This is a genomic window from Azospira oryzae (assembly GCF_004217225.1).
Lineage (GTDB): Bacteria > Pseudomonadota > Gammaproteobacteria > Burkholderiales > Rhodocyclaceae > Azospira > Azospira oryzae.
On sequence record NZ_SHKM01000001.1, the window covers coordinates 1,248,279 to 1,304,725 of the forward strand.

The window sequence follows — 56,447 nt, forward strand, 5'->3', positions numbered from 1 at the left end:
AGTATGAGGCCCGCGATCATGGCGGTGAGGCCGATGAAGCGGATCTGGCCGTCGCTCATGGCGATGAGGCGGCGAAACGTCTCGCGCCAGGCCTGGGGCGCGAGAAAGGGAACGACGCCTTCGAGCACCAGCATGAGCGCGAAGGCGAGGAGGAGATTATCGCCCATAGGCAGAACGACGGCCGACTTTACTTGCCGCTGCGGCCGACGTTCTTCATGTACTTGAAGAAATCGGAATTGGGTTCCAGCACCATGACATCGCTCTTGCTCTTGAAGGTGGAGCGATAGGCTTCCATGCTGCGGTAGAAGGCGAAGAACTCGGGATTCTGGCCGAAGGCCTGGCCGTAGATGGCGGCAGCCTTGGCATCGCCCTCACCCTTGATCTTCTGGGCATCCCGGTAGGCTTCGGCCACCAGCACTTCGCGCTGGCGGTCGGCGTCGGCGCGGATCTTTTCGGCCTCGGCAGCACCCTGGGAACGCAGTTCGTTGGCCACCCGCTTGCGCTCGGCCTCCATGCGGCGATAGACGGACTCGCTCACTTCCTGGGGCAACTCGACGCGCTTCAGGCGCACGTCCACGATCTGCACACCGATCTTGCGGGCATCCTGGTCGGCCTTTTCCCGCATGTCGTCCATGATCTTGTCCCGCTCGCCGGAGACCACGTCATGCACCGTGCGCTTGCCGAACTCTTCCCGCAGGCCCGCATTGACGGTCTGGGAGAGACGGGTACGGGCCCGGGATTCGTCGCCGCCGACGGAGATGTAGTACAGCTTGGGATCGACGATGCGCCACTTGACGTAGGAATCCACCAGCACGTTCTTCTTTTCCGAGGTGATGAAACGCTCGGGTTCCGGGGAATCCATGGTCAGGATGCGGCGATCGAAGAAGCGGACGTTCTGGATCAGGGGCCACTTGAAGTTGAGGCCTGGTTCGGTGATGACCGACTTGACCTCGCCCAGCTGCTGCACCACGGCGTACTGGCGCTGATCCACGGTGAACAGGCTGAGGGCCAGCACCACCACGATGGCGGCCACCAGGCCGCCGATAAGACCGAAGCTCTGTTTCATCTCTGGGGCTCCTTAGCGGCCGTCCCGATCCCGGGAACGCAGGGAAGCGTCACGGGAACGTACATCGTTCTTTTCCAGCTGGGGCGGAACGTCGTTGGAAATCGACACACCCCGGTTCACGGTGCTTTCAACGGCCTGGGCGGCCGGGACGCCGGCATGACCGGGCGCCGCCACGGTTTCCATCAGCTTGTCCAGGGGCAGGTAGAGCAGGTTGTTGCCGCCCTTGGCATCCACCATAATCTTGGAGGTGTTGGCGTAGATCTGCTGCATGGTTTCCAGATAGAGGCGCTGGCGCGTCACCTCGGGTGCCTTGGCGTATTCCACGAGGATCTGCTTGAAGCGGCTGGCGTCGCCCTCGGCGGTGGCGATCATGCGCTGCTTGTAGCCGTCGGCTTCCTGCAACAGGCGGGCGGAGGTGCCCTTGGCCCGGGGGATGACGTCGTTGGCGTAGGCCTGGCCTTCGTTCTTCTGCCGCTCCCGGTCCTGGCCCGCCTTCACCGCATCGTCGAAGGCTGCCTGGACCTGCTCCGGCGGCTGGGCATTCTGCATGGTGACCTTGGAAATGAGGATGCCGGTGTTGTAGCGATCCAGGATGTCCTGCATCAGCTTGGCCGCCTGGGCCGCCACCTGCTCCCGGCCTTCGTAGAGGACGAAGTCCATCTTGCTCTTGCCGACGATTTCCCGGATGGCCGTTTCCGAAGCCTGCATCACGGCTTCGTCGGCGTGACGGTTGTTGAACAGGTATTCGACCGGGTCCTTCAGGTAGTACTGCACGGCGAACTGGATGTTGATGATGTTTTCATCATCGGTCAGCATCAGCGCCTCTTTCAGCACCTTGTTCTTCTCGCTGCCCCGGTAGCCCACCTCGATGGTGCGCACGCCGGTGAGATTCACCAGTTCGTGGGATTCGATGGGGAACGGCAGGCGCCAGCGCAGGCCCGGCTCCGTGGTTTCCTTGAACTTGCCGAACTGCAGCACCACGCCGCGCTGGGAGGCGTCGACGATGTAGAAGCCGGAGGCCAGCCAGACCACGGCCACCAGGGCCGCCAGGAGGCCGATGCCGCCGCCGAAAAGCTTGGGATTGAAATCGGAGGGGCCGCCGGAATCGCCGCCGCCAAATTTGCCGTCGCCCTTCTTGCCGAACATGCCGGACAGGCGGCGGTTGAAATCGCGCCACAGGTCTTCCAGATCGGGAGGTCCCTGGTTGGGACGGCGGCCGTCGCCATTGCCACGATTGCCCCACTGGGGGTCGTTGAGCGACATCAGAAGTCCAATGCTAGAGATCATGTCGGGGAACTCTTATTGAGGGCGGTATGAGGGGCCGGTGATCCGGTCTAAACGTCTTGCACTGCGTCATTCGCACTGGCTGCCGCGGCATCGTCCGCAGAGGCCGCTGTCGTCATGCTGAGTGAATTATCCCTGGCAAACTCCGTCAGTGCCTGGCGCAACAAATCCAGGCCTTCGCCGGTCCTGGCACTCAATCGGACGCGGTGAAGTTTACCATACTCGTCCCGCTCCACAGCGGCGGGCAAGCCCGTAAGGTCGGCCTTGTTCCACACCAGAATCTGGGGCACCTGGTCGGCACCGATCTCGTGCAGCACCTTGTTGACTTCGGCAATCTGCTCCTCCCGGGCATGGGAGGCGGAATCCACCACATGCAGCAGCAGATCGGCCTGGGCCGTGGCTTCCAGGGTGGCCTTGAAGGCCTCCACCAGGGCGTGGGGCAGGTCACGGATGAAACCCACCGTGTCCGACATTACCACGGAGCCCACTTCCGGCAGCCACAGCTTGCGGGAGGTGGTGTCCAGGGTGGCGAAAAGCTGGTCCGCCGCATAGACGCCGGCCTTGGTCATGGCGTTGAACAGGGTGGATTTGCCGGCGTTGGTATAGCCGACCAGGGACACGTTGAGCACATCGCGTCGGGAACGGGCCCGCCGCTGCACATTGCGCTGGCGCGACAGCTTGGCCAGGCGCTCCTTGAGGCTCTTGACCCGGACGCCCAGCAGACGGCGGTCCGTTTCCAGCTGCTTTTCGCCGGGACCGCGCATACCGATGCCGCCCCGCTGCCGCTCCAGGTGGGTCCAGCCCCGCACCAGGCGGGTGGCCAAATGCTCCAGCTGGGCCAGTTCCACCTGCAGCTTGCCTTCGGAACTGCTAGCGCGCAGGGCGAAGATGTCCAGGATCAGGCTGGTGCGGTCGATCACCCGGCATTGCAGGGCCCGCTCCAGGTTGCGTTCCTGGGCCGGCGACAGCTCGTGGTTGAAAATCACCAGGGTGGCATCATGGGCGGCGGCGACGGCACCGATTTCCTGCACCTTGCCCTTGCCCACATAGGTGGCCGCATCGGGCGCACCCCGCTTGGCCACCAGCACATCCACCACTTCGGCACCAGCCGAGCTGGCCAGCAGGCGCAGTTCTTCCTGGGAATCCTCGATGTCGGGCTGGCCGAAATCCACCTGGATCAGGAGGGCGCGCTCGGAACCGGGGACCCTGGGGTCACCGGCGGAGGGACGATCAAACATGGATTAGGAGCAGACTGGCCGCAACCGGCCGAAAACGACGCGGCCCGCCGGTGACGCCAGCGGGCCGGAAATGCGTATGCGGGGAATGATCACGACTCGGCGCCGTTATCCTGCTGGATATTGACGGGGCGGGCCGGCACCACTGTGGAAATGGCATGCTTGTAGACCATCTGGGTCACCGTGTTCTTGAGCAGCACGACGTACTGGTCGAAGGACTCGATCTGGCCCTGGAGCTTGATGCCGTTCACCAGGTAAATGGAAACCGGCACATGTTCGCGGCGGAGCGTGTTGAGAAACGGGTCTTGTAAAAGTTGCCCTTTATTGCTCATGGCTGAAACTCCATGGTTCGTTGTTATGGAAAAAGCACTTTAATGGATTTTCCGGGGGAAAGCCACCGGGCAAACCCGTAAATTCAGGACTTTTTCTCGCGGTTTTTGTAAAAGGTGTCCCGCGGATTGCCGATCTTGCGCACTTCCTTGGTGGCGAAAGGATTGTGGCTGGTGTTGAACTGGACCCGCAGGGGCGTGCCCTGCAGTTTGAACACTTCGCGGAAGGTATGTTCCAGGTAGCGGCGATAGCTTTCCGGCAGGGAATCCAAGGCGTTGCCGTGGATGACGATCAGGGGCGGGTTGGAGCCGCCCTGGTGGGCATAGCGCAGCTTGGGGCGGAAGATGCCGCCGTGACGGGGCGGCGCCTGGCGGGCCACGGCGTCCAGCAGCACCCGGGTCAGCTTGGGCGTGGGCAGCTTGGCCATGGCGGCGGCGTAGGCCCGGTCCACGGAGGTGAACAGCTTTTCCAGGCCCAGGCCCTTGAGGGCGGAAATGTAGTGGAAGGTGGCGAAGCTGAGGAATTTCAGCTTGTGTTCCAGATCCACCTTGATGCGCTCGCGCCGGTAGGCGTCCAGACTGTCCCACTTGTTCACCGCCACCACCAGGGAGCGGCCGGATTCGACAACGAAACCGGCGATGTGGGCATCCTGGTCCGAGATGTCCTGGTCCGCATCCAGCACCAGCACCACCACGTTGGCGTCCTCGATGGACTGCAGGGTCTTCACCACGGAGAACTTCTCCACGGCTTCGAAGACCTTGCCGCGGCGGCGCAGGCCGGCGGTGTCGATCAGGGTGTACTTGCGGCCGTTGCGCTCGAAGTCCACGAAAATGGCATCCCGGGTGGTGCCGGGCATGTCGAAGGCAATGACCCGCTCTTCGCCCATGAGGGCGTTGATGAGGGTGCTCTTGCCCACGTTGGGACGGCCGACGATGGCCACCCGGGGCGTTTCGTCCTTGGCGTCATCCTCGTCCGGCTCGGGAAAATCGGCCAGGGCCATTTCCACCAGATCCCGCACGCCGTCGCCGTGGGTGGCGGAAACGGGGAACGGCTCGCCCAGGCCCAGTTCGTAGAAGTCGGCGGCCACCACCGTGTGCTTCATGCCCTCGGCCTTGTTCACCGCCACCAGCACCGGGCGCTCCAGCTTGCGCAGCTTGTTGGCGATTTCCTTGTCCTGGGCGGTAATGCCGACGCGGCCGTCCACCACGAACACCACGGCGTCCGCTTCGGCGATGGCCTGCTCGGTCTGGCGCGCCATCTCGTGGAAAATGCCGTCCTTGGCCAGGGGCTCGAAGCCGCCGGTGTCCACCACCAGATAGGGCTTGCTACCCACCTTGCCGTGGCCGTAGTGGCGGTCCCGGGTCAGCCCGGGCAGGTCGGCGACGATGGCGTCACGGGTCTTGGTCAGGCGATTGAACAGGGTGGACTTGCCTACATTGGGCCGGCCGACCAGTACCAGGGTGGGTTTCACGAGTAATGCTTTCTGCTTGGATTATTGAACGTCGAGGGCGAACACGCCGCCGCCCTGGGTCTGGAACAGCCAGCCGCTGCCGTAGCTCTGGGGCGCCGCCACCACGGCAGTGCCGTCGGTGGTGAAGCGGGCGCTGAAGGAGCCGTCGTCCCGGTTGAGGAAGTGGATCACGCCCTTGACGTCACCCACCGCCACCAGGCCGTGGGCCACCCGGGGCATGGAGAGCTGGCGCAGGAAGAGCTTGTCCTGCTTCCACAGGGAGGTGCCGCGGAAACGGTCCAGGGCATGCACGGCGCCCTTGTCGTCGGCGACGTAGATATTGCGGCTGTCCATGGCCAGACCGGAGGCGGAGGACATGTCCCGGGCCCAGATCAGGTTGCCGTTGGTCAGATCGAAGCAGGCGACGCGGCCCTGGTAGGCCACGGCGCACACCTGGGGACCGTCGAACACGGGGGGGCTGGTGATGTCGGCCACCCGGTCCAGCTCGGTGGTGCCCTTGGGCAGGGCCACGGTGCCTTCCCAGACAGCGGCGCCGTTCTGCAGGGACACCGCCACCAGCTTGCCGCCGGGGAACCCGGCGAAGACGTAGCGTTCGGAAATCACCGGCGGCGCCGCATTGCGCAGGGAGAGGGCCGGGTTGTTGCGCTGATAGACCCACTTGCGCTTGCCGTCGGCCGGATCGAAGCCGTAGAGGCGGTTGTCGCCGGTGCGCACGACGACGATGTCGGCGCTCACGGCTGCCGCCGCCAGGATGTCGGAACTGGCCCGGGCCTTCCACAGCTGCTTGCCGTCCTTGGCGTCGAAGGCAATGATTTCGCCCTTGGGCGTGCCCACCACCACCAGACGGCCGTCGCTACCGACACCACCGGAGAGGGGCTGGCCGGCAGAAACCTGCCAGGCCTGCTTGCCGTCGTCGAAACGGGTGACGCTGCCGTTGTTGGCGGCCACATAGACGCTGGAATCCACCACCGCCGGCGTGAAGACGTAGTCCTCAGCCTTGCCGGCCCGGCCCTGCCACAGGCTCACCACATTGACGCTGGGCTTGATGGTGTCCAGCTCGGCCATCTTGACCTTGGAGGAACTGGCGAAGGGATTGATCTTGTCCAGGGAAGAACAGCCGCCCAGGGCGGCTGCCAGCAGCAGGCTCAGGAGGGCGGGACGGAATTTCACTTGGCCTCTCCCAGGGCGTCGGCCTTCTGTTGCAGCACCTGACGGTAGGCGGCGGCCGCCTGGGCATCCTGAGCGCCGCTGCCAGCCTTGGCGGCGGCATCGATGGCGGCCAGGGCGTCGGCGAAGGCCTTGCGGGCTTCGTCCTTCATGTCCTGGGCCAGGAAAATATCGCCACGCACTTCGGCATAGCGGGCCGCGAAGGCGGGTGCCGGCTTGGCTTCCACCTGCTTCAGGGCCTCGTCGTAGGACTTCTCGTCGAGCAGCACGGCGGCCAGGCGCAGACGCCCCAGGTCGCGCAGCTCGTCCTTGCCGTTCTCGGCCACCCAGGCCAGCTGCACCTTGGCGGTCTTCAGGTCGCCGCCGTCGAAGGCCACCTTGGCCGCGGTCAGGGCGCCGAGGGAGGCGTAGGTGGAGCCCTTGTAGTTTTCCAGCAGCTCGCCGGCAGCCGCCTTGAGGCGCTGGGCATCCCCCTCCAGGGCGGCCTTCTGCAGCACACCGAAAACCACGGCGGCCTGGGCCGACTGGCGGCCCTGGTACCAGTTCCAGCCCTGCCAGCCGGCAACACCGATGGCGGCGGCGAGCAGGATGCTGGTCACCAGGTTGCCGTGCTGCTTCCACCAGGTCTTGATTTCGTCGAGCTGTTCCTGCTCCTGCAAGTCGTAGACGGCCATTATTCCTCTTCCCAATCAATGATTGAATCCATCAGGGTGGCAGGCAGATCATCCACCTTCACCCGCTGTTGTTCGCCCTTCTCGCCGTCGGCGCTGCGCAGGGACTTGAGGCTCACCTCCCCTGCCGCCGCCTCGTCGTCGCCGATGATCACGGCGAAGGCAGCACCGCTGCCGTCGGCCTTTTTCATCTGGCTCTTGAAGCTGCCGCCGCCGCAATTGAGGAGCACGGCCAGGCCGTTGTCCCGCAGCCCTTCGGCGACGCGGAAGGCGAGCCGGCTGGCGGCCTCGCCCTGGTGCACCACGTACACATCCACCGGCTCCGGATTGCCCGCCAGATCCTGGTCCTGGATCAGGGCGATGAGGCGTTCCACCCCCATGGCAAAGCCGCAGGCGGGCGTGGGCTTGCCGCCCAGCTGCTCCACCAGGCCGTCGTAGCGGCCGCCGGCACAAACCGTACCCTGGGCGCCAAGGCGGTCGGTGACCCATTCGAACACGGTCAGGTTGTAGTAGTCCAGCCCCCGCACCAGGCGCGGATTCACCGTATAGGGCTGGCCGGCATCCCGCAGCACCTGCTGCACGCCTTCAAAGTGGGCCAGGGATTCGGCGCCGAGGAAGTCGATCAGCTTGGGGGCGTTGGCGCACAGCTCCTGCATGTCCGGATTCTTGGTATCCAGGATGCGCAGGGGATTGGTGTGCAGGCGGCGCTGGGAATCCTCGTCCAGCCGGTCGGCATTGGCCTGGAAATAGGCGATCAGCTCGGCCCGGTGCCGGGCCCGCTCTTCGGGCTGGCCCAGGCTGTTAATCTGCAGGGTGATGCCTTCCAGACCCAGGTCGTCCCACAGGCGGGCGCCCATGAGAATCTGCTCCGCGTCCACATCGGGACCGGCGAAGCCGAAGGACTCCACGCCCACCTGGTGGAACTGGCGGTAGCGGCCGCGCTGGGGCCGCTCGTGGCGGAACATCTGGCCCATGTAGTAGAGGCGGCGCGGATGCTGGGCCGCCAGGCTGTGCTGGATCACGGCACGGACGCAACCGGCGGTGCCTTCGGGGCGCAGGGTGAGGTTTTCACCGTTGAGGGCATCCTCGAAGGAATACATTTCCTTCTCGACGATGTCCGTGACCTCGCCGATGGCCCGCTTGAAGAGGCCGGTGGGCTCCACGACGGGCATGCGGATGGGGCGGTAGCCGTAGCTGTGCAGCCAGGAACGGACGACCTCCTCGAAGCGCTCCCACAGCTCGGCTTCGTCGGGGAGGATGTCGTTCATGCCGCGGACGGCTTGTAGTGTTTTCTGACTCATAAACCTGGTTTCATTATCGGGAAGGGCCGGACACCGCCCACAGGCGGCGCCGGCCCCGGTCCCTGGCAATCACGGATGCAGTTTGCGTTGGTAGGTACGGGCCACGTAGCGATCCACGATGGCCTTGAATTCTTCGGCGATATTGTCGCCCCGCAGGGTAACCGTCTTTTCCCCGTCCTCAAACACCGGTGCCGCCGGCACTTCGCCGGTGCCGGGCAGGGAAATGCCGATGTTGGCGTGCTTGCTCTCGCCCGGGCCGTTGACCACGCAGCCCATGACCGCCAAGGTCATGTTCTCCACGCCGTCGTACTCGGTGCGCCACTGGGGCATCTGGGCCCGCACATACTCCTGGATGGTGGAAGCCAGTTCCTGGAAGAAAGTGCTGGTGGTGCGGCCGCAGCCGGGACAGGCCGCCACCATGGGGGTGAAGGCGCGCAGGCCCATGGTCTGCAGCATTTCCTGGGCGACGATGACTTCGCCGGTACGCTTGCCGCCGGGCTCGGGGGTCAGGGAGACGCGGATGGTGTCGCCGATACCTTCCTGCAGCAGCACGCCCATGGCGGCAGTGGAAGCGACGATACCCTTGCTGCCCATGCCGGCTTCGGTCAGGCCCAGGTGCAGGGCAAAACGGGAACGGGCCGACAGCTCCCGATAGATGGCGATCAGGTCCTGCACCCCGGAAACCTTGCAGGAGAGGACGATGTGGTCGGCCGGCAGGCCAATCTCCACGGCCTTCTCCGCCGACTCCAGGGCCGAGGTGACCATGGCCTCGCGCATGATCTGCACCGCGTCCTTGGGTTCGGGCCGCTTGGCGTTCTCGTCCATGATGCGGGCCAGCAGGTCCTGGTCCAGGCTGCCCCAGTTCACGCCGATGCGCACCGGCTTGTCGTACTTGCAGGCCAGCTCGATCATCTGGGCGAACTGCTCGTCCCGCTTCTTGCCATGGCCCACATTGCCCGGGTTGATGCGGTACTTGGCCAGGGCCTGGGCACACTCCGGATGGTCGGTGAGCAGGCGGTGGCCGTTGTAGTGGAAGTCGCCGATGAGGGGCACGGAGAGGCCGAGGCGATCCAGGTGCTCGCGGATCTTCGGCACGGCCGCAGCCGCTTCCGGCGTGTTCACGGTGATGCGCACCAGCTCGGAACCGGCCCGGGCCAGTTCGGCCGTCTGCAGGGCGGTGGCGAGGTAGTCCTCGGTGTCCGTGTTGGTCATGGACTGGACCACCACCGGGGCATCGCCGCCGATGGTGACGCCGCCCACCTTCACGCCCAGGGTCGGGCGACGGGGAATGGAATAGGGATCAGACATGGATCAATCGAGGCTGACGCGGGCCACGTCGTCCTTGCTGCGGGGTTCCAGAGGCACATCCCGGCCCTTGTAGGTCAGCTTGACGTGGGATGCATTGCCCACCACCAGGGAGAAGGGAGGCACACCTTCCACTTCCCGTTCGCTGCCGGCGGGGTTGAGTTGGGAAAAGACGATCTGGCCGCTCTTGTCCTTCACTTCGACCCAGGAGGGCTGCTCGAAGCGGAACTTGAAGCGGGCCTGGCCGGCGGCCACGGCGCCACTGGGGGCCGGGGGAGAAACCGTGACCGGAGCGGGGGCGGCCACGGCAGCGGGAGCTGCTGCTGCCACAGGAGCCGGTGCTGCGGCTGCGACTGCGGCCGCAGCAGGCGGCACAACGGTAGCTGGCGCCTGCTCCGGAACCCCGGTGGCGGCAGCTTCGCTGCTGTTGCCTTCGGCCGGAGCAGCAGGCGGGAAGGCCTGCTCGGGCTCCGCTTCGGCGGCGGTTTCAGCGACGGGCTCGGGCTCCGGCGCGGACTGCCAGAAATCGGCCGGCACCAGGAAATAGGCGGCCACGGCCACCCCCACCATGAGGGCGGCGCCGGCCACGGCGGCCAGATCGCGGCGCTTGCCCTGGCCCGGCTGGGGCAGGGAGGCGGCGGAGGCTTCGGGCAGCACGATGTTGGGATTGTCCGGGGTCTGGGCCGCCTTGATCTGCTGCAGCAGGGGCGTGGCGTCCAGATGCAGCAGCCGAGCGTAATTGCGGATGAAGCCGAGGACGAAGGTCTGGCCCGGCAAGGCGTCCCAGTTGTCGCTCTCCAGGGCATCGACCTGGCGATAGCTGATTTTCAGCAACTGGGCCACATCGGCAACGGACATCTGACGGGATTCCCGCGCCTGGCGCAGGACGAGGCCAACACTGACCTCGGGCCGGGACTCCGCGGCGGGAGATTCCTCGGCCAGGGTTTCTTGAACGAGTTCGCTCATTCGAAATTGCCTTTCAAGAGGGCCTGGGTTTCCCGGGAGCCCGGGAAACGGCGGCGCAACTGGGCGTTGTAACTGGCCTCTTCGGCCCGGTCCCCGAGCTTGCGGGCCAGGCGCAGGCCCAGCCACAGGGATTCGGGAGTGGGATCGCTGGCCTTGTGGAATTCGCGCACCAGCCGGTAGGACTCGTCCAGGTCATCCTGGCGGTACTTGAGGCCGGCCATGGCCAAGGTGGCCTGGAAATCGTTGCGGGCGAGGCGCAGCGCCCGGAAATAGTAGTTTTCCGCGCCTTTCAGGTCGCCGATTTTCTCCGAGCACCGGCCCGCATTCAGATAGGCACGCTCCGGCGTCGGGTAGAGCGGGTTCTTGATGGCGTTGTTGAAGTAGGCGATGGATTCCTTCTCCCGCCCGACCTGGCAGAGGAACCAGCCGAAGTTGTTGTTGATTTCGGGGTCGTTGCCGGCAAGGGACAGGGCGCGACGGAAGCTCTGCTCCGCCGCCTCGTTTTCCCGCAGGTCCATGTGCACCAGGCCCAGCACGTTGTGGGCCGGGGCATAGCTGGAATCGGCGGCGATGGCAATGCGCAGCTCCTCCAGGGCCGTGGCCAGCTGGCCGTCCTGGAAGTACAGGGCCCCCAGCTCGGTATGGATCTTGGCCGAATTGCGGGCATTGCCGGTGACCGTCATCTGGGACTGGGGACCTTCGGCCAGGGGCTGGCTGGAGGGGACACTGGGATTGCTGTTGCAGGCCGTCACCAGGGCCGCCAGGCAGCACATCAGAAGCGGGAGCGTGGGCAGCCGGAAGGGGGTCTTGCTCATGGTCGCATCTCCTGAATCGGGATGGTCCGCCGTTCGTTGCGCCGGGTCTTGTCCTGCACCTGACCGGCCAGCTGGCCGCAGGCCGCATCGATGTCGTCGCCCCGGGTCTTGCGGGTGGTGGTGACGACGCCGGCCTGGATGAGGATGTCGGCAAAACGACGGATGCGCTCCGCCTTGGAGCGGCGGAAGGGCGATCCCGGGAAGGGATTGAAGGGAATCAGGTTGAACTTGCAGGGCACGTCGCGGGTGATGGCCAGCAGTTCCCGGGCATGGGCATCGCTGTCGTTCACCCCGTCGAGCATCACGTATTCGAAGGTCACGAAATCCCGCGGCGCCTTTTCCAGGTAACGCTGGCAGGCAGCCATCAGTTCCGCGATGGGGTATTTCTGGTTGATCGGCACCAGCTCGTCCCGCAGCTTGTCGTTGGGGGCGTGCAGGGAGACGGCCAGGGCCACCGGGCATTCATCCCGCAGGCGGTCCATGGCCGGCACCAGGCCGGAAGTGGAGACGGTGACGCGGCGACGGGAAAGACCGTAGGCGTTGTCGTCCAGCATCAGTTTGAGGGCGGCGACGGCGGCCTCGAAATTGGCCAGGGGCTCGCCCATGCCCATCAGCACCACATTGCTGATGATGCGTTCGGCCTTGTCCGGGTGGCGGGGATCGACCCCCAGGGCCCGGTTGGCCTGCCACAGCTGACCGATGATCTCGGACACGGCCAGGTTGCGGTTGAATCCTTGTTTGCCGGTGGAGCAGAAGGCGCAGTCCAGGGCGCAGCCGGCCTGGGTGGAAATGCACAGGGTGCCCCGGTCGTCTTCCGGGATGAACACCGTTTCCACCGCATTGCCGTTGCCCACGTCGAAGAGGAACTTGCGCGTGCCGTCGTCGGACAGCTTGTCGCTGACGATGGCTGGGGGCAGCACGACCGCATTGGCCTTGAGCATTTCACGCAGGCTCTTGGCGATGTCGGTCATGGCATCGAAATCGGCCTGGCCGAAGTGATGCATCCAGCGCAGCACCTGGCGCGCCCGGAAGGGCTTCTCGCCACGGGCGGCGAACCAGGCCGTCAGGCCTTCGGCATCGAAATCGAGCAGGTTTTGCATCTGGGACTCTGATTGGGTGAGGGGGAACAACGAAAAAGCGGGACCGTCAGACCCCGCTCACCCGACTCCGATTAGCGACCGGAGTAAACGTTCATCGCCGGGAAGAAGAAGGCGATTTCGTTGGCAGCGGTTTCGGCGGCGTCGGAGCCGTGCACGGCGTTGGCGTCGATGGATTCAGCGAAGTCGGCGCGGATGGTGCCCGGCTCGGCCTTCTTGGGGTCGGTGGCGCCCATCAGGTCGCGGTTCTTGGCGATGGCGTTTTCGCCTTCCAGCACCTGGATCATGACGGGGCCGGAGATCATGAAGGACACCAGATCCTTGAAGAAGGGGCGTTCCTTGTGCACGGCGTAGAACTTGCCGGCTTCTTCGGCAGACAGCCAGGCCATCTTGGAAGCAACGATCTTCAGACCGTTGGTTTCGAAACGGGAGTAGATCTTGCCGATGACGTTCTTGGCGACGGCGTCGGGTTTGATGATGGAAAGGGTGCGTTCGATAGCCATGGTCACTCCGTGAATAGCTGGGTTTGGAAATAACTTTATATTTTACCAGACCTTAGGGGAGAACCCCAGCCCGGACGCCATTTCCGCACCTTGGCAGCACCACGGCAGCCGCCATCCCCGCCCCGGGGCCGGGACGGGAAACCGGCCGCCCTCCCCTGACGGGAAGGCGGCCGCCGGAACTCAACCGAACTTGAAGAGGATGCCGAAGCCGGCCCGGGGATAGTTCCAGTCCACGTTGCCGTGGGTGTCGCAGACCACCCGGCAGGTACCGCATTCCAGGCAGCCGTCGGTGATCAGGCCGATCTTGCCCTCCTCGAAGGACCAGCAGCCGGCCGGACAGCAAACGACGCAGGCCCGGCTGACGCAGCCGTCGTTGCAGACGGATTCGTTCTTGATGCGGATATGGGGCCGATCCGCATCGACCCGGTAGCGGTTCTGGAACAGCTTTTCTTCGACTTTCATCATGATCTATGTCCTTTTGAAGCGCTGCGCCCAAGGGAAACAGCGTGAAGCGCAGCGATCCTGGCCAGGCGTGCCGCCGCAGGCAGTACAGCTAGTACGGCAAGGCGACACGGCCAGGACCATTTTGTTGGCCCTTCCTCAGCGGGTGGCGCGCCACAGGCGGTAGGCATCGCCCAGCAGCCCCAGCAGGCTACGGCGTTCGCGGAAGGCGTTGAAGATGGCCTTTTCCTTGGTCGCCTTGTCCTGTCCATCCACGGTGAAGAACTCGTGGGCGGCGCCGTTGAGCAGGGCCGGGTAATCGGAGAGGAACTGGCGCTGGCTGTGCAGGGTATCCGGGATGTTGCGGTACTTCTTCAGGTCCTTCAGCACGATGCTGTCCTCCAGCCTGGCCTTGTAGCGGGCCAGGTTGGCGGCGGTGGAAGGCAGGCCCTTCTCCCCCAGTTCCAGCAGGGTCTCGGCGGCGAGGCGGCCGCTGGTCATGGCCAGGTTGGAGCCTTCCCGGTGCACGGCGTTCACGAAACCGGCGGAATCCCCCACCAGCAGCCAGCCTTCGCCGTACAGCTCGGGCAGGGCGTGGTAGCCGCCTTCGGGAATGAGGTGGGCGGCGTATTCCCGGGTCTCGCCGCCGGCGATCAGGGGTGCCACGGAAGGGTGCTGCTTCAGCTTTTCCAGCAGTTCCGCCGGGGTGGTGTTCTGCGCCTTCATGTCGGAAAGCATGCAGCCGATGCCAAGGGAAATGGAGTCCTTGTTGGTGTAGAGGAAGGCAGTACCGGCCATGCCCTGGCTGATGCTGCCCAGCATCTCGATCACCACACCCTCGCTGCCCTTCAGGTTGAAGCGGGCCTCCACGGTTTCCTTGGGCAGGAAGATGGTTTCCTTCACCGCCAGGGCCACGGCGGCGGGCTTGATGTCCTCCCGCAGGCCGGCCCGGCTGGCCACCAGGGAATTGACCCCGTCCGCCAGGATCACGGTGTCGGCGTAGATTTTGCCGTCCTCCCGGTCCACTTCGACGCCGATGACCTTGCCGGCGGCATCCCGCAGCAGGGCGATCACCGTCATTTCGCAGATCACCAGGGCGCCGGCCTTCTGCACCTGCTCGGAGAACCACTTGTCGAAACGGGCCCGGATGATGGTGTAGCGGTTGCCAGGCATCTGGTTGAAGCGGTCGGAGCGGAAGGTGGTGCCGACGTAGGACTCGTCCTCCATCACCCACATGCGCTGCTCGATGACGGTACGCTCCAGGGGGGCGGAGTCGCGGAAGTCGGGGATGATCTTTTCCAGGGCGTCGGCGTAGAGGATGGCGCCCTGCACGTTCTTGGAGCCGGGATACTCGCCCCGCTCCAGCTGCAGCACCTTCTTACCGGCCTTGGCCAGGGTGTAGGCGGCGGCATTGCCGGCAGGACCGGCGCCGACGACGATGACGTCGAATTTTTCGATGTTCTGGGTCATGGAGATTCCTTAGCTGCCTTGGTGCGCCAGGTAGCCGGCGAAGGTGCGGCCCAGGGCCGGCAGCACCTGGTTGCAGTCGCCGACGATGGCGTAGTGGGCGAAGTCGAAAATGGGGGCGTTGGGGTCGTTGTTGATGGCGATGATGCAGTCCGCCCCTTCCATACCCACCCGGTGCTGGATGGCGCCGGAAATGCCGGCGGCGATGTAGAGGGCCGGGCGCACAGTCTTGCCGGTCTGGCCCACCTGGCGGTCGGCGGAGATCCAGCCGGCGTGGATGGCGGCCCGGGAGGCCCCCACTTCGCCGCCCAGGACCTTGGCCAGATCCCACACGTGCTTGAAGTTCTCCGCCTTGCCCAGGCCCTTGCCGCCGGAGACGACGATTTCGGCGTAGGGCAGCTGGGGCTTGTCGCGCTGGTCATCGGGGATGAATTCCAGCACCTTGGTGACGATGTCGGTCTCGATCAGGCCGGCCTCGAAGTCCACGATCAGGCCGGTCCGTTCCGGTTGCGGGTCGGGCATGGGCATCACCCGGTGGCGCACCGTGGCCATCTGGGGCCGGTAGTTGAGGGTGACGATGGTGCACAGCAGGCTGCCGCCGAAGGTGGGACGGGTGGAGAGCAGGCAGCGGTCTTCCGGATCGATGGCCAGTTCGGTGCAGTCGGCGGTGAGGCCGGTCTTCAGGGTGGTGGCGACGGAACCGGCCAGGTCCCGGCCCAGGGTGGTGGCGCCCAGCAGGAGGATCTCCGGCTTGTGGGCATTGACCAGGTCGGTCAGGGCCCGGGTGAAGGGCACGTTGCGGTACTCGGCCAGCACCGGGCTGGCGATGCGGTAGCAGCGGTCGGCGCCGTAGGCGAAGGCGGCCCGGCACTGGGCTTCCAGGTCCGGCCCCGGGGCGCCCATGACCACGCCGCACAGCTCCACCCCCAGCTGGTCCGCCAGACGGCGGCCCTGGCCCATCAGCTCCCAGGAGACGGGATGCACATGGCCCCGCTCGCTCTCGACGAAGACCCAGACCCCCTTGTAGGCCAGCAGTTCTTCATCCAGCTTGATCTTGCGCTTCTTGATGGGCTTGTCGGTCTTGGCTTCACTCATGGCGCTCTCCTGCACTACGGCTAGCCCGCTTGTTGTCGCGGGTTTGATCCAATTGCTTTTTGACCTTGGGGATTTCCACCAGCACCTTGTCCAGCAGGGTCTGGGTGGCGGCTTCCGGGTTGGCGGCGTCGAACTCGATCTGCTGGGCCTTCTGGGCCCGGGGGCTGGGCACGAAGACCCGGCTGACGATGGTGGGGCTGCCTTTCAAACCCACCTTCTTGATGTCCTCGATGCCGGCGGCGTTGCGGTCCCAGACGCAGACTTCGGCCCGGGCGGCGCGGAACATGTCGGGGGCGCTGCCGAAGCGGATTTCGTTGCTGCCTTCGAGCATGGTGATGAGGGCCGGCAGGCGGGTTTCCAGCACCTGCACCCCGCCCTCGGCGCGGCGCTCGACGCGGATGCTGTTGGCAGCCTGATCCACGCTGACGATGCGGGAAACGTAGGTCAGCAGCTCGAGCTCCAGGCGCTTGGCGACGCCCGGGCCCACCTGGGCCGTGTCGCCGTCGATGGTCTGCTTGCCGGTGAACACCAAGTCCACCGGGGTCTCCTGGTGCAAGGTTTTGATGGCCGAGGCCAGCACGTAGGAGGTGGCCAGGGTGTCGGCCCCGGCGAAGAGCTTGTCGGTCACCAGCACGGCCTCGTCGCAGCCGTAGGAGAGGGCCTTGCGCAGGGCCGGCTCGGCCTGGGGCGGGCCCATGGTCAGCACCGTCACCTTGCCCCCCAGCTGGTCCTTGAGAGCCAGGGCCGCCTCGATGGCGAACAGGTCGTAGGGGTTGATGATGGCCGGCACCCCCTGGCGCATGATGGTGTTGGTCACCGGATGGACCCGAATCTGGGCACTGTCCGGCACCTGCTTGATACAAACGACGATGTGCATGATGACGATCCGTCTAAAGTTGAAATCAGGGTAGGAAACGGTAGCCGACGCCGATTTCCGTCAGGATATGGCGCGGTTTGGCCGGGTCGGCCTCGATCTTCTGCCGCAGGTGGCCCACATAGACCCGCAGGTACTGATTGTTCTCCGCCGCCTTGCCGCCCCACACCTGGGTCAGCAGCTGGCGGTGGGTCAGCACCCGGCCCGGGTTGCCGGCCAGGGCCAGCAGCAGACGGTACTCGATCTGGGACAGGTGCAACAGTTCGCCGCCCTTCTCCACCCGGCGCCCGGCGCAGTCGATGCGCACCTCGCCGAATTCGATGAGGGGACTGCCCTCCCCCGTGGCCGCCGGCCCCCGGCGCAGCAGGGCGCGCACCCGGGCCAGCAGCTCGGGCACGCCGAAGGGCTTGGTCAGGTAGTCGTCGGCACCCGCGTCCAGGGCCGCCACCTTCTGGCTCTCCTGGGTGCGGGCGGACAGCACCAGCACCGGCGCCGCCGACCAGGCACGGAAGTCCCGCAGGAAATCCAGGCCGTCCAGGTCCGGCAGGCCCAGGTCCAGGATGAGCAGGGAGGGCTTCAGGGCGCCGGCCTGGACCATGCCGTGGCGGGCCGAACCGGCCTCGCTGACGGCGTAGCCTTCGCTCTCCAGCACGGAGACGACGAATTCCCGGATGGACCCATCGTCCTCCACCACCAGGATGGTTTCGCTGGCGTTCATAGCGTTTCGCTTTCCAGGTCTGCCAGATCCGCCAGGTCGGGCGGGGTTTCCAGGGGCAGGCGCAGGCAGAAGCAGGCGCCGCCGCCGCTGCGGTTGGCGGCGCTGACGCTGCCGCCGTGGGCCTCGGCAATGGTGCGGGCAATGGCCAGCCCGAGCCCGGCCCCGGGCACGTTGGACTCGCTGCGGCCGCGGCGGAAGAGGCCGAACAGGTCCTCCTCCTGGCCCGGCGCCAGGCCTTCGCCCCGGTCGCAGACGGACAGTTCCAGCCAGCCTTCGGACTGGGCCACGCGCAGCTCGATGCTCTGTTCCGCCGGAGAATACTTGAGGGCGTTCTCCAGGAGATTCCACAGCACCCGCTCGATCAGCACCCCGTCAATATGCACCGGCGGCAGGTCCGGGGCGATGTTGATGACGATCTCCCGCCCCCCGGCGTGGGGCTCCAGCAGTCCCATGGTGGCGCCGATGACCTCCTCGATGGGTTGCCATTCCTTCTGCAGCTCCACATTGCCGGAGCGCAGCCGGGCCATTTCCAGCAGGTTGCCGAGCAACTGGTTGATGGCCAGGGCCTGGTCCCGCAGGCGCAGCAGCATGGATTTCTGCTTGTCGGCACCGGCCACCTTGCCCAGGGCCAGGCCGTCGGCCATGCCCACCAGGGCCGTGAGGGGCGTGCGTAGATCGTGAGAGAGGCTGGCAAGGATGGTGCCGCGCAGGGTTTCGGCCGCCACCCGCAATTCGCTCTCGCGCACGGCGGCGGCGTACTGGGTCCGCTCCAGGGCCACGGCCACCACGGAGGCCATGGTGTCCAGGGCCTCCCGATATTCGCCGTCGTCCAGGGTGCCGCTGTCCACCTCGAAGCCGAGCAGGCCCTGCAGGTCCCGGGTGCCGGCCAGGGGCAGGAGGGCCCGGGAAATGCCCGGCGCCGGGCTGGGAATGGCCACCAGCTGGCGCCGCTCCAGACAGGCCCGTACCAGGGCCTTGGTGATGAAAGGCGGCGGCTGGTCCCAGGTGGCCGGCTCCAGCAGGCGGATGCGGCGGGCACCGAGGGCGTCGGCGAGGAAGCGGCGGCAGGTCTGGGTCACCTCCTCGGCGGTCTGGCTGCCGGCCAGGTGCTTGGCCAGTTCGTAGAGGGCCCGGGCCCGCCGGGCCCGGTCGCGGGCCAGTTCCACCTGGGTGCGCAGGGCGGCGGTGAGATGGCCCACCACCAGGGCCACCACCACCATGATCACCGCTGCCATGACGTACTGGATTTCCGTGATGGCGAGGGAGAAATGGGGCGGCACGAAGACGTAGGCGAAGGCCAGGCTGCCGGCCAGGGCGCAGGCCACGGCAGGGCCGCGGCCGAAGTGGCCGCCCACGGCCACCACCGCCAGGACGTAGAGCAGGGCCAGGTTGGAGAGGTCGATCTCGGCCCGGAACGGGGCCGCCAGCGCCGTCCCCAGGAGGACGAAGAGCATGCCCATGAGGTAGCCGGAGAAGCGCTGCAGGAGGTGCCCCATGGCCGAATCAGCAGGAAGAAGCCGGAATCATGGGCACCATGCTAGCCCGAGCCGTATAAAAGCACTGTAAAAAATGGGCGAAAAAAAGCGCGCGGCGGTTTCCCGCACGCGCGCCAACTCAACGCAAGGGTGATTCTTCGCTACAGCATGCCCAGGGTGCGGGGCAGCCACAGGGACAGGGTGGGCCAGTAGGTGACCAGGCCCAGGAAGCAGAGCATGGAGAGCAGCCACGGCCAGACGGCGATGGTCAGCTCCGTAATCCCCATCTTGGTGATGCCCGAAGCCACATAGAGGTTGAGGCCCACCGGCGGGTGGCACATGCCCACTTCCATGTTCACCACGATCAGGATGCCGAAGTGCACCGGGTCGATGCCCAGCTTGACGGCCACCGGGAACAGGATCGGCGCCATGATCAGGACGATGGAGGAAGGCTCCATGAAGTTGCCGGCCACCAGCAGCAGCACGTTCACCGCCAGGAGGAAGGCGATGGGGCCCAGGCCCTTGTCCAGCAGCCATTCAGCCAGCAGCTGGGGGATGTTCTCGTTGGTCATGAGGAAGGAGAACAGCACCGCGTTGGTGATGATGTACAGCAGCATGGCGGACATGTTGGCCGAATCCAGCAGCACCTTGGGGATCTGCTTGAGGCCCATGTCCTTGTACACGAACACCGCCACGATGAAGGCGTACACCGCGGACATGGCCGCCGCCTCGGTGGGGGTGAACATGCCGGTGTAGATACCGCCCATGACGATGACGATCAGCATCAGGCCCCACACGGACTTGCGGAAGGCGACCCAGCGCTCGCCCCAGGAAGCCTTGGGCATGCGCGGATAGTCGAACTTCTTGGCCCGGTACCAGGTGACCATGCCCAGGGTGAAAGCCAGCAGCAGACCGGGGATGACACCGGCCATGAACAGGGCGCCCACGGAGGTGTTGGTGGCCACGGAGTACATCACCATGACGATGGAGGGCGGGATCAGGATGCCCAGGGCGCCGGAGGTGGTGATGACGCCCGCACCGAAACGGTTGGGGAAGCCTGCCCTGACCATGGCCGGCAGCAGGATGGAGCCGATGGCCACCACGGTCGCCGGGGAGGAACCGGAGACGGCGGCGAACAGGGCGCAGGCCAGCACGCCGGCAAGGCCGAGGCCGCCGTAGAAGTGGCCCACCATGGCGCTGGCGAAGTTGATCATGCGCCGCGCCACCCCGCCGTGGGTGAGGAAGTTGCCGGCCAGGATGAAGAACGGGATCGCCATGATCTCGAACTTCTCGATGCCGGTGAACAGCTTCAGGGCCACCGATTCAATGGGCACCTGGGTCATGGTGAAGAGGAAGGTCAGTACGGTCAGACCCAGGGAAATGGAAATGGGCATCCCCGTCAGCATCAGCGCCAGGAGGAGGCCGAAAATGATTGCGGCGTTCATGTTATTGGCCTCCGTTCTTGTCGCTGCGCTTCACGCCGTGGGGCGTGTCCGGCTCCATGGGCACTTCCTTGCGGCCAGCGTCCACGTGTTCCAGTTCCTCGGCGGCCTGGATGGCCTCGCCGATGGAGTAGGTTTTCTCTTCCTGGGCCAGTTCCTCTTCCAGGCCTTCCACGTGACCGTGGTCGTGATGGGGCAGTTCGCCGGTCTTGAGGAAGGAGACGGCCACCTGCAGGAAGCGGAAGCACATCAGGTAGGAGCCCAGGGGCACGGCGGAATAGACGATCCAGGTCGGCCATTCCAGGTCCGGCGTGATGGGGCCTTCGAAGAGGTCCGGCGCTTCGATGCCGAACCAGTGGAAGAACTGGTAGTGGGCGCCGTTTTCCCAGACGAAGGTGGCACCCAGGGTGCCGACGATGCCGGTGAAGGTGGCGCCGGCGAGCAGGCCGAACAGCACGAACTTGGCGCGGTTGGCAGTCTTCAGGCGGTTGATGACCACATCGACGCCGACGTGGATGCCGGTGCGCACGCCATAGGCGGCGCCGAACTTGGCCATCCACACGAACATGATGATGCACAGTTCCTGGGCCCAGCTGAAGTTGAGGCTGAGCAGCCAGTCCTGCAGGCCAGGAATGTCGTAACCGGAAAGATAGCGATGCACCACGGACAGGAAAATGATGACCGTGGCCGCACCCATCAGGAAGGTGATGATGGCTTCTTCCAGGTGATTGAGCAGCTTATTCATGACAGAACTCCCCCTGCCCTCACAAAAACGCCCGCCCCAGTCTGAGGCGGGCGTCCTCGCGGGCAGAATGTTTTACTGGGCGGTGAAACCGGTTTCCTTGTAGATGGACTGGATCAGATCCTTGCCGATCCGGTCAGCCATCTTGGCGTGCACCGGGGTCAGTGCCTTCTTGAAGGCTTCGCGCTCTTCCTTGGTGGGCACGTAGACCTGGGTCTTGCCGCTCTTCTTCACGGATTCCAGATCCTTGTCGTTCTGTTCCTTGGCGATCTTGTTGGCGTAGGTGGTGGCGTCCTTCATCGCGGTTTCGAGCTGGCCACGCACATCGGCGGGCAGACCGTCCCAGAACTTCTTGTTCACGATGACGGCGTAACCCAGGTAGCCGTGGTCGGTCAGGGTCAGATGCTTCTGCACTTCATGCATCTTCTGGGTGTAGAGGTTGGAGATGGGGTTCTCGGTACCGTCCACCACGCCGGTCTGCAGGGCCTGGTACACCTCGGAGAAGGCCATCACCTGGGGCAGGGCGCCCAGGGAGCGCATTTCCTCTTCCAGCACCTTGGAGGACTGGATGCGCATCTTCTTGCCCTTCAGGTCAGCCGGGGTCTTGATCGGGGTGTTGGCGGAGAAGGACTTGAAGCCGTTGTCCCAGTAAGCCAGACCCTTGATGCCCTTGGGTTCCAGCTTGGCCAGCAGGGCGGCGCCGACGGGGCCGGTGGTGACCTTGTGCAGCTCTTCGTAGTTGTCGAAGATGTAGGGCAGGTCGAAGGCTTCGAATTCACGCACGCCCAGGGGGCCGAACTTGGCCAGGGAAGGTGCCAGCATCTGCACGGCGCCCAGCTGCAGGGCTTCCATTTCTTCCTTGTCCTTGTACAGCTGGCTGTTGGGGTAGACCTCGACCTTCACTTTGCCCTTGGTCAGTTCGGCAGCCTTCTTGGCGAAGAAGTCGGCGGCCATGCCCTTGGGCGTATCCACGGCCACCACGTGGCTGAACTTGATGACGATGGGCTGCTGGGCCATGGCCCCGCAGGACAGGACTCCGGCCAACAGGCCGAACATGAGATGGGACATCTTCATATTTTCTCCTCCGACAAACAGTTGATTTGGTTTATGTAGACTAGCCCTCAGGCCAGCTTGGCGCAGTATCACAAACGTTATACACCGCCCACTACTGTGGATATCCACAATCCACGCGGGTTTCCGTCATTCTGCATGCTTCGCCTCCTTACGTTGCAGCCCGCTGACCGCCCCCCCATGCCCCACGATCTGCTCTCCCCGCCCCTGCTGCTGGCCTGCATCGCCCTCATCGTCGGCATCGCCGCCTTCGCCCACGGGGTCATCGGCGTCGGTTTCCCCCTCATCACCACGCCCTGCATCGCCCTCCTCACCGACCTGAAGACGGCGGTGCTGATCACGGTGCTGCCCAACATCCTGCTCAACATCCTCTCCATCCTGCGCGGCGGCAACTGGCGGGACAGCCTGCTCAAGCACTGGCGCCTGGCCGCCTACGTGCTGCTGGGCAGCCTGGTGGGCACCCAGCTGCTGATCGGCCTGCCGGCCGAGCCCCTGAAGCTGGCCCTGGCCCTGATGATGCTGGTCTCCATCAACCTCAACCGCCTGAAGAAGCTGGACTGGTCCTTCCTGCGCCGCCACCGCCGCACCTCGGAAGCGGCCTTCGGCCTCATCGGCGGCATTCTCTCGGGCACCGTCAATGTCTCGGTGCCGCCCCTGGCCATCTATTTCATCGGCCTGGACCTTTCCCCCGTGGCCACGGTGCAGCTGTTCAACCTCTGCTTCATCGTCGGCAAGCTGACCCAGGCCGGGACCCTGGCCGCCCACGGCGAATTCACCGTCGCCATCCTGTGGCAGAGCGCCGGCCTCACCGTGCTGGCCGTGGCCTGCCTCATTCCCGGCATGCGCATCCAGTCCCGCATGGACGCCTCCACCTACCGGCGCTGGCTCAACCACACCCTGCTGCTGATGGCCGTCCTCATGCTGGTCCAGGTCGGCCTGGCCTGGGCCCGCTAGGCATCGCCAGGACCCGGGCAGCACGCCGGCCGGGGCTCCGCTAGAATGGCGTGCAGCCAGGGGCGCCCATTTCCAGAGGCACCCCTCGCCCAAGCGCATCCAGGGCCGACCACCGGCAATGCCGGCTCCCCATGCCCGCCCCATGCGCCGTTCGGACCCGTGCCCTCCCCTCACCTGGTGCCCCGGTATGCAACTGCGATTCGCCTCCGTCCTGCTGCTGTTCCTCGCCGGCTGTACCGCCCTGGTGCGCCACGACCTGGATCAACGCTTCGGCCCCGCCGATGGGGGCCGCTACGACGCGCCCCGGCCCGGCGCCATCTCCTTCCAGCAGCAGGTACGACCCATCCTGGACAGCCGCTGCGTCGTCTGCCACTCCTGCTACGACGCCCCCTGCCAGATCAAGCTGGGTTCCTGGGAAGGCGTGGCCCGGGGCGGCAGCAAGATCGAGGTCTATAACGGCACCCGCCTGCGGGAGGAGACGCCGACCCGCCTCTTCATCGATGCCGAGAAAGCCTCCCAGTGGCGCGACAAGGGCTTCCACCCGATCCTCAACGAGCGGGGCGACACTCCTGCCGCCGCCCTCCAGGCCAGTCTCCTGGCCCGGGCCCTGGACCTCAAGGCGGCCCATCCCCTGGTGCCCGACCAGCCGGTGGCCGGGGACATCGACTTTTCCCTGGCGCGCCAGCAGTCCTGCCCGGCCATCGAGGAGTACGACGCCCTGGAACGGCGCAATCCGGGCTGGGGCATGCCCTTCGGCCTGCCGGCCCTGGCGCCGGCGGAAGTGGCCCTGCTGAAAAAATGGCTGCAGCAGGGCGCCCCCGCCGAAGGCCCCCAGCCCCTGACGCCCGCCCTCCAGGCCCAGGTAGATGCCTGGGAGCGCTTCCTCAACGGCGCCGACCTCAAGACCCGCCTCATGGCCCGCTATCTCTACGAGCACCTGTTCCTGGCCAACCTCTACTTCGAGGGCGCCGCCGAAGGTAGCGACGGCCCCCGTTACTTCCGCCTGGTGCGCTCCCGCAGCGGCCCGGGGGAGGCGGTGCAGGAAATCGCCACCCGGCGCCCCTTCGACGACCCGGAGGTGGAACACTTCCACTACCGCCTGCGCCCGGTGGAAGAGACCATCGTCGCCAAAAACCACATGCCCTACGCCCTCGGCCCGGGGCGCATGGCCCGCTGGCGCGAACTGTTCCTGCAACCCGCCTACCGGGTGGAGCGCCTGCCGGGCTACGCGCCGGAAGTGGCGGCCAATCCCTTCCTCGCCTTCCGCGACATCCCGGTCCGCGCCCGCTACCAGTTCCTCCTGGACGAGGCCCAGTTCACCGTGATGGGCTTCATCAAGGGCCCGGTGTGCCGGGGCCAGACGGCCCTCAACGTCATCGACGACCATTTCTGGGTCTTCTTCCAGAACCCGGACAGCGTCTCCGAATCCGACGAAGCCTTTCTCCTGCGGGAAAGCCGCAACCTCAGCCTGCCGGCGGAAAAGGGCAGCGAGACGCCGATCCTCACCCCCTGGATGCGCTACAGCGCCCAGGAGACCCGCTATCTCCAGGCCAAGTCCCGCTACTACGAGCAGCGCTTCGACAGCCCGGCCAAGGTCAATCTCAACCTGATCTGGGACGGCGGCGGCCGCAACGACAACGCCGCCCTCACCATCTACCGCCACTTCGACAGCGCCACGGTGCTGAAGGGCCTGGTAGGCGAAAAGCCCAAGACCGCCTGGGTCCTCAGCTACCCCCTGCTGGAACGCATCCACTACCTGCTGGTGGCGGGCTACGACGTCTTCGGCAATATCGGCCACCAGCTGACGACGCGGCTGTACATGGATTTCCTGCGCATGGAGGGGGAATCCCAGTTCCTCATGCTGCTGCCCCGGGAGGCCCGCATCCGGGTGCGGGACCACTGGTACCGGGACGTCAATGGCGACACCCGGGAACGGGTCTACGGCAGCATCGCCCGCTTCGACCAGGAAAGCGGCATCGCCTACCAGGAGCGGGAGCAGCCCGAGCGCGAACTGCTGCAACGTCTGCAACAGCGCTTGCAGCCGGTGCTGCCGCGGCAGCACCTTCTCGACACCCTGCCCGATGCGGCCCTGCAGACCAATCTGCAGGATCTGGCCCGGGTCGCCGGCAAGGCCCTGGCCTGGCTGCCGGAAAGCAGCCTGCTGCTGCTGGAGGAAGCGGGACGCCCGCCCCGGATCTTCACCCTGCTGCGCAACACGGGCCACCGCAACGTCACCTACGTGCTCATCGAAAAGCTGGCCATCGCCCCGGAAGAACACAGCCTGGACGTGCTGCCCGGCATCGCCACCGCCTATCCCAACGCTTTCTACCGGGTGCCCCGCGCCAGCCTGGGCGCCTTCGCCCGGGACCTGGCGGCCCTGGCCTCGGAACGGGACTACACCCGCTTCATGGACGCCTACGGCCTGCGCCGCAGCAGCCCGGCCTTCTGGGCCCTGAGCGACTACGTCAATGGGGAATACCGGCGCCAGGCCCCCGTCGAGGCCGGCTGGCTGGACTACAACCGGCTGGAGAACCGCTGATCCAGGCCCTCTGCAGGAAGGGCGGAAAAAGAAAAAGCCGCCCGAGGGCGGCTTTTTGATTGGCGGCTACCTGAAAGGTCAGGCGGCCTTGCCCACCGGACGGGCCAGGTCGGCCGGATGCAGCACGGCGTCGGACACGGCTTCGGGCTCGTCGGCCTCTTCCACCGTTTCGCCGTTCAGCACCCGGGTCATGCGGTCGGTGTTGAGGGCGTTTTCCCACTTGGAGACGACGATGGTGGCGACGCCGTTGCCGATCAGGTTGGTGATGGCGCGGGCTTCGGACATGAAGCGGTCCACCCCCAGCAGCAGGGCCAGGCCTTCCACCGGCAGCTTGCCGCCCAGGGTGGCCAGGGTGGCCGCCAGGGTGATGAAGCCGCCGCCGGTCACGGCCGCCGCGCCCTTGGAGGTCAGCAGCAGCACGCCGAGGATGGTCAGCTGCTCGGTCAGGGTCAGGGGCACGTTGAGGGCCTGGGCGATGAAGATGGCCGCCATGGTCAGGTAGATGGAGGTGCCGTCCAGGTTGAAGGAGTAGCCGGTGGGAATGACCATGCCGACCACGGGCTTGTGGCAGCCCAGGTTTTCCAGCTTGGTCATCATGCGCGGCAGGGCGGACTCGGAGGAGGAGGTGCCGAGCACGATGAGCAGCTCTTCCTTGATGTAGGCCAGGAACTTCAGCAGGGAGAAGCCGGTGAACTTGGCGATCAGGCCCAGCACCACGAAGACGAACAGGGCACAGGTGATGTACACGTTGGCCATGAGGAAGCCCAGCTGCTTCAGGGAGCCGATGCCGTACTTGCCGATGGTGAAGGCCATGGCGCCGAAGGCGCCGATGGGGGCGAAGTGCATGATCATGCCGATGACGCCGAAAAGGCCGTGGGAGAACTCGTCGAGAATCTTCACCAGGGGCTTGGCCTTGTCGCCCAGGCGGGACAGAGCCAGGCCGAAGAGCACGGAGAACAGCAGCACCTGCAGGATTTCACCCTTGGCGAAGGCATCCACCACGCTGTTGGGGATGATGTTCATGAGGAAATCGGTGGTGCTCTGGTTGTGGGCCGCCGCGGCGTAGTTGGCGATGGCCTTGGTATCCAGGGTGGCCGGATCCACGTTCATGCCGGCGCCCGGCTGCAGGATGTTCACCACGATCAGGCCGATGGCCAGGGCCACGGTGGACACCACTTCAAAGTAGATCAGGGCCTTCAGGCCGACCCGGCCCACTTCCTTCATGTCGCCCATCTTGGCGATGCCGACCACCACGGTGGCGAAGATGATCGGGGCGATCATCATCTTGATCAGCTTGATGAAGGCGTCGCCCAGGGGCTTCATGGTGGCGCCCGTTTCCGGGAAGAAGGCGCCGAGGGCGACCCCCAGGGCAATGGCGAACAGCACCTGCACATACAGGCGCTTGTAGAAAGGCTTGTGAGACATGGTCACTCCTGCTGATTGAGATGGCTCCCGGGGTTTCCGTACGGACCCCGATGTAGTTATGGGGGCGCATTCTCTGCCCCTGAAGCCGGGGTCGCCATTGTGGTTATCCGTTAGCTGCAGCGCAGCATGACCCCGCGGAGAGGCAAACGGGACGCACCTCCTGGGGTACTATTGCGCTTTATGAAACGACTTTCCGTTCCTTCCTCGGGCAGCGTCCTGCAATGGCCCCGCTGGACCCTGCTGATGCCCAAGCTGGCGGTGGGGCTGCTGGTCATTTCCCTGGTCAGCCTGCTGTGGCTCCTGCACCGCAACGAGGTGGAGGAGCAACGGGCCACCCTCATCGCCGACATCCTCTGGCTGGAACAGAATTTCCGCTTCCACATGTCGGGCAACGAGGACCAGCTCAACCGCACCGGCCTCGACATGGGCAGCGCCGCCAAGGGCGGCACGCCGGCGACGGTGTTCCAGGTGCAGGCCCAGCACATCGTCAAGAACAACCCGGAAGTGGAACAGGTGATCTGGCTCGACGCCGGCGGCAACCTGGTCCAGGCCTATCCCAACCGCATCCCCGACCGGCAGGAACTGGACATCTTCGGCGGCCCCATCACCCGGGACGCCTTCGACTTCGCCCGCAAGCTGGGCAAGGCCACCTACACCGACCCCTACCGGGCCGCCGGCGGCAACAGCCAGATCGACCTGTTCGTGCCCATCTACCGCCAGGGCGACTTCGCCGGCATGCTGGTGATGGCCTATTCCCTCAAGTCCATGCTCAACCACCTGGTGCCCTGGTGGTTTGCCGAGAAATACCAGCTGCGCATCCTGGACGACGGCGGTGCGGTGCTGGCCAGCAAGTCCAACATCCAGGGCGAGCCCGGGCTGGCCTACGAGCTGCCCTTCGACCCGCCGGGCCACGGCCTCATGCTGCAGGGCATCGCCTACCGCAATGCCGGCAACCCGGCCCAGCTGGTCCTGGCCGGCGCCATCGTGGTCCTGGCCATCGGCGTCTTCTGGAGCCTCTTCGCCATCCGCGGCCTGATCAAGAAGCGCCTGGCGGCAGAACAGGCCCTGCGCGACGAACATGCCTTCCGCCAGGCCATGGAGGACTCCATGATCATCGGCATGCGGGCCCGGGACATGGACGGCCGCATCACCTACGTGAACCCGGCCTTCTGCCGCATGAGCGGCTACCGGGCCGACGAACTGGTGGGCCACAGCCCGCCCCTGCCCTACTGGAACCCGGACAGCCTGGACACCCACGAGGAGCAGAACGCCCTGGTGCTCACCGGCCACGCCCCCAACGAGGGCTTCGAGGCCAGCATCCGCCACCGGGACGGCCACATCGTGCACACCATGGTGTACGCCACGCCCCTGATCGACGCCCACGGCAAGCAGACCGGCTGGATCAGTTCGGTGGTGGACATCTCGGAGCGGAAGAAGGCCCAGGCCCTGCAGCGGCAGCAGCAGGAGAAACTGGAACAGACGGCGCGCCTGGTGACCATGGGGGAAATGGCCTCCACCCTGGCCCACGAACTGAACCAGCCCCTCTCCGCCATCGCCAGCTACACCACCGGCTGCCTCAACCGCCTGGAGGCGGGGGACTACACCCGGGAGGAAATCTCCGGCGCCCTCAACAAGCTAGCCCTGCAGGCCCAGCGGGCCGGCCGCATCATCCGCCGGGTGCACGACTTCGTGCGGCGACGGGAGCCCCAGCGGGTCATCTGCCACCTGGAAGAGGTGATCGAGGACAGCATCGCCTTCATCGAGCCCCTGGCGCGCAAGCAGCAGGTGCACATGCTGCGCCTGGTGCCGGCCCATCTGCCCAAGCTGCTGGCCGACCCGGTGCTGCTGGGCCAGGTGCTGATCAACCTGATGCGCAACGGCATCGACGCCATGGCCGCCACCCCGCCGGAGCGGCGCCAGCTCATCGTCGAGGCCCAGCTGCTGGGCGACCAGGTGGAAGTGTGCATCGCCGACCGGGGCTGCGGCATTCCCCCGGAAGTGGCGGAAAAGCTCTTTTCCCCCTTCTTCACCACCAAGACGGAAGGCATGGGCATGGGCCTCAACATCTGCCGTTCCGTCATAGAATTCCACGGCGGCCGCCTCTGGTTCGAACCGGGGGCCGAAGGCGGCACCGTATTCATCTTCACCCTGCCCCTCGACTGGGAGTAAGCCGTGAGCCCCAAAGCCCACATCATCGACGACGACGAAGCCATCCGCGACGCCCTTTCCTGGCTGCTGCAGTCCCGCGGCGTCGCCAGCGCCACCTGGCCCAGCGCCGAAGCCTTCCTGGAGGCCTGGAACGCCTCCGGCGAAAGCCTGCAGGGCTGCCTGCTGCTGGATATCCGCATGGACGGCATGAGCGGCCTGGAACTGTTCGAGCACCTGCAGGGCAAGGGCCTCAAGCTGCCGGTGATCTTCCTCACCGGCCACGGCGACGTACCCATGGCCGTCTCCTCCCTGAAGAAGGGCGCCTTCGATTTCGTCGAAAAGCCCTTCAACGACAACGAACTGGTGAACCGGGTCATCGAGGCCATGGATGCGGACGCCCGCAACCAGGAAAAGCAGGCCATCAGCGCCTCCGTCCAGTCCCGCCTGGACACCCTCACCACCCGGGAGCGGCAGATCATGGAACTGATCCTGGTGGGCAAGTTCAATAAGGTCATCGCCGACGAACTGCAGATCAGCATGCGCACGGTGGAAGTGCACCGGGCCCACCTGTTTGAGAAGATGGGCGTGCGCACCGCCGTGGAACTGGCCCAACTGCTCAAGCCCTGAGGTATTCCGTCATGAAACCGCCCGCCCCCGCCGCCCCCTCCCCCAATGGACAGGCCGGCCTGGTGGCCGGGCTCTACGGCCTTCTGGCGGCCCTCTGGATCGCCCTCTCGGACCGGCTGGCGGCCCTGGTGGCGGGCGACACGGCCCAGCTGACCCTGATCCAGAACTACAAGGGCTGGGCCTTCGTCGCCATCACCTGCACCCTCCTCTTCTTTCTCGTGCGCCGTTCCCTGTCCCGGCTCCAGGGCTCCTACCGGGCCCTGGCGGAAAGCGAGGCCCTCTACGAATCCCTGGTCCAGGTCATGCCCCAATGTCTCTACCGCATGGACCGGGAAAGCCGCATCACCTTCGCCAACCGGGCCCTGGAACGCCACCTGGGCAAGCCCCGGGAAGCCATCCTGGGCCATTCGCCGCGGGAGGTGTATCCGGCGGATCTGGCGGCCAAGTACCGCCAGGACGACCTGCGGGTGCTGCAGGGCGAGACCCTCAACCTGATCGAGGAAATGGTTTCCCTCGATAGCGAGCAGCGCAAGCGCTACATCGAGATCGTCAAGACGCCCACCTACGCCCCCGACGGCAGCATCAACGGCATCCAGGGAATTTTCTGGGACATCACGGCACGCAAGAGCGCCGAGGAACAGATCGAATACCTGGCCCACCACGATCCCCTCACCGACCTGCCCAACCGGGTGCTGCTGCGCGACCGCTTCCTCCAGGCCCAGGGCCAGGCGGCCCGCAGCGCCAACCGGGTGGCCATCCTGTTCCTCGACCTGGACCACTTCAAGCTGGTGAACGACACCCTGGGCCACCCCATCGGCGACCGCCTGCTGCAGGCCGTGGCCGAGCGCCTGCGCCGCGGCGTACGGGAGACGGACACCATCAGCCGCCAGGGCGGCGACGAGTTCGTCATCGTCCTGCCCGAACTGGCGGACCCGGAAAGCGCCGGCAGCATCGCCGGCAAGCTGATGGAGCAGATGCACGAGCCGGTGCGGGTGAACGGCCACCGCCTCAACGTCACCTTTTCCCTGGGCATCGCCCTCTACCCGGACGACGGCGAGGATTTCGACACCCTGATGAAGAAGGCCGACACGGCCATGTACTCGGCCAAGGAGGCGGGGCGCAACACCCTGCGCTTCTTCACCGCCGCCATGAACGTCGAGGCCGCTGCCCGCCTCAAGCTGCAGAACCGCCTGCAGCGGGCCCTGGAGAAGGAAGAACTGGTGCTGTACTACCAGCCCCAGTTCGACCTGGCCAGCGGCCGCATCCTCGGCGCCGAGGCCCTGCTGCGCTGGCGGGACCCGGAGCGGGGCCTGGTGCCCCCCGGGGAATTCATTCCGGTGGCCGAGGACACGGGCCTCATCGGCCCCATCGGCGAATGGGTTATCGGCGAGGCCTGCCGCGAGCTGCGGCGCTGGCACGAGGCCGGGGCCACGGACCTGACCATGGCGGTCAACCTGTCGCCGGTGCAGTTCCGCCGCAGCCGCCTGGTGGAAATCGCCGCCCGGGCCCTGCAGGAAAACCGCCTGCCGGCCGAGTGCCTGGAATTCGAGCTGACCGAGTCCCTGCTGATCCGGGAGGACGCGGCCATCCTGGAAACCCTCACCGCCCTCAAGGGCCTGGGGGTGAAGCTGTCCATCGACGATTTCGGCACCGGCTATTCCAGCCTGGCCTACCTGAAGCGTTTCAACGTGGACAAGCTGAAGATCGACCAGAGCTTCATCCGCGAGCTGTGCAGCAATCCGGACGACGAAGCCATCGTCAGCGCCGTCATCACCATGGCCCGCCAGCTGCGCCTGCGCACCGTCGCCGAGGGGGTGGAAAACGCCGAGCAGGCCACCATGCTGCGCCGCTTCGACTGCGACGAGGTGCAGGGCTTCCTCTTCGGCCGTCCCATGCCCGCCGCCGACTTCCAGGCCCTCCTGGGCCACCGCTGAACACCTTGCGGGGCCGCCCCGGCCTCCAAGCCTCCACCGTCCGCCGCGCCGCGTCTTGGCGGCCCCGGTCGGCCACCCGACAGGCGCCTTGGTCTCCTGAAGCCGAAGAATCGCGCTGCGACGAAATGTCGCCAACGATTGGGCGACTTCTATTTGAGAATAATTCCCATCCAAAGTATATTAGCAGCCGTTCTTGCGCCTCCGCTTCGGAGCCCGCCGGAGGCCGCCGCCGTACCGCGCGCCTCATCGGCTATGGCGCGGGTCCCCATTTTCGATTCGCAACCCCACTCCCAATCACATACAAGAAAATCATGTCTGTCAGCCTGAAACTGAAGCCGCTCGCTGCGGCCGTACTGCTACTCGGCACAAGTCACTGCGCCCTGGCCGAGGAACCTTCCCTGACCCTGTCTGAAATCAATGTGGTGGGACGCAGCGAAGGGCAGGACTACTACAGCGACGAGGCCGGCGTGGCCCGTTCCGAGACGCCCCTGCGGGAAGTCCCCCAGTCGGTGCGGGTCGTTCCCCGCCAGGCCATCGACGACATCGGGGCGGTACGCCTCGAGGAAGCCTACGACTATGTCAGCGGCGTCAATCGCCAGAACAGCTTTGGCGGCCTGTGGGACAACTTCTCCATCCGCGGCTTTGCCGGCAACCCGGACACGGGAGCCAATTTCCTGCGCAACGGCTTTGCCGGGAACCGGGGCTACAACGCTCCCCGGGACATGGCCAACGTGGAACGGCTGGAAGTGATCAAGGGCCCCGCATCGGCCCTGTACGGCGGCAGCGAACCCGGGGGCATCCTCAACATCGTCACCAAGAAGCCCCAGTTCAAATCCGGCCACGCCCTGGAAATGTATGTCGGCAGCTACGACACCTACCGGACGACCCTCGATTCCACCGGCCCCATCAGCGACACCCTGGCCTACCGACTTAACCTGGCCTATGAGGACAAAGGCAGTTTCCGCGAGCAGGTGGACAGCCAGCGCTACCTGGTGGCGCCCTCCTTCACCTGGCTCCTGGGCGCCGGCACCATCGTCAATTACGACCTGGAGCTGCTGCGCCAGAAAGCGCCCATGGACCGGGGGGTGATCGCGGTCAATGGCAAGGTGGGCAGCATTCCCCGGGAGCGCTTCCTGGGAGAGCCGGGGGACGGTGACATCACCATCGACAACAAGACCCACCATCTGACGGTGGAACATGAACTGGCCGATGCCTGGAAAGCCAAGTTTGGTCTGGCCTACCGTACCACCAGCCTGGAAGGCTATTCCACCGAGGCCAGCCCCCGCACTGCCGGCAGCATCCGCTGGACCAGCGCCGGCGCTCCCGTCATCGAGCGGGAGCGGCGCTACCGGGACTACAGTTCCAACGACCTGTCGTTCCAGGGCGAAATCCTCGGCAAATTCAGCACCGGCTGGCTCCAGCATGAAGTGCTGACCGGCGTGGATAGCTACCGTTTCGAACTGGACCAGCTGATGCGGCGGGGCCGCTCCACCACCACCTACGGCCTGGATGTGCTCAACCCCGTCTATGGACAGACGCCGCTGGCCCTGACCGCCACGCCCACCAACACCCTGGAAACCCAGCATGCCACCGGCTTCTTCCTGCAGGACCAGATGAGCCTGGCGGAACGCTGGCGCCTGCTGCTGGGCCTGCGCCACGACCGCTTCCGACAGGAAATCCTCAACCGGAACACGGGTATCAGCACCTCCCAGGAACACAGCGTCACCACCCCCCGCGTCGGCCTGACCTGGCTGGCCACCCCCACCCTGTCCGCCTATGTCCTGGCCAGTGAATCCTTCCGCGCCAACAACGGCGTCGATGCGGCCAGCCAGTCCTTTGCGCCGGAACGGGGCGAGTCCAGGGAAGCCGGCCTCAAATACGAATCGCCCGACAAGCGCTACGGCGGCACCCTGGCCCTGTTCGAGATCGACAAGAAGAACGTGCTGACCAACGACCCGGCCAATGCGGGTTACGCCATCGCCGCCGGCGAGGCCCGCAGCCGCGGCCTGGAATTCGATTTCTCCGGACAACTGACCAGCAAGGTGCGGGTGCTGGCCAACTACGCCCATATCGATGCCGAGATCACCAAGGACAGCAACGCCGCCCTGGTCGGCGCCCGGCTGATCAACGTGCCGAAGAACAGCGGCAGCGTACTGGCCATGTATGAAGACGGCCTGGCCGGCGGCCGCTACGGCCTTGGCGCCGGCGCCACCTATGTGGGCAAGCGGGCCGGCAATTCCATCGACAGCTTCGAACTGCCCAGCTACACCACCATGCGGGCCATGGCCTACTGGAAGCCGAGCAAGACCCTGCGCTTCTCCCTGGATATCGACAACCTGTTCGACAAGACCTACTACGCCAGTTCCTACGACGTGTACTGGGTGACGCCGGGCGCGCCCCGCACCGTGACCCTGGGCATGCAGGCCAAGTTCTGATGCCCGGCGGAAATCAGCGCATCAACGCCATCGACGCCCTGCGGGGCCTGGTCATGGCGCTGATGGTGGTGGACCACGTGCGGGAGTTCTTTTTCCTGCACCAGCAGGTCGCCGACCCGATGGACCTGCACACCACCTCGCCCGGGCTGTTTTTCACCCGCTTCGCCAGCCACTTCTGCGCCCCGGTCTTCGTTTTTCTCACCGGGCTTGGCGCCTGGTGCTACGGGCAACGGCACCTTGGCGCCGGCGGCGATCCCCGGCGCGCCGCCAGCGCCTTCCTGGCCAAGCGCGGCCTCTTCCTGGTGCTGCTGGAGCTGAGCCTGATCAACTTCGCCTGGACCTTCGCCTTCCCCCCCAGGATGCTCTATCTGCAGGTGATCTGGGCCATCGGCCTGTCCATGCTGGCCCTGGCCGCCCTGCTGTGGCTGCCCCGGGCAGGACAACTGGCCCTGGGGCTCCTCATCATCGTCGGCCACAACCTGCTCGACAGCCTGCACTTCCCTCCGGGCACGGCAGCCCATGCCGTGTGGGCCGTCCTGCACGACCGCGCCATCATCGAGCTGGCCCCCGGACTGGCGGCCCGCACCTCCTACCCGGTCCTGCCCTGGATCGGCGTCATCCTGCTGGGTTACGGGCTGGGGCCCTGGTTTGCCCAGGGCAGTGCGCCGGAGCAGCGCCAGCGCCGCCTTGCCCTGGCGGGCCTGGGCGCCCTCGCCCTGTTCGTCCTGCTGCGGGGGCTGGATGGCTACGGGGACCATCCCCTGGCCGGCGCCGGAACGGGCCTGGCCACCCTCATGGACTGGCTGAACCTGACCAAATATCCGCCCTCCCTGCTGTTCCTGCTGCTGACCCTGGGGAGCGGACTGCTCGGGCTGGCCGTCCTGGAACGACACTCCTGGAATTTCCTGGCGGTGCTGGGGCGGGTGCCAATGTTCTTCTACGTCGTCCATCTCTACGCCCTGCATCTGCTCAATCTGCTCTGCCTGGCGCTGTGGGGGCCCACCCAGGGCGAGCGCTACGGCTTCGGGCAGGTCTGGCAGATCTGGGGCCTGGCCCTGCTATCGGTCCCGGCCCTGTATCCCCTGTGCCGGCGTTTTGCCGACTACAAACGCCGGCATCCCGGCGGCTGGCTGTCCTACTTCTGACCCCCTTCTCCGGCGCCCCCCGTCTTACGGCGCCGGAGCAGCCGGCGAAACCCCGCCCCCCTCTTCACGGGTCCCGGCAGCAGCCACCTCGATGCGGTTGCGGCCGTTGGCCTTGGCCAGGTACATGGCGTTGTCGGCCCGGGACAGGAGGCAGTCCAGGTTGGTGTCGGCCGCTTCCAGGGCGGCGACGCCGATGCTCACCGTCACCGGCGGCAGCTGGGCCGGGCCTTCGGCGGTGGTCAGGCGGATGCGCTCGGCCACCTGGCGGGCCTGTTCCAGGTCCGCATCGGGCAGCAGCACCACGAATTCCTCGCCGCCGTAGCGGCCGAAATGCTCACCCCGGCGCAGCACGGCGCCGACCCGCTGGACGAAGCCCTGCAGCACCAGGTCGCCGGCCTGGTGGCCGTAGGTGTCGTTGATCTTCTTGAAGAAATCCAGGTCCAGCATGAGCAGGCAGAGGGCGCGGCCGTGGCGCCGGGCCCGGGCCATCTCCCACTCGCACACTTCGACGAAGGCCCGGCGGTTGAGAATCTGGGTCAGGGAGTCGTGGCTGGAGAGATATTCCAGCTCGCCCCGCAGGCGGTCCGTGGCCAGCAGCACGTAACCCACGGTGATCATCAGGGTGCAGATGGGGTAGGCGGTGAGATAGACCACCTGGATCGGCGTCTGCTCCAGGAAATCGCTGCCCAGGCCGGGCACCAGGGCGCTGCTGCCGCGCAGCAGCAACACGCCGATCTGGGCCAGCAGCACCAGGCAGAAAAAACGGCTGATGAAGCCGGGGCGCCCGTAGCGGAACACCACCAGCAGCTGCCGCCCGTAGAACAGGGGCAGGCTGAGGCCGGCCACTGCCAGGCGGGCATTGGTATCCGGCTGCACCAGCAGGAACCAGGTAAGCAGCCCCAGCCCGACGCCGCTGACCAGGGCCTGGAAGCGCCAGGAAGGCTGGCGCTGGTAGAACAGCTCGGTGCCGCTGAGCCAGAGGGAAAGGGCCGTGTACAGCAGCAGGCTGGCCAGGAGCACGGAAAGCGCATCGGGGATCAGCCCGCGCAGGCCGAACAGCAGGCCGGAAAAGACGCCCACCAGGGTGCCGCCGGCCCAGTGGCCGATGCCCCGGATGCGCTGGGGGAAACTGCGGGTGACGAAGAACAGCACCACGGCCATGAGGGCGGTCATGAAACCGGCCAGGAGGATGACGGTGCGCAGGTCAATATGGGGCATCGGGATCGTCGCAGGGCAAGGGTGACAGTGACAGGCTGGCGCTCTCGGCCGGCCGCCATTCGGGCAGCCAGCCGGGTGCGTCGGCCCGGGCCAGGCAGTCGGCGGCGATGCCGATGCCGGGCACCCAGGCCAGGGTCTGGCCGACCCACAGCAGGGGCAGGCGCTGCCGCTGCCAGGGCGGAATGTCCGCTTCCTGCAGCAGCTTTTTCAGGGGACGCCGGGGCCGGCCCGGCAGCTGCATGGTTTCGCCTCCCTGACGCAGGCGGAAGCGGGCAGCCTCGCCGCACAGAGCGAGGGCCACGCCCTGGCCGATCGCCTCCCGCCCGCCGATACTGCCGAAGGCCCAGGGGACGGGCATGACGAAGGGGCCTGCCGGCTCCGCCAGGGAAGACGGGGGTTGCAGGGGCTCATGGTCCAGGAACACCGTTCCGCGCCACAAGCGGACCACCCACTCGCTACAGCGCCATTCCACCTGGCCGTCAGGCCGGGGGCAGGCCAGCTGCTGCCACAGTTCCGCCAGGGCCCGGGCCTCGGGCATGGGGGCGCCATGGCGGCGCAGCCAGCAGCGCAGCAGGTTGCGCCCCCGGGCACTGGAGAGGCCGGCCAGGGCCGCCTGCTGCAGGCGGGAGCCGACGGCGGCCTTGGCCAGATCCTGGGCCGCCAGTTCCTCCAGCAGGTCCTCCGCCTCCCCCGCCAGCACCGCCGCCCGGCCGAGGCTGGCGGCGGCGGGAAAGCGGGACTGCAGCAGGGGCAGGGCCTCGTGCCGCAGGAAATTGCGGGCGTAGGCCCGGTCGCCGTTGCTCTCGTCCTCGATCCAGCCCAGGCCCTCGGCCGCCAGCCAGGCTTCCAGTTCGGCCCGGGAGGTTTCCAGCAGGGGACGCAGCAACGGCAGGGGCCCATGGCCCGGACGCGGCAGCAGGCGCCGCCCCGGCATGGCCGCCAGACCCCGCAGGCCGCTGCCCCGCAGCAGGTTGAAGAGCAGGGTTTCGGCCTGGTCGTCCCGGTGGTGGGCCAGGATCAGGGCATCGGCCGTAAGGCCGGCGAAGACCTGGTAGCGGGCGGCCCGGGCCGTTGCCTCCAGGCCCGCCGGACGGGCCTCGGGCAGACTGACCCGGTGCACCTGCAGGGGCACGCCGAGGCGAGCGCAGAGGTCGCCGCAGAAGGCGGCCCAGGCATCGGCATGGGGCGACAGGCCGTGGTGCACATGCACCGCCTGCAGACGCCAGCCCCGCGCCGGCGCCTGGGCCGCCAGGGCCGCCAGCAGGGCGACGGAATCCCGGCCGCCGGAAAGGCCGACGGCGAGGACGGGCGTAGTGGAAAGGGGGGAAGCGGGAAGAACGGAATGGGGATCGGCCGCCGCCAGCAACCGGGCCAGGCGGTCGGCGATCCGCCGGGGCAGGTCAGGAGACCGGCTGTTCCTTGAAGCGGCCATAGGACATGAGCCGCTCGTAGCGGGCCGCCAGCAGTTCTTGGGTAGACAGGCCGGAAACGCCCTTGAGCGCATCCTGCAGGGCCTTCTTCAGGTTCTGGGCCATGGCGCCGTGATCCCGGTGGGCGCCGCCCACGGGTTCGTTGACGATCTTGTCGATGAGGCCCAGGGTCTTCAGGCGGGAAGCGGTGATGCCCATGGTTTCCGCCGCCTCGTTGGCCTTCTCGGCGCTCTTCCACAGGATGGAGGCGCAGCCTTCGGGGGAAATCACGGAATAAGTGGAGTACTGCAGCATCTGCACCGTGTCGCCGACGGCGATGGCCAGGGCGCCGCCGGAGCCGCCTTCACCGATGATGGTGACGATGATGGGGGTCTTCAGCTCGGCCATGACGTAGAGGTTGCGGCCGATGGCCTCGGACTGGCCCCGCTCCTCGGCGTCGATGCCGGGATAGGCGCCCGGGGTGTCCACGAAGGTGAACACGGGAATCTGGAACTTCTCGGCCAGCTTCATCAGGCGCTCGGCCTTGCGGTAGCCCTCGGGGCGCGGCATGCCGAAGTTGCGGTAGATCTTTTCCTTGGTGTCCCGGCCCTTCTGGTGGCCGATGACGACGCAGGGCTGGCCGTTGAAACGGGCCAGGCCGCCGACGATGGCCTTGTCGTCGGCAAAGCTGCGGTCCCCGTGCAGTTCCTCGAAGTCGGTGAACAGGCGGGAGACGTAGTCCAGGGTGTAGGGACGCTGGGGATGACGCGCCACCATGGCGGTCTGCCAGGGCGTCAGCTTGGCGTAGATGTCTTTGGTCAGCCCCTGGCTCTTCTTTTCCAGGCGGGCGATTTCTTCCGAGATGTCCACCGCGGAATCGTCCTGCATGAAGCGCAGTTCTTCGATCTTGGTTTCAAGCTCGGCGATGGGCTGTTCGAAGTCGAGGAAAGTGGTTTTCATCGAGATAGGGAAATTTTGGCAGGCGCGTATTCTACCCCAAACCCCCCGGATACTCCCCATTGCCCGGGAAAGGCCGGCGGCGCTGGAGGATGCTCAGGCCGCCGCACGGGCGGCCAGGCGCACCCCCAGTTCGTCCAGCAGCCGCAGCAGGGCGTCGGAGGAGGCGAACATCTGCCCCAGCAGGGCCATGGTGGCGGGTGCTGCCGGACTCTGCCGCGCCGCCTCCAGGCCCCGGGCCTGCTGCGCCAGTTCCCCCAGCAGGCGGAAGCACTCCCGCACCTGGGCCGGGGCGCCGCCCGGCGCCGCAATCATCAGCCACTGGCTGAGGCCGCAGGCATCGAAGGCCGGCAGCGCCGCCTCCGCCCTCTCCGCCAGCCGGGCAGACACCCGCTCGCGCCACTGGCGGTGCTCGTGGCGCAGGTGGAACAGCTCGTACAGCCCCTGGTGCCAGGCCAGGCCCTGCAGGGCCGTCCATTCCCGGCGGGCCCGGTAGCCCGCCACCCAGGGCAGGACCGCCTCCGCCGCCATGGGCCGGCCGATGCCGAAGCCCTGGCCGATATGGCAGCCCATGGCCACCAGCAGCATGCCGTGCTCCGGGTCTTCCACCCCTTCGGCCACCAGTTCCCGGCCGAAGACCTGGGCGATCTGCACCACGGCCTGGATGATGGCCGGGTCTTCCCGCTGCTCGAACAGGTTGCGCACGAAGAACTGGTCGATCTTGATGGTGGCGGCAGGCAACTGGTGCAGATAGGCCAGGGAGGAGTAGCCGGTGCCGAAGTCGTCCAGGGCGAAACGCACGCCCATGCCGGCGCAGGCCCGCATCACCTCGCGCACGTGGGCCATGTCATCCAGGATGGAGGACTCGAGAATCTCGATTTCCAGGGAGTCGGCCCGGGCGCCGGGCACGTCGGCCAGGGCATGGCGCACCCGCTCGGGAAAATCGGGCAGTTGCAGGTGGCGGCCGGCGATATTGACGCTGATGCAGGTTTCCAGCCCGGCGCGGCGCCAGGAGACGGCCTGGGCCAGGGCCTCGCGCATGGCCCACTCGCCGAGACGGATGATGAAGTCGCTGCTTTCCACCACCGGCAGGAATTCTCCCGGCGGCACCATGCCCCGCTCCGGATGGAACCAGCGCAGCAGGGCCTCGAAGCCGAGCACCCGGCCGCTGGGCATGTCCACCTTGGGCTGGTAGTACAGCCGCAGTTCCTTGTTCTCCATGGCCAGGTCGAGTCGCCGCAGCATCTCCCGGCGGGCGTGGGTGCGCTTGTCCTGCTCGCCGTCGAAGAGGCGGAAATAGCCCCGGGCCTCCTGCTTGGCCTGGTGCAGGGCCATCTGGGCGTGGCGCACCAGGGTGTCGCCATCCTCCGAATCGGCGGGTAGCAGGGCAATGCCGGCGGAGAAGGTGATTTCCACCGCCTCGCCGTCGATTTCCAGGGGCGTGCGGTTGGTCTGCAGGGTGCGCACGATGCGCTCGTCCACATCGTCCCAGCCCCCCAGGTCGGGCAGCAGCAACATGAATTCGTCGCCGGCGATGCGGGCCAGCAGTTCCCCCGGCTGCAGGGATGCGCCGAAGCGCTGCCCCAGGGCCACCAGCACCCGGTTGCCCAGGTCGCTGCCGCGGGCCTCGTTGAAGGCGCGGAAGTCGTCCACATCCAGGTGCACCAGGGCCAGCCAGCGGCCCGTGGCCCGGGCCCGGACCACGGCCTGGTGCAGGGTGTTGTTGAACAGGATGGCGTTGGGCAGGCCGGTGAGCGGGTCGTAGTAGGCCGTCTGCTCCACCCGGTGCAGCACTTCCAGCTCGTAGCTGCGGCACAGGGTGATGGAGCGTCCCAGGCGCTCCAGGATGGGGGAGAACAGCTCCGGCAGGGAAAGACGGGTGGCCGGTCTGGCCGCCCCCAGCAGCAGGATCACCCCCTGCCCCGGCACCGGCAGCCGCAGCACCACCCCCAGGGGCTTGCGCAGGGCCAGGCCGGCCAGCAGTGCCCCGGCCTCGAACAGGGCCGGGCCGCCCTGCACCAGGGCGGCGGGCAGTGCCAGGGATTCGCCCTGGCGCCGGATCAGGTGGTAGTCGCCGATGGCCAGTTCCAGGCGACAGCGGCCGTCGGCCGCCCCCTCTTCCTCCACCAGCCACAGGCCGACGGGGAAGCCGGTGTGGTACATGAAGCGCTGCAGGGTACGCACCATCAGCGGCGCCACATTGACCTCGCCGCCGATGGTCAGCGCCAGGTCGTAGAGGATGGCCAGGGCCTGTTCGTCGTTTACCGCACCGACCACGAACCGCTCCAGGGAAGACCCACCAGGGTGGCGTTGTGGAACAGGGGGTAGCCGCCGCAGACGGCGGCCCCGATCTCGCCCAGGGAAAGGGCGCCCCACAGCTTGACCGGCCCCAGGCGCCGGGCCAGTTCGGCCAGCTCCCGATCCATCCCGGCCGGGCCCATGTGCATGCGTCGCCCGGCACAATAGAAGAGCAACAGGTCGGCGCCGGAGCGCGGCATGGCGGCCAGGCTGGCGGCCAGCTGGGGCACGCAGCGCTCGGCGCCGCTGCGGGCGTCGAGCAGGGTCAGCACCGAATTGGGCGGAATCTCGCCGACGCAGATGATGCCGCCGCCCTCGTCCAGGGCCACGGGAATGCGCACCAGCACCTCGCCGTCGGCCCGCAGGATGCCGAAGGGGAAATGCACGGCGTAGGTATAGAAGTTGTCCCGGTCGATGCTGACCCCGTACTGGCTGGCCATCATTTCCCCATAGACCTCCAGGGCCGGCCGCCAGTCGATCTGGACGATGCGGTTGCCGCTGGCGGAGGTGGCGGTGATGACCTGTTCGGGCACCTGGAAGCCGTGTTCGAGCACGGCGCCCTGGTGGCCCGGCAGAAGCTGCAGCAGCACTCCGTCGGCGATGCAGTGCTCCTGGTCGAACAGGCAGGGGATGGCAACGAAACGCTCGCTGCCCGCATTGACCCCGGCGTAGTGCACCCGGTCGGCCAGGGCCAGGTACCAGGCATCCAGGTGGGTGGCGATGTTCGGCACCAGGGCATCGAAGATGCAGAACAGGGTGGCCTCGGTGTCGTCGTCCAGCTGGGCATCGACATAGGCGGCGAGACGGCTGGCCAGGGGCGCCACCGCCTCGGCCCGGGACACGCCCTCCACCAGCAGGGGCGGCGGCGCTCCGTGCAGGGGCAGCAGCACCACTCCCCGGGGCAAGGCCCCGTCTTCCTGCAGCAGGGCCGGGAAGACCGCCCCGGCCAGGCTGACGCCGGCGCTGCGGCAGGCTGCCTGCAGCAGGGGCACGGCCTCGGCGCTGGCCTCGGCCACCAGGGCGAGGACGGAATACCCGGGCAGGCTCTCATGCCAGGCCGCCAGCACGGCCTCCAGGGCCTGGCCGGTCGGGGCTTCCAGATAGCGGGGGGAATCCATGGTGGAAGACGGGAAACGGGAACGATTTGGGGCGCCCATTGTCGCACAGCCCCCCGCAGCCACGGCTGCAATCCGTCACGGATCGGCCACCAGCGCCAAATCCATGGCACAGGAAGGGTTGTTTTGCCGCCCGCCCCGGGGCGAGAATGGCAAAAAAAGGGCGCGGCTTTTCCGCAGTCCCACATTCTCAGGGAAAACTCATATGCAACGATTGCTGGCAACGGCCCTGCTGGCCGCCCTCCTGCCTGCCGCGCCCCTCGGTGCGGCGGAAAACCTGCCGCCGGTGGAAGTGTTCGCCCCGGTGCCCTGCCTGGCCTGCATCGACTGGGCCGAGCACCTGCGGCAGAACGGCTTCAGCGTCACCATGAAGGAAACGGCGGACATGGCGGCCCTGAAAAAGCGCCTGAAAGTCCCCGCCGCGGTGGAGTCGGTACATACGGCCCGGGTCGCCGGCTACTTCATCGAAGGCCATGTGCCGGCCGAGGACATCAAGGAGCTGCTCAAGGAAAAGCCCAAGGCCCGGGGCCTGGCCGTGCCCGGCCTGCCCGCCGGGGCGCCGGGACGGGAGGCTTCCAACCCCAGCTGCGAGCGGGGCTGCACGGTGCTCGATTCGACGCCGGAGCAGCGGGAAGTGCGACGGGAGCTGTACGACACCCTGCTGGTGGATCTCAAGGGCCAGACCCGCATCTTCAACCGGCACTAGGCGGGGCCAGGGCCGGTCCGGGGACGGCCTTACGACGGCAACATGGGGGTGCTACACTCAGGGCCACAACACAGGCCCCAGGGCCCCGTATAACCATAGCGCCCCGACCATGCCCGATCCCGCCCCCGCCAAGGACATCGCTCCGGAAATCCCCGCCGAGAACCGGGTCAACCTGGACGAAGCCCGCCTGCAGATAGGCGACGCCCTGCAGCTGCAACCCAACGGCGACGCCAACGCCGCCCGCCACTACGTCAAGCTGATCGGCTTCACCAAGGGCGCCAGCGTCCTGGTCAGCACGCCCAAGGTGGACGGCGCCTACATTTTCGTGCGGGACGGCCAGAACTACGTGGTGCGGGCCTTCTCCGGCAAGAACGCCTACGCCTTCTCCACCACGGTGGTGCGTTCCGTGGCCGTACCCTATCCCTACCTGCACCTGTCCTACCCCAAGGACGTGCGCGCCCTGGTGGTGCGCCGCGGCGCCCGGGCCAAGGTCAATCTCATCGCCAGCGCCCGCCGCCTCGACGCCCAGGGCCAGGAAAGTCCGGACGCCTGCGCCGCCAGCATCCGCAACGTCAGCATCTCCGGCGCCATGCTGGCCTCGCCCCATCCCCTGGGGCTCCAGGGCGACAGCATCCGCCTCTCCTTCAAGATCGCCCTGGCCGACATCATTTCCCTGGTGACCCTGGATGCGGTCATCCGCGCCGTCAATCCGGGCGGCGAAGACCTGGGCCCCGGCATGATCGGCTACGGCCTGGAATTTGTCGGCGGCGAAGCCCAGGACCGCATCACCCTCACCGCCTTCGTCTACCAGAAGCTGCTGGAGCAGGACGCGGCAACTTAGAACCAGAGCGGAAGCCGCCATGTTGCACTACCTGCCGCCGGCCATACTGCTTGCTGTTCTCCTGGCACCACCGCTTTGCCTGGCTCGCTGGCCAGACAGATTTTCCTGGCCGACGCGTTACGCCCTCGCCGCTCTCCCCCTGCTGTACACCACAGGAGGCTGGCAGCTAGGGCTTGCCGGAGTGAATTTCTTCGCTTGCCAAGGCCACAGCAAGGACCTGCACGATTGCTGGCGCTGGGGCCTGGATTTCACGCCCCTGGTCGACCACGGTCTGTTCCTCATAATTCCTGGCCTATACATTGCCCTGCCCCTGTCCTGCTGGCTGCTGCTAAATACGGGAGCAAGACAGCTCGGCGCCTGGTACCTTCGCCTGTTGCAGGAAAGAAAAGGCAAGCGCTGAAGCGACGGGCATAAGCGACGGGCATATCACCAAGAAAAAAGCCGAACGGAACGTTCGGCTTTTTTCTTGCCTTGCCCTAGGCGAATGGGGGCGGCGCCAACTGTCATTGCTGAGGTTGCCACCGCTCCTGAAACACCGCCCCGGCTGGTCTTGCTCGTAGCACTTGCTGTTACGGTTCCAGAGCGGACAAACCTAGTCAGCGCTCCCAGCGGGCGGCCCGGCACGCTGGCGCAGACGCTCCTGGAAGGCCTGGGGATGCCCCAGGTAGGCGGAGACGTCGATGCTCTGCAGGCCCTCCGCCGTTTCGAGGACGAAAGTGGGAAAGCCCTGGGCGCCGACCCGGGCCATGAATTCCCGGGTGTCGCGGAAATGGGCCTGCACCGCCTCGCCCGACAGTTGCGTCAGAGTCTCGGCAAAGGCGGCGGCATCGAGCCCGAGGGATGCGGCCAGTTCCACCAGCACCGACGGCTCGGCGATGCGGCGGCCTTCTTCATAGTGGGCCACCTGCAACCGGGCCAGCATGTCCAGCCCGCGGCCGGCCAGCTGCTCGGCGGCCAGCATGGCGGCGGTGGGCGGCTCGGAGTCGAAGACGGCGCCGTTGTCCCGGAGCAGGCCGTCCGTGTAGGCAGGGCCGAAGGGCTGGCCGCTCAACTGGGCGATCCGCTGGTCATGGGGTTGGACATAGGCGCGCAGCTGGGGCGTCACCGCCTGGCGTCGGGCGCCGGCCATCATGCCGCCGCTGCGGGGCCGCACCGGCAAGACATCGCGGGCCGCCCGCACCAAGGGGGCGGCGCCATAGCACCAGCCGCACAGCGGGTCGTAGAGGTAATGCAGGATCGGGGCAGTCATGGTTCGGGAATTCCTTGGATGGAGGCGACAAATCAGGATCGTGCCGCCGCCCGGATGGCAGCGGCGCGGTGCTGGCGCAGGGTTTGAGGGCTTACCAGTGCATCTCGCCCTTGTTGACCTTGGCACCGATCTCCAGGGCCACGCCCAGACCGGCCCGGGGGTAGGCCTGCTGCATGGCGGCGATCAGCTCGGCGGCATTGGAGGCTTTGGCAGCTTCCGCGTCGAAGCGTTGCAGGTAGCTGCGGGTGTAGCCGATGGCGCTGGCATCCAGGGCCGTGCCGGGGGCCATGTGGCCCGGCACCACCAGGGCGGGCTGCAGCGCCTCGATCTCGTCCAGCTGGGCGAACCAGGCCTGGCGCTGGCTCGCCGTCCGGGTATCGGCGGTCCAGACGTGCAGGTTGCCGAAGATGGCGATATTGCCGACCACGGCCCGCAGCGACGGAATCCACACATAGGGGCGATGGGCCAGCTCGCCGCTGGTGCCGCGCACTTCGACGGTCTCGCCGTCGACGCTGAGGCGGGTGCCCTGCAGCAGTTCCGGCACGATCGGCTGACGGGGCCCGTTGGCGCCCATTTTCGGCCCCCAGAAGGCCATCTTGGCGGCCATTTTGGCCTGGATCTTTTCCCGCACCGCCGGCGTGGTCAGCACCCGGGCCTGGGGGAAATGGGCTTTGAGCACCTCGGCCCCGAAATAGAAATCCGGGTCCGCATTGCTGATGAAAATGGTCGTCAGGGTCTTGCCGCTGTCCAGCACATTGGCCGCCACCCGCAGGGCATCGGCCCGGGTGAAACCGGTGTCGATGACCACGGCTTCGCTCTTGCCGCTCACCACCACCGCATTGACGTGGAAGCTGTGGCCGTCGGCGTTGTACACCTGTACCTGCAGCGGCGCCGGGGTCCGGGCGGCACCCTGGCTTTGGGCATGGCCGGGGGCGACGATGCCGAGGGTCAGGGCGGGAATGGCGAAGCGGGCGATGCGCTTGAGGGAAAACATGGAAGTCTCCGTGCATGGATGGGTTGTGATGACAGGGCGAACTTTATCTATTGCAAAATGGTTGATAAAGTTCGATCCAGTTGATTATTTATTGCACAAATCGATCAAATGGACCGCCTGACCGCCGTACGCGTCTTCGTTGAAGTGGCCGACCGGGGCAGCCTGACCCAGGCCGCCGAGCACCTGGACATGTCGGCGGCCATGGTCAGCCGCTACCTGGCGGCGGTGGAGGACTGGTTCGACGCCCGCCTGCTGCACCGGACCACGCGCAAGGTCAGCCTCACCGACGCCGGCCTCGCCGCCCTGCCCTCCTGCCGGCAACTGCTGGAGATAGCCACCGAGGCCCGGCACCTGGCCGCGGCCCGCAACCGGGAGCCGGCCGGGGTGCTGCGCGTCACCACCGCCGGCTCCTTTGCCGACGCCCAGCTGACGGCGGCCCTGGCGGACTTCCAGCGGCAGCATGAGCAGGTGGAAATCGTCCTCTCGGTGGGGGACAAGCCCACCGACCTGGTGGCGGAACGGGTCGATCTGGCGGTACGCATCACCAACACCCTGGACCCGGCCATGATCGCGCGGCCCCTGGCCCGCTGCCGTTCCCTGCTGTGTGCCGCGCCCGCCTACCTGGAACGATATGGCAAGCCCGAAACGGCCGAGGACCTGCAGCGGCACCGCTGCATCGCCCACGCCTTCGGCATCGGCAAGCAGTACCGGTTCACGCGCAACGGCGCCGACCTTGCGGTGCCGGTGAACTGGAGCTTCCACACCAACGAGACGGCGGTGCTGCGGCGGGCCGTGCTGTGCGGCGCCGGCATCGGCATGCTGCCCACCTACTACCTGGGGGACGACCTGGGCGCCGGCCGCCTGGTGCCCCTGCTGCCGGACCATGAACCGGAAGTGCTGGGCATCCACGCCATCTACCTCTCCCGCCAGCACCAGCCCCTGGCCCTGCGCCTGCTGGTGGACTTCCTCGCCGAGCGCTTTGCCGGCGATCCGGCGCCGTGGGATCGGGGACTCGATCTGCCCGACCTCTCCTGAACGGCCGGGGCGACGACGGCCCCGCCAGGGTGCCGCCCCGGCGCCAGACGAAAAAAAGGCCGGCGCATTGCTGCGCCGGCCTTTTTCATGGGGATCGCCCTGGCTTAGTGGTGCCGGGTGCCGTTGCGGTGGTTGCCGCCGCTGCGGGGCGTACCGCCGTTGCCGCTGGCGGCACCGCCGCCGCTGCGACTGCGGCCTTCGCCGCCCTGGCCACGGCCGCCACTGCCGCCGTTACCGCCGCTGCGGTTGCCGCCGCCGTTGTTGCCGAAGCTGCGGCCCGGCTGGCCCTGCCCCTGGCGCTGGCCTTGGCCTTGGCGTTGTCCCTGGCCCTGGCGCTGGCCGCCGCGGTTCTGGGGCGGTGCCGGGGTCGGGTTGGCGCTGGGCTCGAAGCCGGGCAGCACTTCCTTCTCCAGGTCCTTCTTGATCAGACGTTCGATGCTGCGCAGGTTGTCCCGCTCGTCGTGGCAGACCAGGGAGATGGCCTCCCCTTCGGCGCCGGCGCGGCCGGTGCGGCCGATGCGGTGCACGTAGTCCTCGGCCACGTTGGGCAGCTCGTAGTTCACCACATAGGGCAGCTGGTCGATGTCGATGCCCCGGGCGGCGATGTCGGTGGCCACCAGGGCCACCAGCTTGCCTTCCTTGAACTCGGTCAGGGCCCGCACCCGGGCGCCCTGGGTCTTGTTGCCGTGCAGGGCGGCGGAGCGGATGCCTTCCTTGTCCAGGCGGCGGGAAAGGGCATCGGCGCCGTGCTTGGTGCGGGTGAAGATCAGCACCTGGTTCCAGCCCCGGTTCTCGAAGAGGTGCAGCAGCACGTCCTTCTTCTTTTCCCGGTCCACGTGAATGACCTTCTGGCTGACGGTTTCCACGGTGGTGTTGCGGCGGGCCACTTCGATGGACTGGGGGTCGTGCAGGAAGCTCCTGGCCAGTTCCTTGATCTCGTCGGAGAAGGTGGCGGAGAAGAGCAGGTTCTGGCGCTTGCCGTTGGGCGGCAGCAGGGCCAGGATCTTGCGGATGTCGCGGATGAAGCCCATGTCCAGCATGCGGTCGGCTTCGTCCAGGACCAGGATTTCGATGCCGGAAAGGTCCAGGGTGCGCTGGTTGATGTGGTCCAGCAGGCGGCCCGGGCAGGCCACCAGGATGTCCACGCCGCGCTTCAGGGCGGCGATCTGGGGATTCATGCCGACACCGCCGAACATGGACATGGACTTCAGGGGCAGATGCTGGCCGTAGGTACGGACGCTTTCTTCCACCTGCAGGGCCAGTTCCCGGGTCGGCGCCAGGATCAGCACCCGGGGCTTGCGCGCCAGGCGGTTGAGGGGGCTTTCGCCGGCCTGGGCCTGGGACAGCAGCTGCAGGATGGGCAGGGTGAAGCCGGCGGTCTTGCCGGTGCCGGTCTGGGCGCAGGCCATCAGGTCGCGGCCGGCGAGGACGGCGGGAATGGCCTGTTGTTGAATGGGGGTGGGTTCGGTGTAACCCTGCTCGGCAATGGCGCGCAGGATTTCGGCCTTGAGGCCGAGATCGGTAAACAGCATGGATGCTCCTGGTGGGTAGCCCTTGGGCCCTGCGTGCGCTGCGGCACGAACCAGTCGAGGCGAACTACGGGGATGGGGTAATTCACGCGGCGGGCAGAGGGCCCGGCCGGAGGGATTTCAACGAAATCACGACGCCCGCCGTGACTGATTACGGCGACGCGAGGCGCGCAGTGTAGCACGGTCCCCCGCCCCCCGGGCCGCCATTCGCCCCCGGGTTGCCGGAAACCTTCGCTTACACGGATGTAAATGTCTGCAAAAACGGCCGCCGGCCACCCGGCAGGTCCGGGGATAATTGTTAAGATTCAATCACCGGGCCGCATCCGAGCCGCTTGCGGCCCCCAGGCAAACTGCCTGCCAGCGGCTTGCCCGCGGCCAATCCGGGCCGCCGCAGCGTCCCGTCGGCACCCGCCGTTCCGCTCTTCTCCACCACTGTCCTGGCCCACCGTCGCCCCCACCGGAATCCCATGCCGCTCTCCCCGCCCCCCTTCCTCCGCCGCCCCGCCGGCCGCACCCTGCTCCTGCTGGCCCTGGCCGGCAGCCTGGGGGGCTGCACCCTGTTCACCCCGGCACCGGACCTGGAGCAGCGCCGCCTGCAGGTAAGCGTGCCGGAGCAATGGCAGGGCCCAGCCCCGGCACGGGCCGAGACAACCGCGGAGGCCACCACCGAGGCCGATGAGGCTGCCGTGCTGGCCCAGTGGTGGACCCGCTTCAACGACCCGCTGCTCGACCAGCTGATCGCCCAGGGCCTTTCCGCCTCGCCGGACCTGCGCAGCGCCCAGGCCAAGCTGCGCAGCGCCCGGGCCAGCCGGGACCTGGCCGCCGCCGACTACTACCCGGGCCTCAGCGCCTCCACCGGCGCCACCGGCAGCAAGGCCAGTCCCGCCGTCAGCGGCGGCAGCAGCCGGCGCACCACCATCTACGACGCCGGCTTCGACGCCAGCTGGGAGCCGGACATCTTCGGCGTGGTGCGCCAGGACGTCAGCGCCGCCGATGCGGACGTGGCCGCCCAGGCCGCCACCCTGGAATACGCCCGGGTCACCCTGGTGGGCGAGGTGGCGCGCAACTACGTGGAGCTGCGCACCTACCAGGAACGCCTGCAGATCGCCCGGGACAACGCCAGCAGCCAGGCCGAAACCCTGGAGATCACCCAGTGGCGGCAGCAGGCCGGCCTGGCCACCGAACTGGACGTGGAACAGGCCCGCACCAGCCTGGAACAGACCAGGGCCACCATTCCCGCCCTGGTGAGCAACGTCGCCGCCTCCCAGAACCGCCTGGCCGTGCTCCTGGGCCAGACCCCGGGCAGCCTGCAGGAACGGCTCGGCAGCGCCCGGCCCCTGCCGGCGGCGCCCCGGGAGATTGCCGTCGGCATTCCCGCCGACGCCCTGCGCCGCCGCCCCGACGTGCGCGCCGCCGAGCGCACCCTGGCGGCAGAAACGGCCCGGGTCCATGCCCGGGTGGCGGAACGCTATCCCAGCTTCACCCTCAGCGGCAGTTTCGGCTGGCAGGCCCTCACCTCCGGCGCCCTGGGCGGCAGCGGCACCGTGGCCCGCTCCCTGGCGGGCACCCTGGCCGCCACCCTGTTCGACGGCGGCCGCCTGAAGAGCCGCATCGCGGTGCAGGACGCCGCCCAGGAACAGGCCCTGATCGCCTACGAGCAGAAAATTCTGACGGCCCTGGAAGATACGGAAAACGCCCTGGCCGCCTACGCCGCCGGCCGGGAGCAGGAGGCCACCCGCCGCCGCGCCGCCGAGGCGGCCCGCAACGCGGCCCAGCTGGCGCGGCAGATGTACCAGGCCGGCCTGACGGACTTCCAGAAGGTGCTGGATACCGAACGCACCCGCCTCAGCGCCGAGGACAGCCTGGCCACGGCCCGCCTGGCCGTGCTCAGCGCCGTGATCCAGCTCTACAAGGCCCTCGGCGGCGGCTGGAGCGCCCCCGAGGCCCCGGCGGACGCCATCGCTGCCTCCGCTGCCACACCCCTTTCGACACAGGAAAAGACCGCCCCATGACCTCGCCCCAGGACAACCCCACCGGCGCCCTCCAGGACCTCCTCAAGAAGGCCGCCGGCAGCGGCGCCCAGCCCCTCTGGCAGCGTTATCCCAAGCGCTTCCTGGCGGGGGGCGCCATCGCCGTGCTGGCCCTCGCCCTGCTTCTTTCCGGCGGCAAGAAGAGCCAGGGCCAGTTCCTCACGGAAACCGTGGACAGCGGCCCCCTGGTGGTCACCGTCTCCGCCAGCGGCACCCTGGCGCCGACCAAGTCGGTGGACGTGGGCAGCGAGCTTTCCGGCACCCTGGAGTCGGTGCTGGTACAGGAGAACGAGCAGGTGAAAAAGGGCCAGCTGCTGGCCCAGCTGGACATCTCCAAACTCAAGGACCAGGTGGTCAAGTCCCAGGCCGCCGTGGCCGCCGCCGAAGCCAGCGTGGCCCAGGCCGTGGCCACCGTGGCCGAGGCCCGGGCCAGCCTCTCGCGCATGCGTCAGGTGGCGGAGCTGTCCGGCGGCAAGGTGCCGGCCAAGACCGAACTGGAAACGGCGGAAGCGACCCTGCTGCGGGCCCAGGCCAACGAGGCCAGCGCCCGGGCGACGGTGACCCAGGCCCGGGCCACCCTGAAGTCGGACGAGACCAATATCGCCAAGGCCACCATCCGCTCCCCGGTGGACGGGGTGGTGCTGACGCGCAAGGTGGAACCGGGCCAGACCGTGGTCGCCGCCATGACCACCCCAGTGCTCTTTTCCCTGGCCGAGGACCTGACCCAGATGGAACTGCAGGTGAAGGTGGACGAGGCCGACGTGGGCAGCGTGCAGGTGGGGCAGCAGGCCAGCTTCACCGTCTCCGCCTGGAGCGGGCGCAAGTTCCCGGCCCAGATCCAGCGGGTCGGCATCGGCGCCACCACCACCGACAACGTGGTCACCTACAAGACCGTGCTCAAGGTGGCCAACAACGACCTGGCCCTGCGCCCGGGCATGACCGCCACCGCCGAGATCATCACCGCCAGCCGGGACAAAGCCCTGCTGGTGCCCAACGCCGCCCTGCGCTTCACCCCGCCCCAGGCGGCCGGCGGCGACCAGCGCAGCCTCCTCTCCCGCCTCATGCCCGGGCCGCCCCGGGAGCCGGAGAAGAAGCGCAAGGACAACGGCGCCGCCGCCACCCAGGTGTGGGTACTGCAGGAGGGCCAGCCGGTGGCCGTGGCCGTCACCCCGGGGGTCAGCAACGGCCGCTATACGGAGATACTGGGCGGCGACCTGCAGCCGGGCATGGCCGTCATCACCGAATACCAGGAGATGCGCCCGTGAGTTCCGGCAACGGCGCGGCGCCGCCCCTGATCCAGTTCCGCCGCATCACCAAGACCTACGGCCAGGGCCAGGCCGAGTTCCAGGCCCTGCGCGGCGTCGACCTGGAAATTGCCGAAGGGGACTTCGTCGCCGTCATGGGCCCCAGCGGCTCGGGCAAATCCACGGTGATGAACATCCTCGGCTGCCTGGACAGCCCCAGCAGCGGCGACTACCTGTTCCAGGGCGTGCCGGTGCAGGACCTCTCCCGCAACCAGCGGGCCCTGCTGCGCCGCCACTACCTGGGCTTCGTCTTCCAGGGCTTCAACCTGCTGGCCCGCACCTCGGCCCAGGAGAACGTGGAACTGCCCCTGCTCTACCGCGGCGAGTCGCCGGAAGCGCGGCACCGGGCCTCCCGGGAAGCCCTGGCCCGGGTCGGCCTCAACGGCTGGGAGCACCACACCCCGGCCGAGCTTTCCGGCGGCCAGCAGCAGCGGGTGGCCATCGCCCGGGCCATCGTCACCAATCCCCTGGTGCTCCTCGCCGACGAGCCCACCGGCAACCTGGACAGCCAGCGCAGTCACGAAATCATGGAACTGCTGGTGAGGCTGAACCGGGAACAGGGCATCACCATCGCCATGGTCACCCACGAGCCCGACATGGCCGCCTACGCCAGCCGCATCGTCCATTTCGTGGACGGCCGGGTGGCCAGCGACGAACGCACCGCGGAGCCCGCCCCATGTTCCTGAACGCCATCCTCCTGGCCCTGCGGGAGATCCGCCGCAACCTGATGCGCTCCTTCCTGACGGTGCTGGGCATCGTCATCGGCGTCGCCGCCGTCATCACCATGGTGACCCTGGGAAACGGCGCCACCCGCATGGTGGCCGAGCAGATTTCCAGCCTCGGCAGCAACCTGCTCATCCTGCGCCCCGGCCAGCGCCTCGGCCCCGGACGGGACAGCGCCGGCGCCCCCAATTTCCGCGCCGCCGACGTGGAGGCCCTGCTCACCCAGGTGCCCTCCCTCAAGGCCGTGGCGCCGGTGGTGAGCAGCACCGTGACCCTGGTGGCCGGCGCCGAGAACTGGTCTTCCAGCGTCACCGGCAGCACCAACGCCTATTTCGTCGCCGGCAACTGGAAGCTGGCCGCCGGCCGCCAGTTCAGCGACGAGGAAATGCGCGCCGGCAAGGCAGTGTGCGTCATCGGCAACACGGTCAAGCAAAAGCTCTTCGCCGGCCAGAGCCCCCTGGGCAACGCGGTGCGGGTGAAGAACTTCTCCTGCGAGATCGTCGGCATCCTGGCCAGCAAGGGCCAGGGCGCCATGGGCATGGATCAGGACGACGTGGTGCTGATGCCCCTGGTGACGGCCCAGCGCCGCCTCACCGGCAAGACCCAGGACGTCTCCACCCTGATGCTGTCCCTCAAGGACGGCGCCAGTTCCCCCCGGGTCATGGAGCAGATCCGGCAGCTGATGCGGGAGCGGCGCAAGCTGGCGGAGAACGACGACGACAACTTCAACCTGATGGACACCAAGCAGATCGCCGAAGCCCTCTCCGGCACCATCGGCACCATGACCACCCTGCTCGGCGCCGTGGCCGCGGTGAGCCTGCTGGTGGGCGGCATCGGCATCATGAACATCATGCTGGTGTCGGTCACCGAACGCACCCGGGAGATCGGCATCCGCCTGGCCATCGGCGCCCTGGAGAACGAGGTGCTGCTGCAGTTCCTCATCGAGGCCGTGGCCCTCTCCGCCTTCGGCGGCCTGGTCGGCATCATTCTGGCCCTGCTCGCCTGCCTCGGCCTCTCGGCCCTGATGGGCATGCCCTTCCTCTTCAATCCGGGCATCAACCTGCTGGCCTTCGGCTTCTCCGCCGCCATCGGCGTCATCTTCGGCTACGTCCCGGCCCGCCGCGCCGCCGGCCTGGACCCCATCGAGGCCCTGCGCCACGAATGAGGCCACCGCCCCGGGTCTAGGCCTGGGGCAGCACCACCTCGAACAGGGCGCCGCCCCGGCTGCCCCGCAGGCAGCGGATGCGGCCGCCGTGGGCTTCCACCACCGCCCGCACCACCGCCAGGCCCAGGCCGCTGCCGCCGCTGGCCCGGCTGCGGGAATCGTCGCCGCGCTGGAAGGCGTCGAACAGATGGGGCAGCAGTTCTTCCGGCACCCCGGGTCCGTCGTCCTCGATCTGGAAGACGAAAGCGCCCTCCCCCAGGCGGCAGGAAATGGTGATCTCACCGGGCTGGGCATAGCGCCGCACATTGTCGAGCAGGGCCATGACGATCTGCCGGATGCGGGTGACGTCGCACAGCACCGGCGCCGCCTCCAGCCGCAGGCGCAGGCGGAAGCCGGCGGCCACCAGTTCCGGCTCCAGCAGGCTGGCGATGCGCAGGATTTCCGCCGCCAGGTCGCTGCGCTCCAGGTGCAGGTTGAGGTGGCCGCTGTCGGCCAGGCTCAGCACCCGCAGGTCCTCGATCAGCCGCGACAGGCCTTCCACCTGGGTCAGCAGGCTGTGGAACTGCACCGGGTCCGGTTCGAACACGCCCTCCGCCAGCCCCTGCAGACGCCCGCGCAGGATGGTCACCGGCGTGCGCAGCTCGTGGGCGATGGCCGCGTTCCAGGTGGAAAACTCGCTGCTCATGCGCTGCAGGCGCTCGGCCATGGCATTGAAGTCCCGCACCAGGACGGCGGTTTCGCCCAGGGCGTTGGCGCCGGCCTCGGCCCGGGCATCCAGGTCGCCGTGGGCCAGGCGACGCACGCTGTCGGCCACCGAATTGAGGGGCTGCAGGATGCGCCGGGCCAGGCGGGAGGCGGTATACACGGCCCCCAGCAGCCCCACCAGGGTGACCCCGATCATCCAGCCCCATTCGGGCCCGGTGGGGGGCCAGGCATCGGGAGTGGAGGAGACCATGGCCGGATTCACCTCCATGGCCACGGCGTAGAAGATGTAGAAGCTGACGTGGATGAACAGGGTCACCCCCAGGGCCACCGCCGACATGGAGATGACCAGCTGCCGGCTGAGGCCGCCGGGAAACATCAGGCATTCCCTTCCAGGCAGTAGCCGACGCCGCGCACGCTCACCGGCAGGCCGCCGACCCCGGCCTCCTCCAGCTTGCGCCGCAGCTTGCTCAGGTGGCTGTCCACGGTCCGTTCCAGGGCATCGCTCTCCGGCAGGCAGGCGTGCAGCAGCTCGCTGCGGGAAAAGACCCGGCGCGGCATGCGGGCCAGATGGGCGAGCAGGCGGAACTCGGTCAGGGTCAGGGCCAGGAGTTGCTCACCCTGATCACTGCGGACGCTGACGCGGAAGGCGTCCAGGTCGATTTCCAGGGGACCGGTGCGCAGGATGCCGGCTCCCCCATTCCCCTCCCCGCCGCCCAGGGTGCGGCGCAGCACGGCCCGGGCCCGGGCCGCCACCTCGGCCGGATTGAAGGGCTTGACCACGTAGTCGTCGGCGCCCATGCGCAGGGCCGAAAGCTTGTCCACATCCTGGTCATGGGCGGTGATCATGATGATGGGCGTGCTGCCGCGGCGGCGCACCTCGGCCAGCACCTGCCAGCCATCCAGGAGGGGCATGCGCACATCCAGCAGGAGCAGGTCGGGCCGCAGGGAGAGGTGCAGTTCCAGGGCCTCCCGGCCGTTGGCGGCGTGGGCGCTGCGCAGCCCCTCCCGCGCCAGATAGGCCCGCAGGATGTCGGCGATTTCCGGTTCGTCCTCGGCAACGAGGACCAGGGCCGCCGGGGAATTCACCGCCGCCTCCCATTTTCCGGGCGCAGCCGGGGTGCCGATGCTTCCGGCAATGTCCCTTTCCTTCCTGGGCGCTTCTCCATCATTTCTCCACATTTCCGCCACGGATAGTCAATTTCATCCGCCTACACTGGCCCGGTCATCACTATGCCGTCCCTGCCCTTCGCAGGACCCAGCCCCAAGCCATGAAAAAAAGCTTACCGCAACTGCGGCCGTTCCTTGTTTCCCTGTTCGCCCTCACCCTGGCCGCCTGCGGCGGCGGGGAGCCCCCCCAGGAAATGCCGCCGCCCATTGTATCCACCATCGTCGTGGAAACGCGCCCGGTCCATCTCGAAGACGAGTT

Annotated in this window: 50 protein-coding genes (2 of these 50 cut by a window edge); 16 read left to right on the forward strand and 34 right to left on the reverse strand. The window is 67.2% G+C overall.

Going from position 1 to position 56,447, the window contains the following annotated elements; translation table 11 throughout:
- The 23 genes from EV678_RS05685 to EV678_RS05795 all read right to left on the reverse strand — a co-directional run.
- On the reverse strand, positions 1–167 hold the 5' portion of the coding sequence (locus EV678_RS05685; RefSeq protein ID WP_014238145.1) for a DUF2065 domain-containing protein. Its footprint begins 19 nt before the window's first position; 167 of the gene's 186 nt are visible here — the first part of the coding sequence; the start codon lies at positions 165–167; the stop codon falls past the left edge of the window.
- Positions 168–187: 20 nt separating this feature from the next.
- Positions 188–1,066: a protease modulator HflC gene (gene hflC, locus EV678_RS05690; RefSeq protein WP_014238146.1), complete on the reverse strand. Its 879-nt coding sequence runs from the start codon at positions 1,064–1,066 to the stop codon at positions 188–190.
- Between the two features lie 12 nt (positions 1,067–1,078).
- Positions 1,079–2,329: an FtsH protease activity modulator HflK gene (gene hflK, locus EV678_RS05695; protein ID WP_043798355.1), complete on the reverse strand. Its 1,251-nt coding sequence runs from the start codon at positions 2,327–2,329 to the stop codon at positions 1,079–1,081.
- Between the two features lie 71 nt (positions 2,330–2,400).
- Positions 2,401–3,588, reverse strand: a complete 1,188-nt coding sequence (gene hflX, locus EV678_RS05700) for a GTPase HflX (protein WP_130458810.1) — start codon at positions 3,586–3,588, stop codon at positions 2,401–2,403.
- Positions 3,589–3,677: 89 nt separating this feature from the next.
- Positions 3,678–3,917 (reverse strand): RNA chaperone Hfq, encoded by a 240-nt coding sequence (gene hfq / locus EV678_RS05705; RefSeq protein WP_014238149.1) that lies wholly within the window; start codon positions 3,915–3,917, stop codon positions 3,678–3,680.
- Between the two features lie 83 nt (positions 3,918–4,000).
- Positions 4,001–5,386: a ribosome biogenesis GTPase Der gene (gene der, locus EV678_RS05710; RefSeq protein ID WP_014238150.1), complete on the reverse strand. Its 1,386-nt coding sequence runs from the start codon at positions 5,384–5,386 to the stop codon at positions 4,001–4,003.
- Positions 5,387–5,407: 21 nt separating this feature from the next.
- Positions 5,408–6,556, reverse strand: a complete 1,149-nt coding sequence (gene bamB, locus EV678_RS05715) for an outer membrane protein assembly factor BamB (RefSeq protein WP_014238151.1) — start codon at positions 6,554–6,556, stop codon at positions 5,408–5,410.
- Positions 6,553–7,227 carry a YfgM family protein gene (locus tag EV678_RS05720; protein ID WP_207222182.1) on the reverse strand — a complete coding sequence of 225 codons (675 nt, stop codon included), beginning with the start codon at positions 7,225–7,227 and terminating at the stop codon, positions 6,553–6,555. Before EV678_RS05720 ends, bamB begins: the two co-directional genes overlap by 4 nt.
- Positions 7,227–8,525: a histidine--tRNA ligase gene (gene hisS, locus EV678_RS05725; RefSeq protein WP_014238153.1), complete on the reverse strand. Its 1,299-nt coding sequence runs from the start codon at positions 8,523–8,525 to the stop codon at positions 7,227–7,229. The genes EV678_RS05720 and hisS overlap by 1 nt, the downstream gene beginning before the upstream one ends.
- A 69-nt stretch (positions 8,526–8,594) precedes the next feature.
- Positions 8,595–9,833, reverse strand: coding sequence for a flavodoxin-dependent (E)-4-hydroxy-3-methylbut-2-enyl-diphosphate synthase (gene ispG / locus EV678_RS05730; protein WP_014238154.1), 1,239 nt, complete (start codon positions 9,831–9,833; stop codon positions 8,595–8,597).
- A gap of 3 nt (positions 9,834–9,836) precedes the next feature.
- Positions 9,837–10,796: a helix-turn-helix domain-containing protein gene (locus tag EV678_RS05735; RefSeq protein ID WP_130458811.1), complete on the reverse strand. Its 960-nt coding sequence runs from the start codon at positions 10,794–10,796 to the stop codon at positions 9,837–9,839.
- Positions 10,793–11,611, reverse strand: coding sequence for a type IV pilus biogenesis/stability protein PilW (pilW, locus tag EV678_RS05740; protein WP_130458812.1), 819 nt, complete (start codon positions 11,609–11,611; stop codon positions 10,793–10,795). The genes EV678_RS05735 and pilW overlap by 4 nt, the downstream gene beginning before the upstream one ends.
- Positions 11,608–12,711: a dual-specificity RNA methyltransferase RlmN gene (rlmN, locus tag EV678_RS05745; protein ID WP_014238157.1), complete on the reverse strand. Its 1,104-nt coding sequence runs from the start codon at positions 12,709–12,711 to the stop codon at positions 11,608–11,610. The genes pilW and rlmN overlap by 4 nt, the downstream gene beginning before the upstream one ends.
- Positions 12,712–12,782: 71 nt before the next feature.
- Positions 12,783–13,211, reverse strand: coding sequence for a nucleoside-diphosphate kinase (ndk, locus tag EV678_RS05750; protein WP_014238158.1), 429 nt, complete (start codon positions 13,209–13,211; stop codon positions 12,783–12,785).
- A gap of 180 nt (positions 13,212–13,391) precedes the next feature.
- A complete protein-coding gene (locus EV678_RS05755) occupies positions 13,392–13,676 on the reverse strand; it encodes a ferredoxin family protein (RefSeq protein WP_014238159.1) in 285 nt (94 codons plus the stop codon).
- A gap of 135 nt (positions 13,677–13,811) precedes the next feature.
- On the reverse strand, positions 13,812–15,122 hold the full coding sequence (locus EV678_RS05760; RefSeq protein WP_014238160.1) for an FAD-dependent oxidoreductase: 1,311 nt from the start codon (positions 15,120–15,122) through the stop codon (positions 13,812–13,814).
- A gap of 9 nt (positions 15,123–15,131) precedes the next feature.
- Positions 15,132–16,214, reverse strand: coding sequence for an electron transfer flavoprotein subunit alpha/FixB family protein (locus tag EV678_RS05765; protein WP_014238161.1), 1,083 nt, complete (start codon positions 16,212–16,214; stop codon positions 15,132–15,134).
- Entirely contained in the window at positions 16,207–17,091 is an 885-nt protein-coding gene (locus EV678_RS05770; protein ID WP_130458813.1) for an electron transfer flavoprotein subunit beta/FixA family protein, read from the reverse strand. The genes EV678_RS05765 and EV678_RS05770 overlap by 8 nt, the downstream gene beginning before the upstream one ends.
- A gap of 25 nt (positions 17,092–17,116) precedes the next feature.
- The gene (locus EV678_RS05775) at positions 17,117–17,806 is read right to left on the reverse strand and encodes a response regulator (RefSeq protein WP_014238163.1); all 690 of its coding nucleotides are present in this window, start codon (positions 17,804–17,806) and stop codon (positions 17,117–17,119) included.
- Entirely contained in the window at positions 17,803–19,302 is a 1,500-nt protein-coding gene (locus EV678_RS05780) for an ATP-binding protein (RefSeq protein WP_130458814.1), read from the reverse strand. The genes EV678_RS05775 and EV678_RS05780 overlap by 4 nt, the downstream gene beginning before the upstream one ends.
- A 140-nt stretch (positions 19,303–19,442) precedes the next feature.
- On the reverse strand, positions 19,443–20,726 hold the full coding sequence (locus EV678_RS05785) for a TRAP transporter large permease (protein WP_014238165.1): 1,284 nt from the start codon (positions 20,724–20,726) through the stop codon (positions 19,443–19,445).
- A 1-nt stretch (position 20,727) separates the two neighbouring features.
- On the reverse strand, positions 20,728–21,468 hold the full coding sequence (locus EV678_RS05790) for a TRAP transporter small permease (RefSeq protein ID WP_130458815.1): 741 nt from the start codon (positions 21,466–21,468) through the stop codon (positions 20,728–20,730).
- Between the two features lie 72 nt (positions 21,469–21,540).
- Complete coding sequence (locus EV678_RS05795) at positions 21,541–22,539, reverse strand: TRAP transporter substrate-binding protein (protein ID WP_014238167.1); 999 nt, start codon at positions 22,537–22,539, stop codon at positions 21,541–21,543.
- Positions 22,540–22,716: 177 nt separating this feature from the next.
- Between EV678_RS05795 and EV678_RS05800 the strand changes: the two genes are divergently transcribed.
- Positions 22,717–23,490 carry a sulfite exporter TauE/SafE family protein gene (locus EV678_RS05800; protein WP_165397455.1) on the forward strand — a complete coding sequence of 258 codons (774 nt, stop codon included), beginning with the start codon at positions 22,717–22,719 and terminating at the stop codon, positions 23,488–23,490.
- A gap of 187 nt (positions 23,491–23,677) precedes the next feature.
- Positions 23,678–26,029, forward strand: coding sequence for a fatty acid cis/trans isomerase (locus tag EV678_RS05805; protein ID WP_130458817.1), 2,352 nt, complete (start codon positions 23,678–23,680; stop codon positions 26,027–26,029).
- A gap of 78 nt (positions 26,030–26,107) precedes the next feature.
- On the opposite strand, the gene EV678_RS05810 is transcribed toward EV678_RS05805, so the two are convergent.
- Positions 26,108–27,454, reverse strand: a complete 1,347-nt coding sequence (locus tag EV678_RS05810) for a dicarboxylate/amino acid:cation symporter (protein WP_130458818.1) — start codon at positions 27,452–27,454, stop codon at positions 26,108–26,110.
- Between the two features lie 180 nt (positions 27,455–27,634).
- Between EV678_RS05810 and EV678_RS05815 the strand changes: the two genes are divergently transcribed.
- The 5 genes from EV678_RS05815 (at position 27,635) to EV678_RS05835 (ending at position 35,743) form a co-directional block, all read left to right on the forward strand.
- Complete coding sequence (locus EV678_RS05815; protein WP_130458819.1) at positions 27,635–29,623, forward strand: ATP-binding protein; 1,989 nt, start codon at positions 27,635–27,637, stop codon at positions 29,621–29,623.
- A 3-nt stretch (positions 29,624–29,626) separates the two neighbouring features.
- Positions 29,627–30,229 (forward strand): response regulator transcription factor, encoded by a 603-nt coding sequence (locus tag EV678_RS05820; protein ID WP_014238172.1) that lies wholly within the window; start codon positions 29,627–29,629, stop codon positions 30,227–30,229.
- 11 nt (positions 30,230–30,240) lie between these two features.
- Positions 30,241–32,163 carry a putative bifunctional diguanylate cyclase/phosphodiesterase gene (locus tag EV678_RS05825; RefSeq protein WP_130458820.1) on the forward strand — a complete coding sequence of 641 codons (1,923 nt, stop codon included), beginning with the start codon at positions 30,241–30,243 and terminating at the stop codon, positions 32,161–32,163.
- Positions 32,164–32,474: 311 nt separating this feature from the next.
- Positions 32,475–34,598 carry a TonB-dependent siderophore receptor gene (locus EV678_RS05830; protein ID WP_130458821.1) on the forward strand — a complete coding sequence of 708 codons (2,124 nt, stop codon included), beginning with the start codon at positions 32,475–32,477 and terminating at the stop codon, positions 34,596–34,598.
- Positions 34,598–35,743, forward strand: a complete 1,146-nt coding sequence (locus EV678_RS05835; protein WP_130458822.1) for a DUF1624 domain-containing protein — start codon at positions 34,598–34,600, stop codon at positions 35,741–35,743. Before EV678_RS05830 ends, EV678_RS05835 begins: the two co-directional genes overlap by 1 nt.
- Before the next feature lie 24 nt (positions 35,744–35,767).
- Here the strand turns inward: EV678_RS05835 and EV678_RS05840 are convergent, their stop codons facing one another.
- The 5 genes from EV678_RS05840 to EV678_RS05860 all read right to left on the reverse strand — a co-directional run bounded on the left by EV678_RS05840 (position 35,768) and on the right by EV678_RS05860 (position 42,743).
- The gene (locus tag EV678_RS05840; RefSeq protein WP_130458823.1) at positions 35,768–36,961 is read right to left on the reverse strand and encodes a GGDEF domain-containing protein; all 1,194 of its coding nucleotides are present in this window, start codon (positions 36,959–36,961) and stop codon (positions 35,768–35,770) included.
- Complete coding sequence (gene tilS, locus EV678_RS05845) at positions 36,948–38,393, reverse strand: tRNA lysidine(34) synthetase TilS (protein WP_165397456.1); 1,446 nt, start codon at positions 38,391–38,393, stop codon at positions 36,948–36,950. Before tilS ends, EV678_RS05840 begins: the two co-directional genes overlap by 14 nt.
- Positions 38,362–39,330: an acetyl-CoA carboxylase carboxyltransferase subunit alpha gene (locus EV678_RS05850; protein WP_014238178.1), complete on the reverse strand. Its 969-nt coding sequence runs from the start codon at positions 39,328–39,330 to the stop codon at positions 38,362–38,364. The genes tilS and EV678_RS05850 overlap by 32 nt, the downstream gene beginning before the upstream one ends.
- Positions 39,331–39,423: 93 nt before the next feature.
- A complete protein-coding gene (locus tag EV678_RS05855) occupies positions 39,424–41,604 on the reverse strand; it encodes a putative bifunctional diguanylate cyclase/phosphodiesterase (protein ID WP_130458825.1) in 2,181 nt (726 codons plus the stop codon).
- Positions 41,589–42,743 carry an FIST signal transduction protein gene (locus EV678_RS05860; protein ID WP_014238180.1) on the reverse strand — a complete coding sequence of 385 codons (1,155 nt, stop codon included), beginning with the start codon at positions 42,741–42,743 and terminating at the stop codon, positions 41,589–41,591. Before EV678_RS05860 ends, EV678_RS05855 begins: the two co-directional genes overlap by 16 nt.
- A 202-nt stretch (positions 42,744–42,945) precedes the next feature.
- Here EV678_RS05860 and EV678_RS05865 point away from each other — a divergent pair, with 202 nt between their 5' ends.
- The 3 genes from EV678_RS05865 (at position 42,946) to EV678_RS05875 (ending at position 44,687) form a co-directional block, all read left to right on the forward strand.
- Positions 42,946–43,446, forward strand: a complete 501-nt coding sequence (locus EV678_RS05865; RefSeq protein WP_130458827.1) for a DUF411 domain-containing protein — start codon at positions 42,946–42,948, stop codon at positions 43,444–43,446.
- 109 nt (positions 43,447–43,555) lie between these two features.
- A complete protein-coding gene (locus EV678_RS05870; RefSeq protein ID WP_130458828.1) occupies positions 43,556–44,287 on the forward strand; it encodes a flagellar brake protein in 732 nt (243 codons plus the stop codon).
- A 19-nt stretch (positions 44,288–44,306) separates the two neighbouring features.
- Positions 44,307–44,687, forward strand: a complete 381-nt coding sequence (locus EV678_RS05875; RefSeq protein ID WP_043798359.1) for a hypothetical protein — start codon at positions 44,307–44,309, stop codon at positions 44,685–44,687.
- Positions 44,688–44,879: 192 nt separating this feature from the next.
- Here EV678_RS05875 and EV678_RS05880 read toward each other — a convergent pair whose 3' ends face one another.
- Entirely contained in the window at positions 44,880–45,536 is a 657-nt protein-coding gene (locus EV678_RS05880; RefSeq protein ID WP_014238183.1) for a DsbA family protein, read from the reverse strand.
- Between the two features lie 91 nt (positions 45,537–45,627).
- Entirely contained in the window at positions 45,628–46,530 is a 903-nt protein-coding gene (locus EV678_RS05885; protein ID WP_207222184.1) for an MBL fold metallo-hydrolase, read from the reverse strand.
- A 108-nt stretch (positions 46,531–46,638) separates the two neighbouring features.
- On the opposite strand from EV678_RS05885, the gene EV678_RS05890 reads away from it, so the two are divergent.
- Positions 46,639–47,565: a LysR family transcriptional regulator gene (locus EV678_RS05890; protein ID WP_014238185.1), complete on the forward strand. Its 927-nt coding sequence runs from the start codon at positions 46,639–46,641 to the stop codon at positions 47,563–47,565.
- A 104-nt stretch (positions 47,566–47,669) separates the two neighbouring features.
- Here EV678_RS05890 and EV678_RS05895 read toward each other — a convergent pair whose 3' ends face one another.
- Positions 47,670–49,097, reverse strand: coding sequence for a DEAD/DEAH box helicase (locus EV678_RS05895; RefSeq protein ID WP_130458829.1), 1,428 nt, complete (start codon positions 49,095–49,097; stop codon positions 47,670–47,672).
- 464 nt (positions 49,098–49,561) lie between these two features.
- On the opposite strand from EV678_RS05895, the gene EV678_RS05900 reads away from it, so the two are divergent.
- From EV678_RS05900 to EV678_RS05915, 4 genes are read left to right on the forward strand one after another with little or no spacing between them, the layout of a single operon-like run.
- Positions 49,562–51,106 carry an efflux transporter outer membrane subunit gene (locus tag EV678_RS05900; protein ID WP_130458830.1) on the forward strand — a complete coding sequence of 515 codons (1,545 nt, stop codon included), beginning with the start codon at positions 49,562–49,564 and terminating at the stop codon, positions 51,104–51,106.
- Positions 51,103–52,389, forward strand: coding sequence for an efflux RND transporter periplasmic adaptor subunit (locus EV678_RS05905; RefSeq protein ID WP_130458831.1), 1,287 nt, complete (start codon positions 51,103–51,105; stop codon positions 52,387–52,389). The genes EV678_RS05900 and EV678_RS05905 overlap by 4 nt, the downstream gene beginning before the upstream one ends.
- Positions 52,386–53,114, forward strand: coding sequence for an ABC transporter ATP-binding protein (locus EV678_RS05910; protein WP_014238189.1), 729 nt, complete (start codon positions 52,386–52,388; stop codon positions 53,112–53,114). Before EV678_RS05905 ends, EV678_RS05910 begins: the two co-directional genes overlap by 4 nt.
- A complete protein-coding gene (locus EV678_RS05915) occupies positions 53,105–54,316 on the forward strand; it encodes an ABC transporter permease (RefSeq protein WP_014238190.1) in 1,212 nt (403 codons plus the stop codon). Before EV678_RS05910 ends, EV678_RS05915 begins: the two co-directional genes overlap by 10 nt.
- A gap of 16 nt (positions 54,317–54,332) precedes the next feature.
- Here the strand turns inward: EV678_RS05915 and EV678_RS05920 are convergent, their stop codons facing one another.
- Both EV678_RS05920 and EV678_RS05925 read right to left on the reverse strand, forming a co-directional pair.
- The gene (locus EV678_RS05920) at positions 54,333–55,397 is read right to left on the reverse strand and encodes an ATP-binding protein (RefSeq protein WP_130458832.1); all 1,065 of its coding nucleotides are present in this window, start codon (positions 55,395–55,397) and stop codon (positions 54,333–54,335) included.
- Positions 55,397–56,107: a response regulator gene (locus EV678_RS05925; RefSeq protein WP_205229925.1), complete on the reverse strand. Its 711-nt coding sequence runs from the start codon at positions 56,105–56,107 to the stop codon at positions 55,397–55,399. Before EV678_RS05925 ends, EV678_RS05920 begins: the two co-directional genes overlap by 1 nt.
- A gap of 182 nt (positions 56,108–56,289) precedes the next feature.
- Between EV678_RS05925 and EV678_RS05930 the strand changes: the two genes are divergently transcribed.
- Positions 56,290–56,447 carry the 5' end (the start) of an efflux RND transporter periplasmic adaptor subunit gene (locus tag EV678_RS05930; protein WP_130458833.1) on the forward strand. The gene runs 1,003 nt beyond the window's last position, so only the first 158 of its 1,161 coding nucleotides appear in the window; the start codon lies at positions 56,290–56,292; its stop codon lies off the right edge, out of view.

Excerpts from the sequence above, each read along its gene's own strand:
- hflC (WP_014238146.1), bottom strand. The coding sequence starts at position 1,066 with ATGAAACAGAGCTTCGGTCTTATCGGCGGCCTGGTGGCCGCCATCGTG.
- hflK (WP_043798355.1), bottom strand. The coding sequence starts at position 2,329 with ATGTCGCTCAACGACCCCCAGTGGGGCAATCGTGGCAATGGCGACGGC.
- hflX (WP_130458810.1), bottom strand. The coding sequence starts at position 3,588 with ATGTTTGATCGTCCCTCCGCCGGTGACCCCAGGGTCCCCGGTTCCGAG.
- hfq (WP_014238149.1), bottom strand. The coding sequence starts at position 3,917 with ATGAGCAATAAAGGGCAACTTTTACAAGACCCGTTTCTCAACACGCTC.
- EV678_RS05720 (WP_207222182.1), bottom strand. The coding sequence starts at position 7,227 with ATGGCCGTCTACGACTTGCAGGAGCAGGAACAGCTCGACGAAATCAAG.
- hisS (WP_014238153.1), bottom strand. The coding sequence starts at position 8,525 with ATGAGTCAGAAAACACTACAAGCCGTCCGCGGCATGAACGACATCCTC.
- ispG (WP_014238154.1), bottom strand. The coding sequence starts at position 9,833 with ATGTCTGATCCCTATTCCATTCCCCGTCGCCCGACCCTGGGCGTGAAG.
- EV678_RS05735 (WP_130458811.1), bottom strand. The coding sequence starts at position 10,796 with ATGAGCGAACTCGTTCAAGAAACCCTGGCCGAGGAATCTCCCGCCGCG.
- pilW (WP_130458812.1), bottom strand. The coding sequence starts at position 11,611 with ATGAGCAAGACCCCCTTCCGGCTGCCCACGCTCCCGCTTCTGATGTGC.
- rlmN (WP_014238157.1), bottom strand. The coding sequence starts at position 12,711 with ATGCAAAACCTGCTCGATTTCGATGCCGAAGGCCTGACGGCCTGGTTC.
- ndk (WP_014238158.1), bottom strand. The coding sequence starts at position 13,211 with ATGGCTATCGAACGCACCCTTTCCATCATCAAACCCGACGCCGTCGCC.
- EV678_RS05755 (WP_014238159.1), bottom strand. The coding sequence starts at position 13,676 with ATGATGAAAGTCGAAGAAAAGCTGTTCCAGAACCGCTACCGGGTCGAT.
- EV678_RS05760 (WP_014238160.1), bottom strand. The coding sequence starts at position 15,122 with ATGACCCAGAACATCGAAAAATTCGACGTCATCGTCGTCGGCGCCGGT.
- EV678_RS05765 (WP_014238161.1), bottom strand. The coding sequence starts at position 16,214 with ATGAGTGAAGCCAAGACCGACAAGCCCATCAAGAAGCGCAAGATCAAG.
- EV678_RS05770 (WP_130458813.1), bottom strand. The coding sequence starts at position 17,091 with ATGCACATCGTCGTTTGTATCAAGCAGGTGCCGGACAGTGCCCAGATT.
- EV678_RS05775 (WP_014238163.1), bottom strand. The coding sequence starts at position 17,806 with ATGAACGCCAGCGAAACCATCCTGGTGGTGGAGGACGATGGGTCCATC.
- EV678_RS05780 (WP_130458814.1), bottom strand. The coding sequence starts at position 19,302 with ATGGGGCACCTCCTGCAGCGCTTCTCCGGCTACCTCATGGGCATGCTC.
- EV678_RS05785 (WP_014238165.1), bottom strand. The coding sequence starts at position 20,726 with ATGAACGCCGCAATCATTTTCGGCCTCCTCCTGGCGCTGATGCTGACG.
- EV678_RS05790 (WP_130458815.1), bottom strand. The coding sequence starts at position 21,468 with ATGAATAAGCTGCTCAATCACCTGGAAGAAGCCATCATCACCTTCCTG.
- EV678_RS05795 (WP_014238167.1), bottom strand. The coding sequence starts at position 22,539 with ATGAAGATGTCCCATCTCATGTTCGGCCTGTTGGCCGGAGTCCTGTCC.
- EV678_RS05800 (WP_165397455.1), top strand. The coding sequence starts at position 22,717 with ATGCCCCACGATCTGCTCTCCCCGCCCCTGCTGCTGGCCTGCATCGCC.
- EV678_RS05805 (WP_130458817.1), top strand. The coding sequence starts at position 23,678 with ATGCAACTGCGATTCGCCTCCGTCCTGCTGCTGTTCCTCGCCGGCTGT.
- EV678_RS05810 (WP_130458818.1), bottom strand. The coding sequence starts at position 27,454 with ATGTCTCACAAGCCTTTCTACAAGCGCCTGTATGTGCAGGTGCTGTTC.
- EV678_RS05815 (WP_130458819.1), top strand. The coding sequence starts at position 27,635 with ATGAAACGACTTTCCGTTCCTTCCTCGGGCAGCGTCCTGCAATGGCCC.
- EV678_RS05825 (WP_130458820.1), top strand. The coding sequence starts at position 30,241 with ATGAAACCGCCCGCCCCCGCCGCCCCCTCCCCCAATGGACAGGCCGGC.
- EV678_RS05830 (WP_130458821.1), top strand. The coding sequence starts at position 32,475 with ATGTCTGTCAGCCTGAAACTGAAGCCGCTCGCTGCGGCCGTACTGCTA.
- EV678_RS05835 (WP_130458822.1), top strand. The coding sequence starts at position 34,598 with ATGCCCGGCGGAAATCAGCGCATCAACGCCATCGACGCCCTGCGGGGC.
- EV678_RS05840 (WP_130458823.1), bottom strand. The coding sequence starts at position 36,961 with ATGCCCCATATTGACCTGCGCACCGTCATCCTCCTGGCCGGTTTCATG.
- tilS (WP_165397456.1), bottom strand. The coding sequence starts at position 38,393 with ATGGCCGCTTCAAGGAACAGCCGGTCTCCTGACCTGCCCCGGCGGATC.
- EV678_RS05850 (WP_014238178.1), bottom strand. The coding sequence starts at position 39,330 with ATGAAAACCACTTTCCTCGACTTCGAACAGCCCATCGCCGAGCTTGAA.
- EV678_RS05860 (WP_014238180.1), bottom strand. The coding sequence starts at position 42,743 with ATGGATTCCCCCCGCTATCTGGAAGCCCCGACCGGCCAGGCCCTGGAG.
- EV678_RS05865 (WP_130458827.1), top strand. The coding sequence starts at position 42,946 with ATGCAACGATTGCTGGCAACGGCCCTGCTGGCCGCCCTCCTGCCTGCC.
- EV678_RS05870 (WP_130458828.1), top strand. The coding sequence starts at position 43,556 with ATGCCCGATCCCGCCCCCGCCAAGGACATCGCTCCGGAAATCCCCGCC.
- EV678_RS05875 (WP_043798359.1), top strand. The coding sequence starts at position 44,307 with ATGTTGCACTACCTGCCGCCGGCCATACTGCTTGCTGTTCTCCTGGCA.
- EV678_RS05880 (WP_014238183.1), bottom strand. The coding sequence starts at position 45,536 with ATGACTGCCCCGATCCTGCATTACCTCTACGACCCGCTGTGCGGCTGG.
- EV678_RS05885 (WP_207222184.1), bottom strand. The coding sequence starts at position 46,530 with ATGTTTTCCCTCAAGCGCATCGCCCGCTTCGCCATTCCCGCCCTGACC.
- EV678_RS05890 (WP_014238185.1), top strand. The coding sequence starts at position 46,639 with ATGGACCGCCTGACCGCCGTACGCGTCTTCGTTGAAGTGGCCGACCGG.
- EV678_RS05895 (WP_130458829.1), bottom strand. The coding sequence starts at position 49,097 with ATGCTGTTTACCGATCTCGGCCTCAAGGCCGAAATCCTGCGCGCCATT.
- EV678_RS05900 (WP_130458830.1), top strand. The coding sequence starts at position 49,562 with ATGCCGCTCTCCCCGCCCCCCTTCCTCCGCCGCCCCGCCGGCCGCACC.
- EV678_RS05905 (WP_130458831.1), top strand. The coding sequence starts at position 51,103 with ATGACCTCGCCCCAGGACAACCCCACCGGCGCCCTCCAGGACCTCCTC.
- EV678_RS05915 (WP_014238190.1), top strand. The coding sequence starts at position 53,105 with ATGTTCCTGAACGCCATCCTCCTGGCCCTGCGGGAGATCCGCCGCAAC.
- EV678_RS05920 (WP_130458832.1), bottom strand. The coding sequence starts at position 55,397 with ATGTTTCCCGGCGGCCTCAGCCGGCAGCTGGTCATCTCCATGTCGGCG.